The organism is Bacillus sp. LQ16 (assembly GCF_057784645.1).
Genome location: NZ_CM173491.1, coordinates 5022794 through 5080464, shown reverse-complemented (window position 1 = coordinate 5080464; position 57671 = coordinate 5022794). Strand labels below are relative to the sequence as shown.

The 57671-nt window shown below is 35.0% G+C and carries 53 protein-coding genes (2 of these 53 running past the window's edge); 43 read left to right on the top strand and 10 right to left on the bottom strand.

Translation table 11 applies throughout. The annotated features are described in order from the left end of the window. From AC3EMB_RS25825 to chbG, 9 genes are all read left to right on the top strand, one after another. A protein-coding gene (locus AC3EMB_RS25825) for a lantibiotic dehydratase (protein WP_488517355.1) crosses the window boundary here: on the top strand, positions 1 to 2906 show its 3' portion. 226 nt of this gene lie to the left of the window's left edge; 2906 of the gene's 3132 nt are visible here — the last part of the coding sequence; its start codon lies off the left edge, out of view; it ends in the stop codon at positions 2904 to 2906. After that, entirely contained in the window at positions 2890 to 4689 is a 1800-nt protein-coding gene (locus tag AC3EMB_RS25820) for an ABC transporter ATP-binding protein (protein ID WP_488517354.1), read from the top strand. The genes AC3EMB_RS25825 and AC3EMB_RS25820 overlap by 17 nt, the downstream gene beginning before the upstream one ends. A 71-nt stretch (positions 4690 to 4760) precedes the next feature. Continuing rightward, positions 4761 to 6074, top strand: a complete 1314-nt coding sequence (locus AC3EMB_RS25815) for a glycosyltransferase (RefSeq protein WP_488517353.1) — start codon at positions 4761 to 4763, stop codon at positions 6072 to 6074. A 54-nt stretch (positions 6075 to 6128) separates the two neighbouring features. After that, the gene (locus AC3EMB_RS25810; protein WP_488517352.1) at positions 6129 to 7433 is read left to right on the top strand and encodes a lanthionine synthetase C family protein; all 1305 of its coding nucleotides are present in this window, start codon (positions 6129 to 6131) and stop codon (positions 7431 to 7433) included. A gap of 323 nt (positions 7434 to 7756) precedes the next feature. Then, on the top strand, positions 7757 to 8059 hold the full coding sequence (locus tag AC3EMB_RS25805) for a PTS sugar transporter subunit IIB (protein WP_488517351.1): 303 nt from the start codon (positions 7757 to 7759) through the stop codon (positions 8057 to 8059). 16 nt (positions 8060 to 8075) lie between these two features. Further along, positions 8076 to 9380 (top strand): PTS cellobiose transporter subunit IIC, encoded by a 1305-nt coding sequence (gene celB / locus AC3EMB_RS25800; RefSeq protein WP_488517350.1) that lies wholly within the window; start codon positions 8076 to 8078, stop codon positions 9378 to 9380. 183 nt (positions 9381 to 9563) lie between these two features. Next, positions 9564 to 9887 (top strand): PTS lactose/cellobiose transporter subunit IIA, encoded by a 324-nt coding sequence (locus tag AC3EMB_RS25795; RefSeq protein ID WP_000989050.1) that lies wholly within the window; start codon positions 9564 to 9566, stop codon positions 9885 to 9887. A 3-nt stretch (positions 9888 to 9890) separates the two neighbouring features. Beyond that, entirely contained in the window at positions 9891 to 11216 is a 1326-nt protein-coding gene (gene celF, locus AC3EMB_RS25790) for a 6-phospho-beta-glucosidase (RefSeq protein ID WP_000145741.1), read from the top strand. A 49-nt stretch (positions 11217 to 11265) separates the two neighbouring features. Next, on the top strand, positions 11266 to 11970 hold the full coding sequence (chbG, locus tag AC3EMB_RS25785; RefSeq protein ID WP_488517349.1) for a chitin disaccharide deacetylase: 705 nt from the start codon (positions 11266 to 11268) through the stop codon (positions 11968 to 11970). Between the two features lie 41 nt (positions 11971 to 12011). Here chbG and AC3EMB_RS25780 read toward each other — a convergent pair whose 3' ends face one another. Then, the gene (locus AC3EMB_RS25780) at positions 12012 to 13193 is read right to left on the bottom strand and encodes a chromate transporter (protein ID WP_488517348.1); all 1182 of its coding nucleotides are present in this window, start codon (positions 13191 to 13193) and stop codon (positions 12012 to 12014) included. A gap of 188 nt (positions 13194 to 13381) precedes the next feature. On the opposite strand from AC3EMB_RS25780, the gene exsM reads away from it, so the two are divergent. After that, on the top strand, positions 13382 to 13795 hold the full coding sequence (gene exsM, locus AC3EMB_RS25775; protein WP_488517347.1) for an exosporium regulatory protein ExsM: 414 nt from the start codon (positions 13382 to 13384) through the stop codon (positions 13793 to 13795). A 184-nt stretch (positions 13796 to 13979) separates the two neighbouring features. Here the strand turns inward: exsM and AC3EMB_RS25770 are convergent, their stop codons facing one another. The 3 genes from AC3EMB_RS25770 to tagO form a co-directional block, all read right to left on the bottom strand. Next, on the bottom strand, positions 13980 to 16655 hold the full coding sequence (locus AC3EMB_RS25770) for a sigma-54-dependent transcriptional regulator (protein ID WP_000820950.1): 2676 nt from the start codon (positions 16653 to 16655) through the stop codon (positions 13980 to 13982). A gap of 104 nt (positions 16656 to 16759) precedes the next feature. Then, a complete protein-coding gene (locus tag AC3EMB_RS25765) occupies positions 16760 to 17497 on the bottom strand; it encodes a polysaccharide deacetylase family protein (protein ID WP_000597153.1) in 738 nt (245 codons plus the stop codon). Positions 17498 to 17683: 186 nt separating this feature from the next. Continuing rightward, positions 17684 to 18757 (bottom strand): UDP-N-acetylglucosamine--undecaprenyl-phosphate N-acetylglucosaminephosphotransferase TagO, encoded by a 1074-nt coding sequence (tagO, locus tag AC3EMB_RS25760; RefSeq protein WP_000378306.1) that lies wholly within the window; start codon positions 18755 to 18757, stop codon positions 17684 to 17686. Between the two features lie 649 nt (positions 18758 to 19406). Here tagO and AC3EMB_RS25755 point away from each other — a divergent pair. After that, positions 19407 to 20732, top strand: a complete 1326-nt coding sequence (locus AC3EMB_RS25755) for a UDP-glucose dehydrogenase family protein (protein WP_488517346.1) — start codon at positions 19407 to 19409, stop codon at positions 20730 to 20732. A gap of 74 nt (positions 20733 to 20806) precedes the next feature. After that, the gene (gene wecB / locus AC3EMB_RS25750) at positions 20807 to 21922 is read left to right on the top strand and encodes a non-hydrolyzing UDP-N-acetylglucosamine 2-epimerase (protein ID WP_000140121.1); all 1116 of its coding nucleotides are present in this window, start codon (positions 20807 to 20809) and stop codon (positions 21920 to 21922) included. A 37-nt stretch (positions 21923 to 21959) separates the two neighbouring features. On the opposite strand, the gene AC3EMB_RS25745 is transcribed toward wecB, so the two are convergent. After that, on the bottom strand, positions 21960 to 23084 hold the full coding sequence (locus AC3EMB_RS25745; protein WP_069356509.1) for an LCP family protein: 1125 nt from the start codon (positions 23082 to 23084) through the stop codon (positions 21960 to 21962). Positions 23085 to 23166: 82 nt separating this feature from the next. Then, a complete protein-coding gene (locus AC3EMB_RS25740; protein ID WP_000926669.1) occupies positions 23167 to 23802 on the bottom strand; it encodes a YigZ family protein in 636 nt (211 codons plus the stop codon). A 236-nt stretch (positions 23803 to 24038) separates the two neighbouring features. On the opposite strand from AC3EMB_RS25740, the gene AC3EMB_RS25735 reads away from it, so the two are divergent. From AC3EMB_RS25735 to AC3EMB_RS25625, 23 genes are all read left to right on the top strand, one after another. Beyond that, positions 24039 to 24881: a DegV family protein gene (locus tag AC3EMB_RS25735; RefSeq protein ID WP_000684727.1), complete on the top strand. Its 843-nt coding sequence runs from the start codon at positions 24039 to 24041 to the stop codon at positions 24879 to 24881. 172 nt (positions 24882 to 25053) lie between these two features. After that, a complete protein-coding gene (locus AC3EMB_RS25730) occupies positions 25054 to 25368 on the top strand; it encodes a winged helix-turn-helix transcriptional regulator (RefSeq protein WP_000400857.1) in 315 nt (104 codons plus the stop codon). Between the two features lie 148 nt (positions 25369 to 25516). Next, positions 25517 to 26944 carry a C40 family peptidase gene (locus AC3EMB_RS25725; RefSeq protein WP_141493236.1) on the top strand — a complete coding sequence of 476 codons (1428 nt, stop codon included), beginning with the start codon at positions 25517 to 25519 and terminating at the stop codon, positions 26942 to 26944. Between the two features lie 127 nt (positions 26945 to 27071). After that, positions 27072 to 28421, top strand: a complete 1350-nt coding sequence (gene comFA, locus AC3EMB_RS25720; RefSeq protein ID WP_000879410.1) for an ATP-dependent helicase ComFA — start codon at positions 27072 to 27074, stop codon at positions 28419 to 28421. Continuing rightward, entirely contained in the window at positions 28421 to 29125 is a 705-nt protein-coding gene (locus AC3EMB_RS25715) for a ComFC family protein (protein ID WP_090978131.1), read from the top strand. Before comFA ends, AC3EMB_RS25715 begins: the two co-directional genes overlap by 1 nt. A 126-nt stretch (positions 29126 to 29251) precedes the next feature. Continuing rightward, positions 29252 to 29449 (top strand): cold shock protein CspC, encoded by a 198-nt coding sequence (gene cspC, locus AC3EMB_RS25710; protein ID WP_001990088.1) that lies wholly within the window; start codon positions 29252 to 29254, stop codon positions 29447 to 29449. Between the two features lie 323 nt (positions 29450 to 29772). Then, the gene (hpf, locus tag AC3EMB_RS25705) at positions 29773 to 30315 is read left to right on the top strand and encodes a ribosome hibernation-promoting factor, HPF/YfiA family (protein WP_000671193.1); all 543 of its coding nucleotides are present in this window, start codon (positions 29773 to 29775) and stop codon (positions 30313 to 30315) included. Between the two features lie 271 nt (positions 30316 to 30586). Then, on the top strand, positions 30587 to 31069 hold the full coding sequence (locus AC3EMB_RS25700) for a DUF2712 domain-containing protein (RefSeq protein ID WP_000023374.1): 483 nt from the start codon (positions 30587 to 30589) through the stop codon (positions 31067 to 31069). Between the two features lie 117 nt (positions 31070 to 31186). Next, positions 31187 to 31756, top strand: coding sequence for a hypothetical protein (locus tag AC3EMB_RS25695; protein ID WP_001211060.1), 570 nt, complete (start codon positions 31187 to 31189; stop codon positions 31754 to 31756). 31 nt (positions 31757 to 31787) lie between these two features. Next, entirely contained in the window at positions 31788 to 32576 is a 789-nt protein-coding gene (locus AC3EMB_RS25690) for a hypothetical protein (protein ID WP_000120050.1), read from the top strand. Continuing rightward, a complete protein-coding gene (locus AC3EMB_RS25685) occupies positions 32563 to 33258 on the top strand; it encodes a hypothetical protein (protein WP_488517345.1) in 696 nt (231 codons plus the stop codon). The genes AC3EMB_RS25690 and AC3EMB_RS25685 overlap by 14 nt, the downstream gene beginning before the upstream one ends. Positions 33259 to 33329: 71 nt before the next feature. Next, positions 33330 to 34085 carry a hypothetical protein gene (locus AC3EMB_RS25680; protein ID WP_002094202.1) on the top strand — a complete coding sequence of 252 codons (756 nt, stop codon included), beginning with the start codon at positions 33330 to 33332 and terminating at the stop codon, positions 34083 to 34085. Between the two features lie 3 nt (positions 34086 to 34088). Further along, complete coding sequence (locus AC3EMB_RS25675) at positions 34089 to 34727, top strand: ATP-binding cassette domain-containing protein (RefSeq protein ID WP_029443606.1); 639 nt, start codon at positions 34089 to 34091, stop codon at positions 34725 to 34727. 41 nt (positions 34728 to 34768) lie between these two features. Further along, entirely contained in the window at positions 34769 to 35296 is a 528-nt protein-coding gene (locus AC3EMB_RS25670; protein ID WP_029948375.1) for a hypothetical protein, read from the top strand. 491 nt (positions 35297 to 35787) lie between these two features. Next, positions 35788 to 38295, top strand: coding sequence for a preprotein translocase subunit SecA (gene secA, locus AC3EMB_RS25665; RefSeq protein ID WP_078400870.1), 2508 nt, complete (start codon positions 35788 to 35790; stop codon positions 38293 to 38295). Positions 38296 to 38439: 144 nt separating this feature from the next. Next, positions 38440 to 39538, top strand: a protein-coding gene (prfB, locus tag AC3EMB_RS25660) for a peptide chain release factor 2 (protein ID WP_096001455.1) whose coding sequence is annotated in 2 segments (ribosomal slippage) — positions 38440 to 38511 and positions 38513 to 39538 — 1098 coding nt in all. Because the reading frame shifts where the segments join, the coding sequence is not laid out codon by codon here. Positions 39539 to 39977: 439 nt separating this feature from the next. Then, a complete protein-coding gene (gene cccB / locus AC3EMB_RS25655) occupies positions 39978 to 40301 on the top strand; it encodes a cytochrome c551 (protein ID WP_000727975.1) in 324 nt (107 codons plus the stop codon). A 284-nt stretch (positions 40302 to 40585) separates the two neighbouring features. Next, the gene (gene ftsE / locus AC3EMB_RS25650; RefSeq protein ID WP_000594319.1) at positions 40586 to 41272 is read left to right on the top strand and encodes a cell division ATP-binding protein FtsE; all 687 of its coding nucleotides are present in this window, start codon (positions 40586 to 40588) and stop codon (positions 41270 to 41272) included. Next, positions 41262 to 42155 (top strand): permease-like cell division protein FtsX, encoded by an 894-nt coding sequence (gene ftsX / locus AC3EMB_RS25645; RefSeq protein ID WP_000645028.1) that lies wholly within the window; start codon positions 41262 to 41264, stop codon positions 42153 to 42155. The genes ftsE and ftsX overlap by 11 nt, the downstream gene beginning before the upstream one ends. Before the next feature lie 118 nt (positions 42156 to 42273). Further along, positions 42274 to 43710, top strand: coding sequence for a S41 family peptidase (locus AC3EMB_RS25640; protein ID WP_000830313.1), 1437 nt, complete (start codon positions 42274 to 42276; stop codon positions 43708 to 43710). Positions 43711 to 43801: 91 nt separating this feature from the next. Then, positions 43802 to 45004, top strand: a complete 1203-nt coding sequence (locus tag AC3EMB_RS25635) for a PDZ domain-containing protein (RefSeq protein ID WP_053563366.1) — start codon at positions 43802 to 43804, stop codon at positions 45002 to 45004. 211 nt (positions 45005 to 45215) lie between these two features. Continuing rightward, positions 45216 to 46931 carry an ABC transporter ATP-binding protein gene (locus tag AC3EMB_RS25630; protein WP_078400868.1) on the top strand — a complete coding sequence of 572 codons (1716 nt, stop codon included), beginning with the start codon at positions 45216 to 45218 and terminating at the stop codon, positions 46929 to 46931. 65 nt (positions 46932 to 46996) lie between these two features. After that, a complete protein-coding gene (locus tag AC3EMB_RS25625) occupies positions 46997 to 47308 on the top strand; it encodes a heavy metal-binding domain-containing protein (protein ID WP_488517344.1) in 312 nt (103 codons plus the stop codon). Between the two features lie 102 nt (positions 47309 to 47410). On the opposite strand, the gene abc-f is transcribed toward AC3EMB_RS25625, so the two are convergent. The 4 genes from abc-f to AC3EMB_RS25605 all read right to left on the bottom strand — a co-directional run bounded on the left by abc-f (position 47411) and on the right by AC3EMB_RS25605 (position 51173). Further along, positions 47411 to 49045, bottom strand: a complete 1635-nt coding sequence (gene abc-f / locus AC3EMB_RS25620) for a ribosomal protection-like ABC-F family protein (protein ID WP_078400867.1) — start codon at positions 49043 to 49045, stop codon at positions 47411 to 47413. A 270-nt stretch (positions 49046 to 49315) separates the two neighbouring features. Further along, entirely contained in the window at positions 49316 to 49855 is a 540-nt protein-coding gene (locus AC3EMB_RS25615; protein WP_078400866.1) for a flavodoxin family protein, read from the bottom strand. A gap of 4 nt (positions 49856 to 49859) precedes the next feature. After that, a complete protein-coding gene (locus AC3EMB_RS25610) occupies positions 49860 to 50228 on the bottom strand; it encodes a MerR family transcriptional regulator (RefSeq protein ID WP_050844708.1) in 369 nt (122 codons plus the stop codon). Positions 50229 to 50279: 51 nt separating this feature from the next. Continuing rightward, positions 50280 to 51173 carry a LysR family transcriptional regulator gene (locus tag AC3EMB_RS25605; protein WP_050844707.1) on the bottom strand — a complete coding sequence of 298 codons (894 nt, stop codon included), beginning with the start codon at positions 51171 to 51173 and terminating at the stop codon, positions 50280 to 50282. 151 nt (positions 51174 to 51324) lie between these two features. Here AC3EMB_RS25605 and AC3EMB_RS25600 point away from each other — a divergent pair, with 151 nt between their 5' ends. The 8 genes from AC3EMB_RS25600 to uvrA all read left to right on the top strand — a co-directional run. Continuing rightward, entirely contained in the window at positions 51325 to 52347 is a 1023-nt protein-coding gene (locus AC3EMB_RS25600; RefSeq protein WP_000438413.1) for a YeiH family protein, read from the top strand. Between the two features lie 297 nt (positions 52348 to 52644). Then, positions 52645 to 52842, top strand: a complete 198-nt coding sequence (locus AC3EMB_RS25595) for a helix-turn-helix transcriptional regulator (protein WP_000538364.1) — start codon at positions 52645 to 52647, stop codon at positions 52840 to 52842. A 147-nt stretch (positions 52843 to 52989) separates the two neighbouring features. Beyond that, positions 52990 to 53217: a hypothetical protein gene (locus tag AC3EMB_RS25590; protein WP_069356499.1), complete on the top strand. Its 228-nt coding sequence runs from the start codon at positions 52990 to 52992 to the stop codon at positions 53215 to 53217. A 100-nt stretch (positions 53218 to 53317) separates the two neighbouring features. After that, positions 53318 to 54079 (top strand): MerR family transcriptional regulator, encoded by a 762-nt coding sequence (locus tag AC3EMB_RS25585; protein WP_000260342.1) that lies wholly within the window; start codon positions 53318 to 53320, stop codon positions 54077 to 54079. Further along, positions 54076 to 54696: a hypothetical protein gene (locus tag AC3EMB_RS25580; protein ID WP_488517343.1), complete on the top strand. Its 621-nt coding sequence runs from the start codon at positions 54076 to 54078 to the stop codon at positions 54694 to 54696. The genes AC3EMB_RS25585 and AC3EMB_RS25580 overlap by 4 nt, the downstream gene beginning before the upstream one ends. A gap of 45 nt (positions 54697 to 54741) precedes the next feature. After that, positions 54742 to 55173, top strand: a complete 432-nt coding sequence (locus AC3EMB_RS25575; RefSeq protein WP_366986978.1) for a DUF4362 domain-containing protein — start codon at positions 54742 to 54744, stop codon at positions 55171 to 55173. A 151-nt stretch (positions 55174 to 55324) separates the two neighbouring features. Beyond that, the gene (uvrB, locus tag AC3EMB_RS25570) at positions 55325 to 57301 is read left to right on the top strand and encodes an excinuclease ABC subunit B (protein ID WP_000400989.1); all 1977 of its coding nucleotides are present in this window, start codon (positions 55325 to 55327) and stop codon (positions 57299 to 57301) included. A 5-nt stretch (positions 57302 to 57306) separates the two neighbouring features. Then, positions 57307 to 57671 carry the 5' portion of an excinuclease ABC subunit UvrA gene (gene uvrA, locus AC3EMB_RS25565; RefSeq protein ID WP_000045587.1) on the top strand. The gene runs 2512 nt beyond the window's last position, so 365 of the gene's 2877 nt are visible here — the first part of the coding sequence; the start codon lies at positions 57307 to 57309; the stop codon falls past the right edge of the window.

Genomic DNA, 57671 nt, shown 5'->3' with positions numbered 1-57671 from the left:
AGCAGCTTAGCTCATTGCTGAAATATTATATAAGAGACGCAACTCGGACAACACCCTATGGATTATCAGCAGGTATTAGTAAAGGGACATTTTCCAAGAGAGAAATGTTAAATGTTGGAGAAAACTCTAGCGTTAAAAAAATAGCTCGACCGGATATGGAATGGTTATTTAAGGTCATAAAAAAATCTGAAGATGTTATAGGGTTAGACTTAAAAGTAAAGATTAATAATACAATACTAAATCAAGGTTATAAAAAATTAAATACGTGGACTACGTATTTTCAGAAATCCACTGAGGAAACGAAAAAAATAAATAGGGAGGTTAGTATAGATAAGACTAAGGCTGTTCAAATGGTATTTGATAATGCAATGGAATTTATTTCGGTAAGAGAATTAATACAAAAATTAGAAGCATGTTATGAAGATGTTCCTAAGGAAATTTTCACAGGTTTTATAAACAGTTTAATAGATAAAGAATTTCTTATAAGTAATTTAAGGACTAGTTTGGTACATAGTGAACAATTTGATATTTTTGTTAAGAAATTAAATGAATATAAAGTTAGTGAAAATTATTTTACTCAATTAATTGAAGTGAAAAATCAAATAGAAGAATATAATCAATTGGATATTGGGGACGGAATTGATTGTTATCAAAAAATATTAAAAAAGATGGAATGTATGGAGGAATGCAAAAATTATTTACAAGTCGATATGTATAACAATGAGAATCAAATTTCTCTGAATTATAAAATGAAGGACCAGGTTGAAGATTTAGTAGGTTTTTTATCCACGTTTGCTGACTTTAGTTTATATAATTATATAGAAAAATACAAATTGAAATTTTTGGAGAAGTATGGATATAGAGAGGTACGATTACTTGAGGTAATTGATGAAGTATCTGGAATTGGTATGCCAGAAATTGATAATAATTACTATGAACCATATATAGAATTCATGAGTAATGAAAAAGAGCTTAAAGAATATATGCTCAATGAATTTGTTGATTGCATAGAGAATAAAGGAAATGAAATTCGAATTTCGGAAAAATTTATAGAGCGCTATAAAAAAAATAATGATGTAAACGGAAAAAATTTGCCAAGATCTACAGAAATTGCCCTTTTCCCTGTGAAGGATGTGGAAGACAAATATATAGTGAGCCCTCTATTTGGGAGTACGGTAGCTGGAGAATCTCTAGGGAGATTTATAAATTTATTTGCAGATAAAAAAAGTATGCTTAATCAATTAAAAAAAGCCGATGTTCCTGATGGTGAAATAGAAGTAGAAGTAACATATATTCCTCAAAAAGGTCGATTAGGTAATGTTTTAATTTGTGAAACTTTCCGAGATTATATTTTGGAGTTCGGTACTAGTGGTGTACCCTTAGGGAAAGAAACCTTTGATTTAGATGATATATATGTAAGTATTTATGAAGATCAATTCTATTTCAGGTCATTAAAATTAAATAAAAAAGTAACGTTTAATATAAATAATAAGGTTAATAGATATTTAAGCCCACCACTGCTAAGATTTCTTATTGATGTAAGTAAGACAAGAAATAAAAATATGTTTACCTTTTTTAATGCTTTAGACAAAATTTCGAGTCAATATATAAGATTCCCTAGAATCTCATATAAAAATTTTATATTAAGTCCAGCTGAATGGCTTCTTGATTCTGTAGTATTTAAGAAAAATAATAAATTGATTAATAGAAGTGAATTCTATAATAAGTTAAAAGAATATAGGGAGAAACATTCGATACCTTGTATTGTATTTGCACAAGAGGGGGATCAAAGATTATTGCTTAATTTAGAAGATAAAGCCCATTGTGATTTATTGTACTCTTTATATAAAAAAAATGAAAAAATAAGATTAGTTGAGAATAATTTTAAAGCTGAAAATTTATTAATTGAAGATAATAGAGGAAATAGTTATTTAAGTGAATTTGTATTCTTTTTGGAAAGAAACACTTCAATAGATTCAGAGATTATTGAAGAAGCTGTCTGTTTAACAAAGGATCAAGATATTGTGGAAAGAAACTTTTTCCCCTTCTCGAAATGGTTGTATTTAAAACTCTATGTTCATCCCGATTTGGAAGATGAAATTATTTCTAAGTATATTTCTAAGTTTACTAATGACATGCTGGCTTCAAATCTAGCGCAAAAGTTTTTCTTTATTCGATATAAAGATTCTCGAAAACATTTGAGAATACGTTTTGAATTAAATGAAGGCGTTGATATGAATAACCTGCTAAAAAAGGTGTCTTTATTTGCTAAAGAACTTAAAAGTTTAGGCGTAATGGAGAATTTTAGTTTTGATAGTTATGAAAGAGAAATAGAGCGTTATGGTGGAGAGAATTGTATCGAATTAGCTGAAGAGTTTTTCTATTATGACAGTATGGTTGTAATGGATATTCTAAAGAAGATGGAATTAAAAGATATAGCTTTTGATAAGTTTAAAATTATAGTTATATCAATCTGTAAGTTGATGCATGATGCTGGAATTCCACTCGAAAAACAATTCGAGATATTAGATTCAGTAGTGGATAAAAATGCTTATAAGGATGAATTTAGACCTGTAAGAAAAGAGTACATGAATTTACTAAATTCAAGCGAAGAATGGAAAAGTTTAAAGGAAAGCGAAGAAGGTTGCCAATTATTAAATATTCTAGAACAAAGAAGGGCAGCAATAAAAAGATTATGGGATCAAATTGAACGTGATGAAGCAAAAGAACAACTAGCTAATACCAAAAGAAGGATTATGTTAAGTTTAATTCATATGCACTTTAATAGATTCTTCGGAATTAATAGGGAAGAGGAGAATAAAGGGACTGCTCTAGTTAGGCATTCTTTAAGTTCTATTCTAAATTATAGGAAAGCGCAGGGGAAAAATCTTGCGAACAAAATTTAAGGCCAAAGAGATATTTAATTCATTAAAGAATATTATCGATGTTATAAATTTAGTTTTAAAGTTTAAAAAAAAATATTTGATTATTAATATTTTTTTAGTAATTGTAATGGGCTTTTTACCTTTCATTAGTTTGATAAATACACAAACAATAATGAATACTATTCAATCTGGTGGCTCATTTAAAATCATTATTATTAGTATGGCAGTATTCGTATTAGTAGAAGTAATCAGTGAGATTATAACTTCCTTAAACAGTTACTATTCAACTGTGTATAGTGATTATTTAGCTTACGAATTGAATTTAGAGGTCTTAAATAAAACAAAACAACTTAATTTAAAGGAATTCGAAAATCCTAGAATATACGATCTGATGCAAAGAGCAGAACAAGAGGCGGGATTGAGGCCATTTAAGATATTAACCTCCCTTTTATCATTATTTTCAGCTTTTATTAAGTTATTTATGTCAATATCTATTCTTGCAATATGGCATTGGTGGATTTTGTTAATCGTGTTAGTTCTTCCAATTATATCAAGTATATATTTCTTTAAAATTGGTAAGGAAGAATTTTTAGTACATTATAATCGTACAAAATACGAAAGAAAAACATGGTATATAGCGCATTTGTTAACTAAAGATGTATTTATTAAAGAGGTAAAATCTTTAGGGTTATCTAACTTTTTGATATCAAAGTTCAAGGAGATTAGATATAAATTCTTGTTAGAAAATAAATTATTAGCAAAAAGAAGAGGAATATTCACGTTTATTTTCCAAATATTGAATATACTATTCACGAATTTTGTTGTTTTACTTGCCATATTTGAATCTTTTCTCGGGAAGATTTTAATAGGTAATTTAATGACTTACATTAGAACAACATCTATGGTAGAAGAAAATATGAAATTAATTATTAATCAATTTTATTCACTTCATCAAGATAGCTTATATGCATCGCAATTGATAAGCTTTTTGAAATACAAAAATGATGATGAGAAAAAGTGTGAAAATAAAATAATTATAGATGAGATTAAGAAAATTGAGTTAGTAGATGTGTCATACAAATATGCAGGAGCGAATTTTTATGCTTTAAAGGATATAAACTTGATTATTCACAAAGGGGATAAAGTTGCTTTAGTGGGTCAAAATGGTTCGGGTAAAACAACGTTAATCAAAATACTTATGAATTTATATACCGATTACACAGGAAGTATATATATTAATGATATTAATATTAAAGAAATTAATGTAGAAAAATTAAAAGAAAAGATGTCAGTGGTTTTTCAGGACTTTAATGAATACCAGTTCCAAATTAAAGATAATATAGGATTTGGTAATTTGAATCAAATTGGGAACAAAGAGTTGATATTGAAGGCAAGTAAAAACGCTGATGCACATGCTTTTATAGAGAAACTTCCACATAAGTACGAGCAACAAGTGGGACAATGGTTTGAAGATGGCATGCAGTTATCTGGTGGTCAATGGCAAAAATTAGCTATTTCAAGAGCTTTCATGAGAGAAGCAGACTTTTTTATCCTAGATGAACCAACAGCGGCATTAGATCCAATATCAGAATTTAATTTATTCAAAAATTTTTCAGATTTAACAAGAGATAAGATAGGTATATTTATTACACATCGATTTATTAACGCAAAATTTACTAGCAAAATAATTGTTTTAGAAAATGGAGAGGTTATTGAAAATGGTACACATGAATCTTTAATGGAACAGAATGGTCAGTATGCAATGTTATATAATTTACAACTTGGAAAGGTAGTTAATACTTAGATTTTTAGTAAGTATAGGAGAGCTATGAACAATATTATTTGAGTATTTAAATGGGAAAAGAGGGGATTAAATTGAAAAAGATACTTTTTTTTACACATAAGCATGTAAGCCACATAAATCCAATTCTTCCTGTTATAAGGAGATTAAAGCGAGAAGGATATGAATTATACTGTATATCTGTTTTAGAGCATAAGGAGAAAATTGTAAATGCAGGGGCGGAATTTATTGAATATCCAAAGGACTTTTATGAAACTAGATATGAACGAGAAAAAATGATTTTAGATGAGAAGAATGCAGTAGATTTGACTGGAAAAAAGGACTTGACGTTATTTAGATACCTCTTAGTCAAGGATATAATGAGCGTATATAATTATGATATTAATGATAACATGAATATTTTAGATATTTTAAAGGAACTTAAACCAGACGTTATTTTTAGAGATGCAGTTGATATAGTTGGTAAAGAAATAGCTAGATTGTTGAATATTCCGTGCGTTGGTTATATTACAAATAATCTTTATTCAAAAAGGTTATTCGATAAAAATCCTAATTATTATTATTCACACTTTTTAAAAACTATAGAATGGGAAGAAGGAATCCTTGAGAATGAATATAAAAATGTTTATTCTAATGCAACTCAGATATATGCAGATGTAGCAAAAGAATTCAATACATTCCAGATTCCAGCATATAATCAGTTTGATCCAGATGAAAGATATAATGTCATTTTTTCAACAGATTTTCTTCAGCCTAAAGAGTTGAATGTTAATAATAAATATATTATTGTTCCACCTAGTTTAAATAACCTTCGTGAAGAGGTAATAGGTGAAGAAGAAAAAGAATTAATACAATTTTTAAAAGGAGATCAAAAGGTAGTATATGTTGCTACGGGTTCCTTTCTTACGGCACCAGATGAATATTATTTAGGGATTATAGAAGCATTTAAAAATACAGAATATAAACTTTTGATTTCCTGGAATAAAAATGAGGATGAGATTAAGGGGTTTTTAGGAAAAGAATATTTCATGAAAAATTTAATGATTCGGAGATATGTACCACAAAAATATGTGTTAAAACATTCAGATGTATTTATATCTACCGGAGGATTTAATAGTATCTTGGAATCAATATACCATCAGGTTCCTATATTGGTAGTTCCCATTTCAGCTGAACAAACTTTAAATGGATTATTAATAGAAGAATTAGGCCTAGGATGGACCATTTATAAAAGGCGTGAAAACTATATTACTACAGGTGAAATGCTACTAGATTTATTGAATAATGATAAGTATAAAAAAAATATGAATTTATATAAAAATAAATTATGCGAGACAAATTCCGAGCAGATGTTAAACAAAGTTGTTGATATGTTAAGGAATATATGAGTAAGCAGTTTATATGTCCATAATTAAAAGTACTTAACTTGAAAGAGGGTAGTTATGAGGGTTTCTGTTGATATAAAGCAATATATAGATTTTGAAAAGAAATTAAATCACGATTATATAAAGAATAAGCATACGAATATACCAAAAGAAGGGGTATTCAATAAAGTGCAGTTTATATTAGATTATGCATTATTTAGTGGTTATTTAGGCATTACTATGGAAGAAAAATCTTTACAAGAAAAGTATATGACAAGATCGGAAGAGCTTTTAAAAGACATTAATTTATTAATTAAGGACATTAATCTGGGGCCATCGGCATGGTATGGTTTTGCTAGAATTGGTTATTTAGCTAATTTATTATCTAATAAAGGAGAAAATTTCGGTAAATTTATCGGACAAGTTAATGAAGTGGTTTTACAACAAACAACTATAATGTTAGATCATTATGAGAAAGAGAATAGCGTTACAGTTAGGCATTATGATTTATTCCATGGATTGAGTGGTATAGGGAGATATTTAATAAAATATAAAGAAGATAAAGCTGTTCAGTGCGTACTGAGAAGATTAATTAAATATTTAGTCCGACTTTGCCAGGGGTTAGAAATAAAAAATGTAAATTTAAATCATTATTATATTTCAGGAGAAAATATTATAAACCTTGATGATAAGAACGAATTACCACATGGTTATTTAGATCTTGGTTTGGCACACGGAATTGCAGCTCCTTTATGTTTTTTGTCAATTTCTATATTAGAGGAAGTTGTAGTTCAAGGACAAAAAGAAGCCATTAAGAGCCTTATGAGCATATATAAAACTTTTCAAATTGAAGAGGATGGATTGGTGAGATGGCCTAAAATAATCACATTTAATGAAGATGGAGAGTTAATAAAATCTTCCGGTTATAATATAAGACCGAGTTGGTGCTATGGAGAATTAGGGATTGCTCGTTCACTTTATATTGCTTCGAAGGCTATTGAAGATAAAGCAACAGAAGAATTTTCGAAGCGATTGGTATTAGGTTTAACTGAAAAGAAAATAGAAAAATTGGGATTTAATTGCCCGACACTTTGTCATGGTTATGCCGGAGCTTTTCATATTTTAAATTTATTTTATAAAGATACAGGGATTATAATTTTTGATGAGTATTCAAAAAAAATTATGAGCAAGATAGAGTCCTATAGAAATCAAGATAGCATTTATTTATATAAGAAATATGATTTTGTTGAAGAATTAGGAGACGTACAAGAAATAAATTCACTTTCAATATTGGAAGGAACGATGTCTATATTAATGTCGAAACTGTCATATGAAAATGATATAGAAAATGATGTATTTTCGCAAATGCTAATGTTGAAATAAGAATTCTATAAAAAATAATTAATAAATAAAATAAGACATGTTTTCCTAGTAATTTTAATAGGTAAACGTGTTTTATTTTATTTATTAACAACACAGTGTGCTCGAATTTATTGGATTAATAACACACTGGATAGATTACTATAAAACACATACATATAATATGCAACACACATATATAGGATATAAAACACAGTATAAGATATATTATAAAAAGCTTGATTTAAAGCGGAGATTAAAAGTTGGCACGCTACTTGCATTAATAATTAGCGTAAAGAAAAATAAATAAACATAAATTTTTTATACTACACAAGGGGGATTTTCGAATGAATATTTTATTATGTTGTTCAGCAGGGATGTCTACAAGTTTACTAGTTACAAAAATGGAAGCGGCTGCAAAAGCTCGCGGTCTAGAAGGAAAGATTTGGGCTGTATCTGGGGATGCAGTAAAAACGAATATCGATCAAGCAGATGTATTATTACTAGGACCACAAGTTCGTTATATGCTTTCTTCAATGAAAGCGCTTGCTGATGAAAAGAATGTCGGAGTTGATGTTATTAATCCAATGCACTACGGCATGATGAACGGAGAAGCAGTTTTAGATCACGCGTTAACACTTAAAAAATAATTAGGGGGGAAGTAAAATGCAACGTTTTATTGCATTTATGGAGAAGTACATGGTTCCGATTGCTGGTAAAATCGGATCGCAACGTCATTTGGCTGCGATCCGAGATGGATTTATTGCAGTTATGCCACTTATTTTAGTTGGTTCGATGGCAGTATTGGTTAATGGTTTACCAATTCCGGCATTCCAAGATTTTATGAAAGATTTATTCGGTGAAACTTGGAAACAAATTGGTGGTGGCATGTGGACAGGATCTTTCGGGGTATTAGCTCTGATGGTTGCAGTTACTACAAGTTATAACTTAGCAAAATCTTATGGCGTTGATGGATTGTCAGCAGGTATTATTTCGTTTGGTGCATTAATTATTCTTACACCAACAACACCCAAAGAAGCTGGAATAAATATGCTTTGGACAGGCGCACAGGGTTTGTTCGTTTCACTTATTGTTTCCATACTCGTAACGGAGATATTCCGCTTCTTTGTTCAAAGAAACATTACAATTAAAATGCCAGATGGTGTACCACCGGCAGTAATGAAATCTTTCGCTGCATTAGTTCCAGCATTTGTGATTTTAACGGGTATTGCAAGTATTCAATTAGCAGTGAAACTAGCAGGTACAAGTGTTCATGAGTATATCTTTAATACGTTACAAGTCCCATTACAAGGTTTAGCGGGTACGTTACCAAGTGCAATTGTTATTGCATTATTAGTACATGTACTTTGGTTCTTTGGTTTACATGGTCCAAATATTGTTGGGGGTATTATTGAGCCACTTTACTTACCGGCATTAGAGAAAAATATTAAGTTATTCCAAGATGGTACATCTGCATTTGATGTTCCAAATATTATTACAAAACCATTTTTTGATACTTTCGTATATCTTGGTGGTTCTGGTGCAACATTAGCATTCTTAGTTGTTGTATTAATTGTAGCGAAAAGTGCACAATTACGCGGTGTATCTCGTCTATCGATTGGGCCTGGCGCATTCAACATTAATGAACCAGTAATCTTTGGTACACCAATTGTTTTAAATCCAATTTTATTCATCCCATTCGTATTAACACCTGTTGTGTTAGTTATTACATCTTATACAGCAATTTACTTAGGATGGGTACCAAAAACAGTAGCGATGGTTCCATGGAACGTTCCACCAATTATTAGTGGATATCTTGTAACAGGTTTACATCCTTCTGGTGCGATTTTACAATTGTTCAACTTTGTTATTGCAATGGCGATTTACTTCCCATTCGTTGTCGCATGCGATCGCTCAGTTATCCGTACAGAAAAAGCTGCACAAGGAAATAACAACTCTGTACCTATGTAACATAATAATTGTTCTCAGAGACAACATGATCTGTGAGAACAATTACCTTTATATCATGTTCAAAAAGATGAAACACATCTGCAAGAACACCAAACTATCATTAATAAATTAAAACTTTAATAGAGATGTTCAAACTGAAGGGGTATTTAAATCGGTTGAACCATAATAGAGAGGGCGGTAATTATGATGACTACAGCAGAACAAATTCCATTCCAATTGATTTTAAATAGTGGCAATGCACGAAGCTTTGCAATGGAGGCACTTCAATTTGCCAAACAGGGGAAAATGGCAGAAGCAGATGAAGCGATGGTAAAGGCGAAAGAAGCGATTAATGAAGCGCATCATTTCCAAACAGAGCTCATACAATCAGAAGCAAGAGGAGAAAAAACAGAGATTAGTGTTCTTTTAATTCACGCACAAGATCATTTAATGAATGCGATTACAGTGAAAGAATTAGCAGCAGAGTTTATTGATCTTTATAAAAAGCTTGAAGCGAAAGGGGAATAAAGCATGACTGGAATTAAAATTGCTACAATCGGCGGTGGATCTAGTTATACACCAGAGTTAATTGAAGGATTTATTAAACGTTATGATGAGCTTCCTGTTCGTGAAATTTGGTTAGTAGATATTGAGGCAGGAAAAGAAAAGTTAGAAATCGTTGGGAACTTAGCGAAACGTATGGTGAAAAAATCAGGTTTACCAATTGAGATACATTTAACACTTGATCGCCGTGAGGCATTAAAAGATGCTGACTTCGTAACAACACAACTTCGTGTTGGTTTATTAGAAGCACGTGCAAAAGATGAAGCAATCCCGTTAAAATATGATGTAATCGGTCAGGAAACAAATGGTCCTGGTGGTTTATTCAAAGCGTTGAGAACGATTCCTGTTATTCTAGATATTTGTAAAGACATGGAAGAGCTCTGTCCAAATGCATGGTTAATTAACTTTGCAAATCCAGCTGGTATGGTAACAGAAGCTGTCCTTCGTTATACAAATATTCAAAGAGTAGTTGGTCTATGTAACGTTCCAATCGGAATTCGTATGGGTCTTGCAAGATTACTTGAAGTAGATGCGAGTCGTGTTCATGTTGATTTCGCAGGTTTAAATCATATGGTATACGGACTAGATGTATATTTAGATGGCGTAAGTGTAATGGACCGTGTGTTAGAGCTTGTAACAGATCCAGAAAAGCAAATTACGATGGAAAATATCGCAGCGCTTAACTGGGAGCCAGACTTTATTCGAGGACTTCGTGCGATTCCATGTCCATACCATCGTTATTACTACAAAACACGTGAAATGTTAGAAGAAGAAAAAGAAGCTTCTGTTGAAAAAGGTACACGTGCAGAAGTAGTAAAACAATTAGAAAATGATTTATTCGAGTTATATAAAGACCCGAACTTAGATATTAAACCACCACAATTAGAAAAACGTGGCGGCGCTTATTATAGTGACGCAGCATGTAGTTTAATTACGTCTATTTACAATAATAAAGGTGATATCCAGCCTGTTAATACACGAAACAACGGAACAATTGCAAGCTTACCACATGATTCAGCTGTTGAAGTGAACTGTATTATTACGAAAGAAGGTCCAAAACCAATTGCAGTTGGAGATCTTCCAGTACCAGTTCGCGGTTTAGTACAACAAATTAAATCATTCGAGCGCACAACAATTGAAGCTGCTGTTACAGGGGATTATCATAAGGCGCTGCTTGCTATGACAATCAATCCACTTGTACCATCAGATAAAGTTGCAAAACAAATTTTAGATGAAATGTTGGAAGCACATAAAGAATATCTTCCACAGTTCTTTAAAAAGGTAGAGAAGTAAAAGCGGCGCTATTTAGCCCGCTTTTTTTATTCTATTAGGAGGTATTAGGATGATTAAGTTAATTGTAAATGCAGATGATTTCGGTCTTACAGAGGGTACAAATTATGGCATTATTGATGGACATATAAATGGACTTGTAAATTCAACGACAATGATGATGAATATGCCAGGAACAGAGCATGCGGTACGCTTAGCGAAAGAGTACAACCTACTCGGAGTAGGCGTACATCTCGTATTAACAGCAGGGGAACCACTTCTTGGAGACGTACCATCACTTGTAGGTAGCGACGGATCGTTTCATAAACAAAGTGTTGTAAGGGAAGGGAATATAAATCCAGAAGAAGTTGAGAGAGAATGGATTGCTCAAATTGAGAAGTTTTTATCTTACGGATTAACACCAACTCATTTAGATAGTCATCATCATGTGCATGGTTTACCGATTTTACATGATGTTCTAGAGAGATTAGCGGCTAAATATAATGTTCCGATTCGTCGTTGTGAGGAAGATAGAGCGGTGCATCCATTTTCTGATGTGTTTTACAGTGACTTTTATGCGGATGGTGTGACGGAAGATTACTTTGTGAAGTTAAAAGAAAGAGTACAAGGTGAACAAACGGTAGAAATTATGGTTCATCCAGCTTATATTGATCCAGAGCTTGTGAAGCGTTCTTCTTACGTAATGAATCGTGTGAAGGAATTGCGTATTTTAACAGAGAGTGAGTTGCCAGAAGGAATAGAGCTTGTGAGGTTCTAATAGAAAAAACGACGGCTACATCATGCCGTCGTTTTTTCTATTTATAAAATGGACAGAATATATCCGCCAAAGGCCCCGATTATAACGATAACCCAAGGTGGTGTTTTCCAAAAAGCGAGCAAGCAAAATAGAAGAGATGCAAAAACAAAATCTACAGAGTTCATAATTGTGCTTGTCCAAATAGGATCATAAAAAGCTGCTAGTAAAATACCGACAACAGCTGCATTGACTCCAAGTAGTGCGCCTTGTATGAATGATATTTTTCTCACACTGTTCCAAAATGGTAAAACACCAATAACGAGTAAGAAAGCAGGGAGGAAAATCGCAATTGTTGCGAGTATTGCCCCAAGCGTCCCGTTTAACACTGCTCCTATATACGAGGCGAATGTAAATAGTGGTCCTGGTACTGCTTGTGTTAATCCGTATCCAGCTAGGAACTGTTCTTTCGTCATCATGCCGTTTTGTACGAACTCGCCTTCAAGAAGAGGCAGCACGACGTGTCCTCCTCCAAATACAAGTGCGCCAGAGCGATAGAAACTATCAAATAAAGCGATGTAATAAGAGAACGGTCTTAATATCGGTAGCAGTAGTAATAGTCCAAAGAATAAGACGAGACAAGAAACTGCTATCTTTTTTGAAATAGGTACTTTTATATGTTGAGATTGGCTAATTGGTTGGTTGCGATATAAAAACCAGCCGATAAAGCCACATATTATAATGAGGATGACTTGCGTCCAACTATTTGGCCATAATAAGGCGATTGCGGCAGTTACAATCGCAATCGTCGCACGGTTGCGATCTGGAGTTAACTTTTGCGCCATTCCCCATATGGCATGAGCGACAATAGCGACTGCTACAAGTTTTAGTCCATGAATCCAGCCAGCACTCCCAAGATCGAACTGATTAAGGAATGAGGCGAAGAAAACTAAAACAAGGACAGACGGTAAAGTGAATCCAATCCATGAAATAATAGCTCCTAAAAGCCCGCCCCGTAATAATCCAACCCCCATACCGACTTGACTGCTGGCAGGACCAGGAAGGAATTGACATAGCGCTACTAAATCTCCATAGCTTCGTTCATCCATCCATTTTCTTTTTTGCACGTATTCGTGGTGAAAATAGCCGAGATGAGCGACAGGACCGCCGAATGAAGTAAGTCCTAATTTAAATGAGACGAGAAAAATCTCTAATAATGTGTGAAAGGTGTGTTTGTTTTTTTTCAAAATAACCTCCTAGAATGTTTTTGCTATGTGCATTATACAAGAAGTGGTAAAGCAAAAGGAACAAATCTAATGTAAAGATTTTGTGAATCTTTTCTTTGTAATTAAAATTGAAAAAGTCATAAATGATTATGTCTAAACCATAAAGTAGTAGAAGTAGTGCTGGGAAATTTATATAAGGAGAATGCCTTATGACAACACATTTCTTTGCCAGGTTAACAGGTAAGAGGGAAGTGCCTCCTGTAAATACAGAAGCTTTTGGGGTAGCAGAGTTTATTTTTAGTGATGATTTAACGAAATTGCATTACAGAGTAATACTAAAAAATATAGAAAAGGTTACATCGTGTCAAATTCATTTAGGGAAGTCTACTCAAATTGGTCCTGTTGTTTTATATTTGTATGGTCCACTGGAGCAAGGGATTAGCTTGAACGATGGAAGTATTACTGGTGTAGTGAATGTGGAGGATTTTGAGGGACCTTTACAAGGGAAATCATTTGTACATTTACTTCAAGAAATTATTCAAGCAAATGTATATGTTAATGTTCATACGAAATCACAAAAAAGAGGAGAAATAAGAGGGCGAGTTAGAAAAGTAAAGAAGTAGAGGAAAAGGCTGTCCATATGTTGGAACAGCCTTTTCTCATTATATAAGGTGCTAGTTTTAGCGATTATTGTCGGTAAATCGATATATTTTGAAAATCGCTGATATAATCTGAGTTGCGCCGATATATTTCAATAATCGCTGATATAACTCACGTTACGGTCGATATTTTTAAAAACTGCCTCGATTAATTTTTCACAGGTTGATTTTTAATAAAGAAGTCCATAACGTAAAATACTTCGTCATCTGGTATTTGTATTTCAAATGTATTTTCAATTGGTTGCAATGCTTTTTTTACTTTCATATACATCCAGTATTCATCTTGTCTCCTTTTCTCCTTATCAGGATGAGGGAGAAGGCTTTCTCCTTTTTGGAGACGGTCAACCATACAGCTCATATGCAGAATAACACCCATTAAGCTATCAGGAGTTAGCTGTAAGGAAATTAATTCTTGGATTGTATTTAATGCGTAACGAATTGTTTTGATCAGTAATGCCCCATCGTTACGTTGCATTTGTTGTTCAAGAATATCCGCCATTTTTGCATATGTTTCTTCATACGTAATTAATTCTTGAATGGGCTGAATCGCTGTGTAGTTTACGATGTCTTGGAAATGATATGTTAAGCACGGCACTTGCACATCGAAATTCGTGACGATACAAATGATGTTACGCTCTTTTTTTATGTTCTCGATCATTTTCGTTAAATCTTTTTCATGGACGATACTAATCGGAATAATTTCAATTAAGTCTTTATCAAATCGTAAATAGTTCTCTAACATTTTTTGAATAGCTAAAGCACTTCCTTCACCAGTTAAACAAGCTGTTAAAATAACAGATTTCATTGGAGAGAGAGGTTTTTTCTTTTCTTCTTGTACGTTTAAGTAAAATGGTGTTAAATTTTTTACTGTTTCATACAGCGCATCTAATGAATAACCGAGCTGAGCTTTTCGAGCTGCTTCTAGTGCATGTGGTGTGCTCGTCATCGAGAGAACACGTACAGGGATTTTGAACTCCGTTTCTAATATGTCACCGATATAAGCAAGTGACCCCATATCGACAAGTAAGAGAAGCCCATTTACATTTTGTAGTGTTTTCATATACACTTTCACACGTTCCAAGAAATCTTTCGGTGATTCGTGTAACGGCATATCAATACCGGTTACTTCCTCAATGCCGAGAAGTTCGTTTGCAACGTTTGCCATTTCAGTTGCGATGCCATTACCGTGTGCTAATATTAATACTTTTACTTCTGTTTGTGAGGCAGGAATTGGATCAACAACGAAGAACATTGTTAAAAAGCCAGCTTCATCAATAGGCATTGTTATTTGTAATTCTTCCTCCAGTAGTTGAATGCATTGCATAGCTACGGAAAAAGCTTCTTTATATTTCGTACGAATTTGATTTAATTGTGGGTGATGTATTTGTTTTCCGCTTTGTAAACGTTGTAGAGTTGTCTGTACATGTAAACTTAAAGCGAGAAATACTTTTTCATCAAACGTCTTAGATAAATGCTTTTCAGCAAGTTCCGCTATTTTTTCACATACGGAAACGATATTACGATCCACAATTTTAAAAACATTTTCATGGCTTGTTTTTTTTGATATTTGGTTAAAATATTGTACGAAAAAGCTTTGAACATCATTTTCTATTAGTAATTCTAATTCTTCCTCTTCAATACCACGTGCTTGAAGTTCTTCGTATTTATAGTCAATATAATCGTAAATAGAAGAGCGTTTTTCATCTTCTGTTTTATGATTACTCCAACCTTCCTCACCTGTAAATACAAATGTTTCATTTGGTATTTGGTATAAGTGACGGCTCTTCCTTTCAATGAACAACCCTTCTTTCATATACCAAGGTAAATCTGTACTTGAAACATAGACAGAATCACGTTTCTTTGTGACCAAATCAGAATAGGCTTTCGCACAGGCAATTTGAACATCTGTTTTTAATTGACCAATGTTATTGGGACAATTGTAAAAGACGAAAGCACGCATTGCATTTGGGCTAACGTGAATGTCTTTTCGCAGACGAATTGCTTCATTTGTGAAAAATAGCTGTAGTAAAGCAAAGCGCTCTTTATGTGTACGCTCACGAAGTGGTGGCAGCGTAACAGTCATCGGTATACGTCTTGTAAATGTTTTTAATAAAAAGGAATTTGGTTCTTCTGTTGTTGCAGTAATGATTAATACTTGTGCTTTACGTTCGTTCTCTGTTTCTCCAAGGCGGCGGTACACTCCGCGGTCAATAAAGGTGAAAAGCATTTCTTGTCCCTCTGGAGGTAGGCGATGTACTTCATCTAAGAAAAGAATTCCTTCATGTGCTTTTTCAATTAACCCTTTTTGATCACTTGCTCCTGTGTAAGCTCCTTTTTTAATCCCAAATAACTGTCCAAGTAGTAGTTGTGGATTGTTTGCGTAATCAGCACAGTTAAAGACGATAAATGGTGCATTTTTGGGAAGCTGTTCAACTTCAATTGCATATTCGTGCATTAAAGAAGCAAACATAGACTTTCCGACCCCTGTTTCTCCCAGTAGTAAAGTATGCATACCGTTTGGAGGGTAGAGAATAGAAGCTTTCGCTTTTTCAATTGCGATTTTAAGGCTCGTATTTTCAATTGCAAATGTATCTAATGAAGTTATGTCTTTTGAATGCGTTTCCAACGAAGTGTTCGTTTCTATGTAAAAACGAACAGGTCGCGTATTTGTTTTTAATAACCGTTTATCTTTTACAAGTTTGTTTAAGTCGCTACTTACATTGGCGCGATCTAGTTGTAGAAATGTAGCGAGTTCTGATGCGGTTACACCTTCTGTATAATTTCCTTCTTGTATTGCATTAAAAATGAGATCTATTCGTTTCATTTCCATTCACCTCGAAACTTCATCACTATTTAAAATTTTACACAAAAATGGGAAGGGTGGGAAGAGAAAAATAAAACAGCTTTAGTCTAGAAGTACTAAAGCTGTTACAATCTTGTGTCTTTCCAAAAATTTACCTCGAGATGAGAAGATGGATTATAGGGAAGAAGTTTGTATCCTTGTGACTGTAAATAATCAATTACTTTTGGCAGTATTTGTACGGTCACACTCGAATCATGCATTAAAATAACTTCGACTTGTTCATCACTTTGATTACGCACTCTTTCGAGTATGGCAGAAGGATTATCATAGCTTTTCCAGTCATAAGTATCAATCGTCCAATCCCACATTTTATACTGGGCTGATACAAGTGCGTCACGGTAATTCTTTTTTAAGTAAGGCATACTACCATATGGAACGCGAACGAGATGTGTATTTAATTTCGTAACTTGCTGGACAATACTTTGTGTTTGTTCCATTTCTGCAATTAAAGTGGAAGGGTCACCAGTGTAAAGGCGTTTTACATCATGTGACATGCTATGGAGCCCGATATAATGTCCTTCTTTAATTAATCGTTGCATCGTTTTTCTGTAATGCGGCACTTTTCCGCCAATAACAAAGAAAGTTGCTTTTCCATTCTTTTCTTTTAAGATGTTTAAAATTTGCGTCGTATATTTGTTTGGTCCGTCATCAAATGTTAAGTACGCAATTTTTTGTGTAGGAGAAGTTGTTTCAGTATTTGGATGATGTTCAGCAGGAATAACGGTTGTTGCTTCAGTATTAGATGATGCGTACGTAGTAATTGTTAAGAATAAAATAATACATTGAAATACTCGCTTAATCATAACATTCACCCTCAGTTTGACAATCAAGATGTAAAAAAACTTGATACTTTTCTTATTATGTATATCTTTCTCCAATAGAGGAACTCTCAAACAATCTATATTTTGGAAATATAAAATAAGGAATAAAAAATAGCATCCTAAAGGATGCTATTTGAATATTTCATAATGGTAAAGGCTATACTACAATTAGTCTTCGCGTTTTTTCACTTTTTTATAAAAGGAAATAAGTGGTTTGTAACGTTCATGTACAAGCCCGATTATTTCAGCAATGATTTCTGTGAAGAAAATCAAAGCGAAAAGAAGAATAATGGATAACCATAACGTTGCACTAGTGAAAATAATGGCATTTACACTAAAGAAAATACCGAATGCGTATATAATTAGTACCGTTTTACGATGAGAGAATCCCATTGCAAGTAAGCGGTGATGTAAATGCGATTTATCTGGTGCTGAAATAGGTTTTTTATTTACGATACGACGGATGATTGCAAATATCGTATCAAATATAGGTACACCTAAAATGATAATTGGAACGATAAAACTGAATAACGTTACACTTTTGTATAATCCAAGTAACGATATAACAGAAATACAGTATCCTAAAAATAGTGCTCCTGTATCTCCCATGAAAATTTTTGCTGGATGGAAGTTGAAGAATAAAAATCCAATTGTACTTGCTAATATAATTAATGCGAGTGGCAAGATAATAGCTGTTCCAGTACCCCATGGGCTAGTGAAGGCCATATATGCTAGCGTTGCAAGTACGATAGATGAAATACCAGCAGATAATCCATCTAAGCCGTCAATTAAGTTGATTGCATTCGTAATACCTACAAGCCAAAATACTGTAATTGGATAAGCAAGCCATCCAAGTTCAGTATCCCCAAGGAATGGGATATATAATACTTGCACTAATAATCCACTTTTTACAATCATAATGGCAACTAACAGTTGTCCACCGAATTTTACTTTCGCAGATAACTCGTACATATCATCTAAAATTCCGATGATTACAATGATAATCGCACCTAGTGTTATCGATAACATTCTTTGCTCATATAAGCCGCCGACAACAAATCCTACAGCTACACCAATAAATATTGCTAACCCGCCAAGACGTGGCATAATCTTTTGGTGCACTTTACGTGCGTTTGGCTTATCTGTCGCTCCTATTTTAAAAGCTAATTTAATAACTAAAGGAGTAACGACGAGTACAGTGATGAAAGATGCCAAAATGGCATAAATCACTTGTGAGTCCATTAATACCCCACCCTTTATATTCTAACGTAATTTTTTTTTTTTGAAAATATATTTATCTGAAAATTATGATGTTTATTTACAGGCTCATAACATATGGTATCACAAAAAGATTAGAATTCAATCTTTTTTTCTCTTTACGGTTAATGGAAGCGGATAGAATATATGACAATTGTATATAGAATGTTGCATCATATGAGAAGGTTAATCGTACTGGACTTTGGAATATGACATTTCCTTTTTTTCTTCGATAGTGAATACTTTTAGTTCAGTATTATAAGTGTTACACGTAGAAATGAGTAAGTTTCATGTTAAAATGTGGGAATTTATCTCGCGTCAACTAGTAGCCCCATTCCTACTAATTAAAGTTTCACTTTATCCCGCATTAACGGGCAGTAAGACCCCCATCTCAAAATTCAGCGAAGCAAAGAAGTTAGGTGGGGATCAACTGCCCGTAAAAGCCCCACTGATTAAAGTTTCACTTTATATTATAGTGCATTTAATTTTACAAAAACTTTAAAAAAAATAAGGGGAGTAATTCATATAATGAAGAAGGAAAAGGGTTTTCTCATTTTTAATGTGAGAGGGGGGAGCACAGGGAGAATTCTGTATTTCATATCTTTTCTATTGTAAATTCCTGTGCGAAAAGGAAATGAAAATTACGATAATAGGTACTGGATATGTTGGATTGATTACAGGAGTAGGATTGGCAAAGTTGGGGCATTCAGTTACATGTTTTGATATAGATGATGAAAAAATTAAACGAATAAAACAAGGGGATTTACCTATTTATGAGGTTAGATTACATGAATTAATAAATCATGCATATAAGAATAATGCTTTAATTTTTACATCAAATAAAGAAGAGGCATTTGATGATGTAGAGTTTATATTTATTGCAGTTGGAACACCATCTTTATTAGATGGGACGGCGGATTTAACGTATATTCAGAGTGCTTGTAAAGATATTGGATTATATGCGAAGAACGATATTATTGTTGTTACGAAAAGTACAGTTCCAGTAGGTACAAATGATGTAATGAAGGGATGGATTGAGGGGAATTTAAAAGGGAGGCATACAGTACATATCGTATCGAATCCAGAGTTTTTGCGTGAAGGTTCAGGTATTTATGATTTCTTTCATGGAGATCGTATTGTAATTGGAGCGGATAGTGAGGAAGTAGCAAGAAGAGTAGAGAGTTTGTATAGCCAATTATGCTTAGAAACGTATGTTACAGATATTAAAAGTGCAGAGATGATTAAATACGCATCGAATGCCTTTTTAGCTACAAAGATTAGTTTCATTAATGAAATTTCAAATATATGTGAGAAGGTAGGCGCAAATGTATTGGATGTTGCCAAAGGGATGGGAATGGATAAGAGAATTGGTGCATCTTTTTTAAATGCGGGCATTGGATACGGGGGATCGTGTTTCCCGAAAGATACGAAAGCACTGGTGCAAATTGCGGGAAATGTTGCTCATGATTTTCGTTTGTTAAAAGCGGTCATTGAAGTAAATAATAAGCAACAGCTGCTATTGATTGAAAAAGCGAAAAAAGTTATGAACATGAATAAAAAGCGGATTGCAGTTCTTGGCGCGTCATTTAAACCGAATACGGATGATATTAGAGAGGCATCATCTCTTATTATAATAGAAGCATTACTTAATATAGGTGCAGAAATTGTTCTGTACGACCCAAAAGCAATTCAATATGTGAAAAATATATTTGGAGATGCTATACAATATAGTAGATGTATAGATGAATCGATTAGAGATGCGAGTGCGGTTTTTATCGTAACAGAATGGGAAGCTATTCGAGTGTACCCATTAGAAAAGTACGTACAACTTATGAGAGAGCCTATTTTATTCGATGGGAGAAATTGTTATACTGATGAAGATGTTAAGAAACAAAAGATAGATTATTACTCGGTGGGCAGAAAAAGTATTTGTAATAGAAAAGTTTCTGTTATGCGTTAAAAAGGGATGTACTCATGCATATTTTTATATGTCATAATAGAAGCTGTAATTAGTGAAAGAAAAGAGGCAATCACATGACTGAACGTTTAAAAGTAATGACAATTTTCGGGACACGTCCAGAAGCAATTAAAATGGCACCTCTTGTATTAGAGTTGCAAAAACACCCAGAAAAAATTGAATCGATTGTGACTGTAACAGCACAGCATCGCCAAATGTTAGATCAAGTATTAAATATCTTTGGAATTACGCCAGATTTCGATTTAAATATCATGAAAGACCGCCAAACTTTAATTGATGTTACAACACGCGGTTTAGAAGGTTTGGATAAAGTAATGAAAGAAGCGAAGCCGGATATTGTACTTGTACATGGTGATACAACAACAACATTTATTGCAAGCTTAGCTGCTTTTTATAATCAAATTCCAGTAGGTCATGTTGAGGCGGGCCTTCGTACGTGGGATAAGTATTCTCCATACCCAGAAGAGATGAATCGTCAATTAACAGGTGTAATGGCGGATCTTCATTTCTCACCAACAGCAAAATCAGCAACGAACTTACAGAAGGAAAATAAAGATGAGTCACGTATTTTCATCACAGGAAATACAGCGATTGACGCGCTGCAAACGACTGTAAAAGAAACATATAGTCATCCTGTACTAGAGAAACTTGGAAATGATCGTCTTGTACTTATGACAGCTCACCGTCGTGAAAACTTAGGTGAACCTATGCGTAATATGTTCCGTGCAATTAAGCGTCTTGTTGATAAGCATGAAGATGTACAAGTTGTGTACCCTGTTCATATGAACCCTGTTGTTCGTGAAATAGCAAATGAAATTTTAGGTGAACATAATCGTATTCATTTAATTGAGCCGCTAGATGTAATTGATTTCCACAATGTTGCAGCTCGTTCATACTTAATGTTAACGGATTCTGGTGGTGTACAAGAAGAAGCTCCATCACTTGGGGTACCAGTTCTTGTTCTTCGTGATACAACAGAGCGCCCTGAAGGTATTGAAGCAGGTACGCTGAAATTAGCAGGAACAGACGAAGAGACAATCTTTGGTCTTGCAGATGAGTTGTTATCAGATAAAGAAGCTCATGATAAGATGGCGAAAGCATCTAACCCTTACGGTGATGGTCGTGCATCAGAGCGCATTGTAGAAGCGATTTTACAACACTTTAATAAGTAAATAAAAAAGGCCCAATCGGATAGATTGGGCCTTTTTGTTACGGCTGATTGCGCATAATCCACTCTGCATGAGCATTTGTAGAAGGTGGCGGATCAGTTGGTGTTTTATTTTGGTTTGTTTCTTTTTTTGCTTGTTCGTTAGAATTAGAACTTGAATTTGAATCAGGATTTGAGTTGTTTTTTGTAGTTGGATTTTTTGCTTTTTCCCCTAATTCTTTTTCAATTTCGTTACGCACCGTTTCTACACTGATTGGATCTGGAAGGAAGTAATAAATACCGCCTATCTTTTTGTCTTCGCCTTCAAGCTTTAACGTTTGCATTGTAGAAGGATCAAATCCAGAAAGTTTATTGTAAAGAGCAAGTCCGTCTGAAATAGGAATGTCGGTTTTTATATATTTTCCAACGACAGCTGTTAAATCTTTAATTTTAAATACAGTAGAGGTGGAGTTTAGTTTATGAGCAACAGCGGCTAGTAATTGTCTTTGTCTAGCAGCTCGACCATAATCGCCATTTGGATCTTGCTTTCGCATACGGACGTAAGCAAGTGCTTCTTCACCGTTTAAGTTTTGCTGTCCTTGCTTAAATTGAATTTTTTTGTAGTAATCTACGTCAGAGCGTTCCCAGAAATCGAAGGGTACGTCAACCGTAACGCCGCCGACAGCATCAACGATACCTTTAAAGCCTTGGAAATCAATTTTAAGATAATGGTCTACAGGAACTTTTAGAAAGCCTTCGACAGTTTTGATTGCCATTTCTTCTCCGCCGTAAGCATGGGCAGCGTTAATTTTGTCTTCCTTATTTTTACCAACAATTTTAACTCGAGAATCACGAGGAATACTCATAAGTGAAATCTTTTGAGTTTTCGGATTGACTGTTGCAAACATTAATGAGTCTGTACGACCATTTTGACCGTCTGTCGCATAATCTTCTATACCCATAATGAGAATTGTAAAAGGTTCCTTTGTAATTTCTACATCTTTGTTTCTTAAATCCGATTTTTCACGAGTAAAACCACTATACATCCCCATAAGAGAAGAGTAAGAATTTAACACATAAACTCCTATACTGCCAAATAAAAATGCGAAAATAAGGAAGAAGAAAAGTTTCCTTCTTCGCTTCTTTTTTATTCTGCTATTTTGGAGATGATAATAACGTTCTTCCATATATAATCTCCTTAGTTCGTTAGTTCATTTGTAGGGAAGTAATTCACTACATTAATCTTTGAAGGTGATAAAAGAGTTATGCTTAGATAACATCTTGTTCTAAGTACAACATATCTCCTTCTGTAATTGTACATTTCCCGTTTGTTAATTCAATCATCCAATCTGTAAATGCTTGTTTGCCGTCTTCTTCTACATACGTATCAAATGTGACATTTTCTAGATAATGTATATCTTTAATGGCATATTTTGAATTGCGTAATTCATTTTCCACTTTGCCAAGTAATGTGTAATCAATCTCGGTTTGCATCACACGCATTAGTTTTCGCTGGACAACACCGACATGATTAATGCCTTCGCTTGTACACTTTCCATATGCACGAATTAATCCACCTGCGCCAAGTTTAATGCCACCAAAATAGCGTGTTACGACAACGACGGTATCTTTTAGCCCACGTTTTTTTAGTACTTCTAGCATTGGTACGCCAGCTGTACCGCTAGGCTCGCCGTCATCATTTGCTTTTTGAATATGATCTTGTTCGCCAATTAAATAAGCGGAACAATTATGTGTTGCATTCCAATGCTGTTTTTTTATTTTTTGTATAAATTCTTGAGCCTCTTCCTCAGTCGTTGCTCGGCTAATATAACAAATAAATCTTGATTTTTGAATGACGATTTCGTGTTCGCCGTAGTCTTTGATTGTTAAATATTGTAATAGCACTTGTATACGCCCCTATCTATCAAAATGACTAGTACTTTCCATTTTAAAAGCGAGCCTTTTTATATTCAAACATTTTTTCTAAATAGGCTGAAGTTTTTGGTGAGTATTTTATCTTTTTGTTGTAATTTGTCGAGATGGTGAGTATAATTTCAACCGGCATTTCCCTGTATGGATGCACCATTTGTAGTTTTCGTGTAAAATTAGGAAATAAAACTTTTTATAAGGTAGGTACGAAAATGAAAATAGCTATTGTTACTGATAGTACAGCATATATACCGAAGCAAATCCGTGATGAACTCAATATATATATGATTCCATTAAACGTTGTGTTTGGAACAGAATCTTATCAAGAAGAAGCTGAAATTTCAGCAGATGATTTTTATGTGAAAGTACGTGAACAAGAGGAACTTCCAAAAACTTCTCAACCAGCAATCGGAAAGTTTGTTGAGCTATATGAAGAACTAGCTAAAGATTATGATGCAGTTATTAGTATTCACCTATCAAGTGGAATTAGTGGTACATATCAAACATCAACGACAGCTGGACAGATGGTAGAGGGTATTGATGTATACACGTATGACTCTGAAATTAGTTGTGAAGTACAAGGATTTTATGTGCGTGAAGGTGCAAGGTTAGCAAGTGAAGGAAAGAGTCCAAAAGAGATTATTGCTCGTTTTGATGAAATGAAGAAAACGATGGACGCCTATTTTGTAGTTGATGATTTACATCATTTACAACGTGGTGGTCGATTAAATAGCGCGCAAGCTTTCATCGGCAGTCTGTTACAAGTGAAACCAGTTTTATATTTTAGAGATAAAATCATTATTCCGTTTGAAAAGATTCGTACACGTAAAAAAGCATTAAAACGTATCATTGAAATTTTTGATGAGCAAGCAAGTAAAGGTGTACCTATGGAAGCAGTTATCATTCATGCGCAACGTGAAGAGGAAGCGAATGAATGGAAGAAAGAATTAGAAGCAAAATATCCTCACGTCACAATTCGTACAGGTTATTTTGGAGCTGTAATTGGTACGCACTTAGGTGAAGGTGCATTAGGTCTTGGATGGTATACGAAGTAATAAAGATATAAAAAGCTCTCTTTTTAAGAGGGTTTTTTTACGGGTATGTTACGTTTAGTTGACAAGTTAATATTTGGAAATGGTAAAATGTACGTAAAATAAAATAATGAGGAAAGTTTTATAACTTACTTTTTACAAGAAACTATATTATAATAGAAGAGAGGTGAAACATATGGAGCATAATTCTTGTTTATGTCCAAAGTTTGAGTCAGCTTTTACTCTGCTTAGTAAGAAGTGGACTGGCTTAATTATTAAATCTTTGCTTGAAGAGTCGAAACGTTTTAGAGAAATCGCAGATATTATCCCAAATATGAGCGATCGTATGTTGTCAGAGCGTTTGAAGGAATTGGAAAGCGAGGGCATTGTAGTTCGTAATGTCTATCCAGAAGTACCAGTTCGAATCGAGTATGGCTTAACTGACAAGGGAAAAGCGTTAGAAAGTGTTATGGATGAGGTCCAAAATTGGGCTGAGAAATGGATGAAGTAGCATTTCATTTGTATTCGTATATTTAATAAAACGTAAGGGATTCCTTACGTTTTTTCTTTGTTTATAGAAGTAAGAAAAGTATGCAAATTTCTACACACACATACAAAAATATACGAATTTTGCGCTAGAGCTACATATAATATTACATTTGTTTTACAAAAACGTAACATTAGCAAAAAAAATCCCGAATTATGGTATAAATTTTATAGGTTATATACGGAAAAAGAAAAAAGAAAGCGGTGTAAAAAATAAAATGAAAAAGCTAAAAATGGCATCTTGCGCATTAGTTGCAGGGTTAATGTTTTCAGGGCTAACACCAAATGTATTTGCAGAAGATAAAATTTCTGACGTGAAATCACAAATTAATACACAAAATGACACTTTACATAAACAACAACAAGAACGTGATGAATTACAAAAACAAATGAATGACTTAAACAAAACAATTCAAGGTTTAGATAAGTCTGTTCAAGAGAATGCTGCAAAGCTTGATGAAACAACGAAAAAAGTTTCTGATACTGAGCAATTAATTGAAAAGAAAAATAAAGATATTGCAGAATTACAAACGAAGATTGCAAAACGTGAAGAGTTATTAAGAAAGCGTTTAGTTGCACTTCAAGAACAGCCAAATACGAACGTTGTAACAGAAGTTCTTGTAAACTCTAAAAACGTTGCAGATTTAGTTGATCGTTTAACTTCTGTTTCTAAAATTCTTGAGTCTGATGAAGATATCATGAAAACACAACAAGAAGACCAAGCTAGTGTGAAAAAAGATGTTGCAACGGTAAAAGAGAAACAAAAAGAATTAAAAGAAGCACAAGCTCAAATTGAAACTGCTAAGAAAGAACTTGACGCTGAAAAAGAGAAAAAAGCAACAGCGGTAAACGATTTAAGCGGTAAAATGGATACAGTTGTAACTTCAATGACAAGTACGGAAGGTCAATTGAAAGAGCTTGAGAAACAAGCGTTACAATTACAACGCATTGCAGAAGAAGAAGCACAAGCAAAAGCTGCACAAGAAGCTGCTGCTCAAAAACAAGCAGAGCAAGCTGCTAAAGCTGCGCAAGCTCAGTCAGCACAAGCACCTGCAGAGCAAGCTGCACCAGCAAACAATGGTGGACAAGCTCAAAAAGAAGAGCCTAAAAAAGAAGAACCTAAAAAAGAGGAACCAAAAAAAGAAGAGCCTAAGAAAGAAGCACCTAAACAAGAAGAGAAAAAGCCAGCTCCAAATGTGGGTGGCGTAATTGGTAAAGCGCAAAGCTACTTAGGTTTACCATATGTTTGGGGAAGTGCATCTCCATCAAACGGTGGTTTTGATTGTAGTGGATTCATTTCTTACATTTTTGGTGTAGGTCGTCAAGACGTTGCAGGTTACTGGAACTCAGTTTCTAAAGTAGGTAGCCCACAACCAGGAGACTTAGTATTCTTCCAAGGTACTTATAAAGCAGGTCCATCTCACATCGGTATTTACGTTGGTAATGGCCAAATGATTCATGCTAGTGATAAAGGAATTGCGTACGGTGATATTAACAGCTCATATAACCAAAAACATTTCTTAGGTTACGGTCGATTCTAGGATTTATAAAAGAATAAAAAACGTGTATAAAGTCGATAGCTTACTATTTTATAAGTAGGTTATCGACTTTTTTGAGTTTTTACGGGATTTGAAGAAGGGTTTATAGTAGTGCTGGAGGTGATTGTCGATGCTAGCGGGGAAACAGTTGCTATTAGACGAACTTTCTTCAGATTTACAGAGGGAATTAAATGATTTGAAAAAGAAGGGAGAGGTCGTCTGTGTACAGGGTGTAAAAAAGAAGGCTTCTAAATATGTATGTCAGCGCTGTGGAAATATAGAACAGCGGCTATTTGCGTCGTTTTTATGTAAAAGATGCAGTAAAGTGTGCACATATTGCCGGAAGTGTATAACGATGGGGAGGGTAAGTGAATGTGCTTTACTTGTTCGCGGGATTGCTGAAAGAAAGAGAGAAAAGAATTTAAACTTGCTACGGTGGAGCGGAACGTTGTCTACTGGTCAGAATTTGGCGGCGCAAGGAGTTATAGAGGCTATTAAGCGAAAAGAATCATTTTTTATTTGGGCTGTATGCGGGGCTGGGAAAACAGAGATGTTGTTTTACGGTATTAACGAAGCGCTTCAAAAAGGAGAAAGAGTTTGTATCGCAACGCCGAGAACGGATGTTGTTCTGGAATTAGCACCGAGATTACAGGAAGTATTTCCATATATAAAGGTAGCGGCTTTATATGGAGGGAGTGTGGATAAAGAAAAAGATGCAGTACTAGTCGTTGCAACTACGCATCAATTATTGCGTTATTATAGGGCGTTTCATGTCATGGTTGTAGATGAGATAGATGCTTTTCCATATTGTGCAGATCAAATGTTACAGTACGCGGTAAAACAAGCGATGAAAGAAAGAGCGGCGCGTATTTATTTAACTGCGACTCCAGATGAAACGTGGAAGCGAAAATTTAGAAGAGGTGAACAAAAAGGTGTTATTGTTTCTGGACGATATCACCGTCATCCTTTGCCAGTTCCTTTATTTTGTTGGTGCGGGAATTGGAAAAAAAGCCTCATTCATAAAAGAATTCCTCGAGTTTTACTACAGTGGTTACAAACGTACTTAAATAAAAAATATCCTATTTTTTTATTTGTTCCCCATGTGCGATATATAGAAGAGATAAGCCTGTTGTTAAAGTCATTAAACAAGCGAATTGAAGGTGTACATGCAGAAGATCCGGGTAGAAAAGAAAAAGTAGCGGCTTTCAGAAAAGGAGAAATCCCATTATTAGTTACAACGACAATTTTAGAGCGAGGCGTAACAGTAAAAAATTTGCAAGTAGCGGTTTTAGGGGCGGAAGAAGAAATATTCTCAGAAAGTGCACTCGTACAAATTGCGGGCCGAGCAGGGCGGAGCTTTGAAGCACCGTATGGAGAGGTCGTTTATTTTCACTATGGTAAGACAGAGGCGATGGTGCGCGCGAAAAAACATATTCAAGGTATGAATAAAAATGCGAAAGAACAAGGATTGATCGATTAATGCATTGTTTACTTTGTGATGAGTGTTTTGTAGAAACGGTTAGTTGGTACAATTTTTTTGTAAAGTGTCATAGAAAATATATATGTGATAGATGTGAGCAGAAACTTTCCTATATTATAGGAGAAATTTGCATGGAGTGTGGGCGGCCTTTAGAATATGTTCCTGCCTCATTTCAAGAAGACGGTATTTGTATAGATTGTCTAAGGTGGATGAAAGAGGCGAAGTATCGTTCTTTTAAAAACCGTTCGTTATATATGTATGATGATGAGATGAAAGAAATAGTAGCGCAGTTTAAGTTTCGGGGGGATGCAGAGTTAGTGCGCATTTTTTATCGTCCTTTTCGAAGTTTATTTCAAAAGTATTTTGCTAATGTTTCAACCGTTATCGCTGTTCCGCTTAGTAAGGAAAGGGCAGTTGAACGTGGTTTTAATCAAGCTGAGTTATTAGCAACTTGTTTACCTGTCAAAATTTCTTATCCATCATTAAGAAGAAGGGAAACAGAAAAGCAAAGTAAGAAGACACGTAAAGAAAGGGTGTCAGGAAGCAATCCTTTTTATTTTCAGGGAGAAGAGATGTTTTCTGGGCAACATATTTTACTCGTTGATGATGTGTATACGACTGGAATTACAGTTAGGCAAATCGGAAGTTTGTTATATGAAAGAGGGGCAAGGGAAGTATCTAGTTTGACACTTTGTAGAAGTTAATATGGCAGTGTCGAAAGGGATAATAAAAAGGCGATAAGTCTTCTTTGACTTCATATGTTGTCATTCGTTATAGTCAAAATATGGGGCGAATGCCCTGATTTTTAGAGTGAAGGGAATGGAATGAACATGCAAGGAAGAGTGAAATGGTTCAATGCAGAAAAGGGATTTGGGTTTATTGAGCGTGAAGATGGTGACGATGTATTTGTCCATTTTTCTGCTATTCAACAAGATGGGTATAAGTCATTAGAAGAAGGGCAACAAGTAGAGTTTGACATTGTAGATGGAGCACGTGGACCACAAGCAGCTAATGTTGTGAAACTGTAGGGGATATTGTTTTGGGAAGAGAAAGCTGCGTTTGTGGCAACGTTATATATATGTAGTAGAACCTCTTGTTTTTCGCAAGGGGTTTTTTGTTATAGGGTAAGTTGTCAAAAAGTTGTTTCTTTTCTGTAACGAATTGTCCACAGTTACATTCGTTATTCACGATGTTAATAGGATAAAATAAAGATAGAAACGATGCATCTTTTCATTTCAACAAAAAACGATAAAAAAATCGCAATTCCACTAATTTTTTAAAAAAAGTTAGAAGGAGTTTTTAAGCCAGTGTCGAAATTATAGTACATAGGCTTGAAAGGAGGAATTCATCTATGAAATTCAACATTCGTGGTGAAAATATTGAAGTAACTCCAGCATTAAAGGAATATGTAGAGAAAAAACTAAGTAAGTTAGAGCGTTATTTTGATACATTCCCAGAGATTAAAGTTAATTTAAAAGTATACTCTGACAAGCAACGTGTCGAGGTAACAATACCATTTACTGATTTATTACTTCGTGCAGAAGAAACTAATAGCGATATGTACGCTGCTATCGATTTAGTAGTTGATAAACTTGAGCGACAAATTCGTAAACATAAAACAAAGGTAAATCGTAAGTTACGTGAGAAAGGTTCTGTGAAAACGAACTTTATCCTTCCAGAAGCAGTAGCTGTTCTGGATGCGGTAGAAGAGGATGAATTAGAACTTGTACGTACAAAACGATTCGATTTAAAACCGATGGACGTTGAAGAAGCGATCCTACAAATGGATATGCTAGGACATAATTTCTTCGTCTTCACAAATGCTGATACAAATGAAACTAATGTTGTATATGGCCGTAAAGATGGGAAATACGGTTTAATCGAAACTAAATAATAATTCAAAAGCGCAGCCGAAATGGCTGCGCTTTTTTGTACTGAGATTTTGAATGTGATTATCTCCATAAGTATGTACTTGTTAGGAGTATACTAATTTTGTTTAATTTAACAATATTTTATAATTGTAAATAAAATATTAAGTTTTCTGGAATCAATTGATAGTGTATTTTGCTTTTGTTATCTTTAAATCGCATTATATAGATTTAATTTGTTTCTTTAGTAAAAAAATAAAATCGATATAATGCTACAAATTATCGGAGGTGCTTTTAGTGAGCATTAAGAAAAAAAGTCGTTTTATGTTTGGATCTGTTTTATCGTTAGGTATTTTAGCTAGTACTTTTGCTTTAACCGAACCTGCTAAGGCTGATACAAAGGATGATCATGTAGAATTTACCTTTAGACTTTGGAATGCATATGATTTTACTAATGCACGTCCTAAAGAGACACCTACTTCTATGTATATGCGTGTAAAGAGTAGTGAGAAGGGCGGTGGTTCTTTTAACGTTTGGACAGAAGCTGATAAAAATAAAGGTAAAGGTAATAGAGATTGGGTAAATGTTTCAGGTGAGTCGGGTAAGCATGAAGGAACGGTGAAACCAGGTAAAACGTATCTTTTCCAAAATTACGCATATGAAAACTATGGAAAAAATGTACCTGTGAGATTTGGTGGTTATTCTAGAGAAAATAATGCTTATCCTACTGCTTGGAGTCCTGATAGTGTAAGACCGAGTGGACCTTACACTGAATATTGATTTAGAAATTATAAATTGAAATTATTTATTGTGTAGTACTAGAAAAAGTCGTATAGTTCCGAGTCTTGATTATACGGCTTTTCCTGCTATTTCATTTTTAAAATAGGAGGAGTTGTAATGAGGTTTATCTCAAGATATATTTTAGTTTGTTTTTTTATATTGAGTATTAGTTTCTTAGTTTCTTGTCAAAAGAAAGTAGATGAACCGATTGTAAATATTGAAGATACTTTAACGGAAAAAGATAATTTGAAAAGTATTCAGTTACAAGAAATTAAGAAAAATACTATTGTTGAACAAGTGTTTTTAAAAAGTGAAAATGGTCATGATTTCTTTCAAGGTCAAATAGAAAGAAATGATAGCTTAATAGAGGATAAGCTTTCAAATAAAAAATTAAAGTCAGGAGTTATACCAGAAAATTATTATGTTTTTTTAACGGGTGTGACGAATAAGAAAAAACCAACGTATCTTTTGGGACGGATTGAACAAATTGATGGAAAAATAATTCAGTGGAAACAAGAAGTTAAGAGTGTAAAAAGAAAAGGTACAAATGATGTTTATCAGTATGAAGTTGAGTTTCCTAAATTTGAAGGAGAGAGAGCAAATGTTTCTTTTCGTTACATTTGGTTAAATAAAGAAAATAAATGTTATGGTGTTGCGGATCAACTGTTCATATTAAAAAAGATTTAAATTTCATTAATGCTTTATGGAGGAGTTGTAGATGAGTTACTTTTTAGGAAGGATTTTAAAAGGTAGGATGTTTTGGTTGTCTGTATTTATTATGTTAGTAATTGTCATTGCTCAATATATTGCTATGTGTGTAACAACGAAAGGATTTAATGATGCTGGGATTATAAAGGTATCTCCATATTTATCTAACATTTTACATTTTAATAGATTACCATTTTATAGTGAATTTTATCTACTTATATTTCCTATGATTTCTGCAATGGCTGTAGCTGGGATTTATAGAATTGATAAAAATTATGGATTTATTTATCCTGTCATTTCTAAGATGGGAACGCGTCATTATTTTAGATTACTTTATTGTATTAATTTTATAGTATCTTTTTTTATTATAAGTGTCCCTTTACTATTTCATTTTTATTTATATGCGATGACTTATCCGACAGTTGCTCCGCATCCGATATTAAATTATATGGCGGCTACTGTTTCACCAACAGCTCAATTTAATACGGTTTATTATGAGTATCCTACTTTATATTTTCTAATGTATGTATTTTTAAATAGTTTATACGGTGCGGTTTTTTCGAGTTTGGCTTTATCAATTTCGTTTTTTATAAAACGAGTTTATTTTATTTATTTAGTTCCATTTGTTTTACATATTTTTTGGCTTGGTATTGGAAAAGGGATTCTCAATCCTAAAGATTATTTAATTAAAGATTTCGGCTTTTTTGAATTGCAAATTTTTCTTAGTGTCCTGTTATGTATTTGGTTTTGTTCTGTAGTTCTTTATTTACGGGGGAGTAGGAAGCATGTTCTTTTATAATGTAATGAAAGAAACTATAAGGATGAAATATGTTGGGGTAAGTATTCTCTTTTTACTTAATCTTAGTATCATTGGTTGCTTGTTCAATTATTTTGAACAGGGCATTGTAAAAGAGAAAATGAACGAATTGGAAACTTTGTATAAGGTTATGTCGTTTTATAATTTGTCGACTATATTTATTCCTTTAATAATTGTTTTTTCTGTATATTCTATGTCGAATTTTTTTAGTATTTATGTTGTTTACAGAGTGAATAATGTATTGAAATTAGTTTCCATATATTATATAAAGTTATTCGTTTTTGTTTCCTTTTTTGCTGGGAGTATGATTTTACAGTTGTTTTTGATGTCAAATAGGATGGCTGTAACTAGTGTTGATGTAAATTATCCATTATTATTTTGCATCCAATTATTTGCGAGTGTTTTTATATGTATGATAAGTGCTTTATTGCAATTATTTTTACCTAGTTTACTTGTAATAATATGTATGATTACTGCTGTTTTATTAGATAGATTTATATTACATGGATTTTTATTTACAAATGCTTTTTATATAAATGTGTTTGAAGATGCTACTGGTTTATTTATACGCTTATTTGGCTGTTTTTTTATCTTTTTTATAAGTGTATGGATTTTATCTAAAAAAAGTTATATTTCTATGAATGATGAGACAGAGGTGATCTAGTTTACATTATGATCTTATATAATTTGTTAAAAAGAGATTTACATGTAAGGTTTCGAGATTCCAGCAAGATAATGGCTTTTTTATTCTTAATTTACGCTATTATTGCAATTGCTTTTTTATACAATCAGCCTCTTAGTAATGGTAAAGAATCTGTATTAGTAGATGTTACCTTTTATCGATTTTTTCATGGAGTAGACTTTGTGGATTTATCTTATTTTTATAAGGAGGGGCGATTTTCTATTCCTTTTTATTGGATATTCTTTCAAATCACTCCTTTGTTGCTTGTAGGGAATTTTGCTTTTTCAGATATTCAACAGAATGGTGTTTATTTATTTCCTCGTGTTAAGAAGAAGCATTTTCTGTGGTTAACGAAAATGCTATCTTTGTTTTTTTACATAGTTTGTATTTGGGTTGTTATGTATTTTATTTGGTTTACGGTGTACTATTTGCTTACTTTTGGCGAGAGTTCTTTATATAGTCAATTTTCTTATAAAATATTAGGTACTATGCTAATTCAAATAATTATAAGCTTTTTATTAGCTTTGATTTTTGAGTTTTTAACGTTTTATATACCAATAACTATTGTTTTTGTACTAATGTTGTTGTACCTGTTTTTGTCTATTTTCTTTCATAGTATTTATTTTTTAGGCTCTTTTGTTATGCCAAATCGTTGGTATTTTGTTGATCACAGTTCAATTCAATTGACTTTAGGTAATAATCAATCTATTCAATGGAATGATTTACTCCTAATAGGGGTAGTAATTGTTGTTGTAATGATTTTATTAGGTAGTTTTTGTTTTAAAAAACTAGATGTGATAGGTGAATAATTTATGGACAATTATATTAAATGTGAATGTATGACGAAAAGATTAAAAGGAAATATTGTGTTAGATAATATTAATTTGTCAGTAAAAAAAGGCGAATTTTTAGTTTTGAAGGGGCATAATGGCTCTGGTAAAACGATGATTTTACGCGCTATATCAGGGTTAATGCGTTTGAATTCTGGAGTTGTTTATGTAGACAATGAAATAATTGGAAAACAAAGGCAATTCCCTGATTCTATGGGGATATTGATTGAATATCCAAGTTTTATTCCAGCGTATACTGGTTTTCAGAACTTGAAATTTTTATCATCGATTAATAATAAAATTTCTGATGAGGAAATTTATAATATTATTCAGAGGGTTGGACTTGATAAAACAGATAAGAGAAAGTATAAAAGATACTCTTTAGGTATGAAACAACGTTTAGGGATAGCGCAAGCTTTAATGGAACAACCAAAATTATTGTTATTAGACGAGCCAACTAATGCTTTAGATAGTGATGGGATAAAAGATGTTTTAGATATTTTGGAAGTAGAAAAATCTAAAGGAACGACTATTATAGTAGCTAGTCATGATGTGCATGTCCTGGATAATGGTATAGTAGATCGCATTGTACATGTTAATAATGGAAAGTTGGTAGATTAAGAGTGACAAGAAATCATGTCTTAATAATCATTGGATTGTGTCTGTTGCTATGTATATTTGCTAGTTTATTTAGATTTAAAACATTAAATCTAAATAATGAATCTTATAAAGTGGTAAAAGATGAATTTTTATCTAATAGAACTTTTGAAGATGGACAAGGAGTTACGTTTCATGCTCTTGATCCTCTTGATCCTACAAAAGTTTATGATCCTTATGAAGACCGTGAAGTAGTGACGTATGTTTTACCTTTAAATATTACAAATACAACAAATCGGGATATTAACTTGCTTAGTAATGAGTCTATTTCCGATACATTGTTTTATTCTAAAATAGGCGAGTTTTATAATGTAATTCCGTATGCAATGGAGTTACCTAAACAATATCAGTTTGATCCTGTAATACCTGCTGGTAAAACAGTACGAGGATATATAGGGACAAATTATTTTATAGGAGATGACCCTTATAAAAATTATAAAAACTTTTCAAATGAATCAACTAAGGTGAAATTTATTTCTTTTATGAAGGATAAGAAAGGGAAATATCATGAATTAGAAATACCAATAAATTAATAAAATTCGTGATTGATCCAGATATATTTTAAGGGTGTTTTTTGCTGTGGTTGAGTAGATCTTGCAACATAACAGTATCGTTTAAAGTCGGAGTTGTTTCGCAGGTGTAAGTATCTATGGATGCTGCACCTGCGGAATTTCCGACTTTTTGTAATTGTTCATTTAAAACTAATAGATTTCCTTCGATTATCCTCTTTTAAAGTGGGATATTTAATACGGAATTTGCAATAGAGGGATAGAGAAAAGACATATTAGTTTGTTGGAACAAATGAAATGAAAACTTTTTTGAATATAAGGCCTGACATTCGGCCGATTGTTGTCATAGTTATAAGACAAGTGTTACAATTATCATTAGGTATATACATTTTAGTTTTTTTAATTAGGAGAAAAATTGGCATAACATACATTTGATTTTTACAACGACTGATTGTAATAGAGAAAAAGAAAAACAATCGGAAGTTTTATTTTAATAAAAGAGGAGCGTATTTCCTATGATCGGTATTTTAAAAAAGGTGTTTGATGTAAACCAACGCCAAATTAAACGTATGCAAAAGACAGTTGAGCAAATTGATGCATTAGAGTCATCTATTAAGCCACTAACTGATGAACAATTAAAAGGAAAGACGCTTGAATTTAAAGAACGTCTAACAAAAGGTGAAACAGTAGATGATCTACTACCTGAAGCTTTTGCAGTTGTTCGCGAAGCGGCAACTCGTGTTCTTGGAATGCGTCCATATGGCGTACAGTTAATGGGTGGTATTGCCTTACATGAAGGGAATATTTCTGAGATGAAAACGGGTGAAGGTAAAACGTTAACATCTACATTACCTGTATATTTAAATGCTTTAACAGGAAAAGGTGTTCACGTTGTTACAGTCAATGAATACTTAGCACAACGTGATGCGAACGAAATGGGACAACTTCATGAGTTCCTTGGCTTAACGGTAGGAATTAACTTAAACCATATGTCACGCGAAGAGAAACAAGAGGCTTATGCTGCTGATATTACGTATAGCACAAATAATGAGCTTGGATTCGATTACTTACGTGACAACATGGTTTTATATAAAGAGCAGTGCGTTCAACGTCCACTTCACTTTGCTATTATCGATGAAGTCGATTCTATTTTAGTCGATGAAGCGCGTACGCCGCTTATTATTTCGGGACAAGCTCAAAAATCAACAGAGCTATACATGTTTGCAAATGCATTCGTTCGTACGTTAGAAAATGAAAAAGAGTATTCATTTGATGTGAAAACGAAAAATGTAATGTTAACAGAAGATGGTATTACGAAAGCAGAGAAAGCTTTCCATATTGAAAACTTATTCGATTTAAAACATGTAGCACTTCTTCACCATATTAATCAGGCGCTTCGTGCACACGTTGTTATGCACCGTGATACAGATTATGTTGTACAAGAAGGCGAAATCGTAATTGTAGACCAATTTACTGGTCGTCTTATGAAAGGTCGTCGTTATAGCGAAGGATTACACCAAGCGATTGAAGCAAAAGAAGGTGTAGAAATTCAAAATGAGAGTATGACGCTTGCGACAATTACATTCCAGAACTACTTCCGTATGTATGAAAAATTATCTGGTATGACTGGTACAGCGAAAACAGAGGAAGAGGAATTCCGTAACATTTACAATATGAACGTTATTGTAATTCCAACAAACAAACCGATTATTCGTGATGATCGTGCTGATTTAATCTTTAAATCAATGGAAGGTAAGTTCAATGCTGTTGTTGAGGATATTGTAAATCGTCATAAACAAGGGCAACCTGTTCTTGTAGGTACAGTTGCAATTGAAACTTCAGAGCTTATTTCAAAAATGTTAACACGTAAAGGTGTACGTCATAACATTTTAAATGCGAAAAACCATGCGCGTGAAGCAGATATCATTGCAGAAGCCGGTATGAAAGGTGCTGTAACGATTGCAACGAATATGGCTGGTCGTGGTACAGATATTAAGCTTGGAGATGATGTGAAAATCTTCGGTCTAGCAGTTATCGGTACAGAACGTCATGAAAGCCGTCGTATTGATAATCAGTTACGTGGTCGTGCTGGTCGTCAAGGGGACCCTGGTGTGACGCAGTTCTACTTATCAATGGAAGATGAATTAATGCGCCGATTTGGTTCAGATAATATGAAAGCAATGATGGATCGTCTTGGTATGGATGATTCTCAGCCAATTGAAAGTAAAATGGTTTCTCGTGCGGTAGAGTCTGCACAAAAACGTGTTGAAGGAAATAACTATGATGCACGTAAGCAGTTATTACAATACGATGATGTACTTCGTCAGCAACGTGAAGTTATTTATAAGCAACGTCAAGAAGTAATGGAATCGGAAAACTTACGTGGCATTATTGAAGGTATGATGAAATCTACAGTAGAACGTGCTGTTGCGCTTCATACACAAGAGGAAATTGAAGAGGATTGGAACATTAAAGGTCTTGTTGACTACTTAAATACAAACCTTCTTCAAGAAGGAGACATAAAAGAAGAAGAATTACGTCGCCTTGCTCCTGAGGAAATGAGCGAACCGATCATCGCGAAATTAATAGAGCGTTATAATGACAAAGAAAAGCTTATGCCAGAAGAGCAAATGCGTGAGTTTGAGAAGGTTGTTGTATTCCGCGTTGTAGATACGAAATGGACAGAGCATATTGATGCGATGGATCACCTTCGTGAAGGTATTCATTTACGTGCTTACGGTCAAATTGATCCACTTCGTGAGTACCAAATGGAAGGATTCGCGATGTTCGAGTCAATGGTTGCTTCTATTGAAGAGGAAATTTCTCGTTACATTATGAAAGCTGAAATTGAACAAAACTTAGAACGTCAAGAAGTTGTTCAAGGTGAAGCTGTTCATCCATCTAGCGATGGCGAAGAAGCGAAGAAAAAGCCAGTTGTAAAAGGTGACCAAGTGGGCCGCAACGATTTATGTAAATGTGGTAGCGGTAAAAAATATAAAAACTGCTGTGGTATTGTTCAGTAATATAGGGCGGTAGCTTTGGCTGCTTTGCAAACTTTTATATCAAAAATGTATAATTAAGAAGAATTAAACTCTCTCCGTAATAAGTGGAGAGAGTTTCCCTTGTTTTCATACGAAAGTAACAGCAATTACATAGAGGTGAAGGAAATGGAATTAGTAGAAATTAGACAGGAATTAGAGAAAATGGCTAAGCGATTAGCGGCTTTTAGGGGGTCTCTTTGACCTCCCTACTAAGGAGAACCAAATTGCAGAATTAGAAGAAAAAATGATGGGCGCAGGATTTTGGGATGACCAACAAGGCGCACAAGTTGTAATTAATGAAGCGAATGCGTTAAAAGACATGGTTGGAAGTTTCCGTCAGTTAGATGAGACGTTCGAAAATTTAGAAGTAACGCATGAGCTTTTAAAAGAAGAATATGATGAAGATTTACATGAGGAATTAGAATCAGAAGTAAAAGGCTTAATTCAAGAAATGAATGAGTATGAGCTTCAGTTACTATTAAGTGATCCTTATGATAAAAATAATGCGATTTTAGAATTACATCCAGGTGCAGGTGGGACTGAGTCACAAGACTGGGGTTCTATGTTGTTACGTATGTATACACGTTGGGCTGAAAAACGTGGTTTTAAAGTAGAAACGGTTGACTATTTACCAGGTGATGAAGCTGGTATTAAGAGTGTAACTTTATTAATTAAAGGTCATAACGCTTACGGTTACTTAAAAGCAGAGAAAGGTGTACATCGTCTTGTACGTATTTCACCATTCGATTCTTCAGGTCGTCGTCATACATCGTTTGTATCTTGTGAAGTTGTACCAGAGTTCAATGATGAAGTTGAAATCGAAGTACGTACAGAAGATTTAAAAATTGATACGTACCGCGCAAGTGGAGCGGGTGGGCAGCACGTAAATACGACAGATTCAGCAGTTCGTATTACACATACACCGACAAATACAGTTGTAACGTGTCAGTCAGAGCGTTCACAAATTAAAAACCGTGAGCATGCGATGAAGATGTTAAAAGCGAAATTATATCAAAAGAAACTAGAAGAGCAACAGGCACAATTAGATGAAATCCGTGGGGAACAAAAAGAAATCGGATGGGGTAGCCAAATCCGTTCTTACGTATTCCACCCGTATTCTCTTGTAAAAGACCACCGTACAAATACGGAGGTTGGTAACGTACAAGCAGTTATGGATGGAGAGATTGATCCATTTATTGATGCTTACTTACGTTCTCGCATCTAATAAGCGAAAAAAAGCCAACAAAATTGTTGGCGCATGCTGAGGATATAGAGGATATAAGGCATTTGATTTTATTTTTATAGATGAAGTAAAGAGGAAGAGAAGTTGGAAACGACAACTTCTCTTTTTGATGGGATTATATGTAGATTACAATGCTGTATATTGTTTTGTAAAAAGTAGAGAATAGTAAAATAGAGCGGTAATAGGGTGAAGATTTATATAGAACTTTTCTAATTTTCCTTTTAAAAAGGATTCTTTATAGAAGTTTTTTAAGTTGTTCACAGAATTGAAACAACTTATGAAAGCTTTATTTTATCAAGGTTCTCACTGTATTTTTGAGGAATATGAAATACACCTTAGTTTTTCTATATAAAGATAATGCTTATAATGAAAATGAGTGTGTTAGGAATAAAAAGAATATCAACAATGGGGAGCGATAGAAGTGAAAAAGAAATTGTTGGCTATTGCGCTAGGGACATCGGTTGTTTTTACTTTAGGAGCATGCGGAAATAAAGAAGAGAGTAAGTCTTCGAAACAGTCTGCAAGCACAGACAGCGCAGAACAAATTTTCCAAAGAAGTTGTGCTGGATGTCACGCAACAGATTTATCAGGGGCAACTGGACCTGATTTAAGAAAAGTGGGCGGTAAGTACGACGCCGCAGATATCGAAGAGATTATTAAAAAAGGCCGCGGTTCAATGTCACCAGGACTTATTCAAGGTGAAGATGCGAAAAAAGTATCTGAATGGTTAGCAGAACATAAATAAAAAAGGTGAAATGGGCGAGTTGATAATATATTCAACTCGTTTTCCTTTTTCTGGAATGTAACATAACTGTAACAAAAATGTATCCAAATTGGAAACCGTTTGATGTTACAATGGGGTTTGTAGAATTTTGCTGAAATATATTACATAGAGTGGTATTGCTTATGAGAAAGCATAAGTAAACTACCTTCAACAAGGATGAATAAGTGAAAATGAAGGATGTCTTTTATTTTCAGATGTACAGAAAAGTATTTCGAAAAAAATCATTAAGTATTGGGTGATAAATAATGATAAAAATGACGAATGTTTATAAGGAGTACCCGAATGGTATGAAAGCCATTGCTGGTCTTACAGTTAACATTAAACAAGGTGAATTCGTATACGTAGTTGGACCGAGTGGAGCCGGAAAATCTACATTTATTAAAATGATGTATCGTGAAGAGAAACCATCTACAGGATCTATTAATGTAAATGGACTTACTATCGAAACATTGGCAGAAAGAGACGTTCCGTATTTTCGTCGTCAATTAGGCGTAATTTTCCAAGATTTTAAATTGCTACCTAAATTAACGGTATATGAGAATGTTGCGTTTGCTTTAGAAGTAATTGAAGAAGAACCGGATGCAATTCGTGAGCGTGTAACAGAAGTTCTAGGTCTTGTAGGCCTTGAAGATCGTGCAGACGCGCTTCCAAGTGAGCTTTCGGGCGGGGAGCAACAACGTGTGGCTATTGCAAGAGCAATTGTAAATAGACCAAAGGTTGTAATTGCCGATGAGCCAACAGGTAACTTAGATATTGAAACAGCTCTTGATATTATGAATATTTTTACTCGCATTAATGAGCGCGGCACAACGATCGTTATGGCGACGCATAATGCAGATATCGTAAATACAATCCGTCATCGTGTAATCGCGATTGAAGGCGGAAAAATTGTTCGAGATGAGATTGAGGGAGGATACGGATATGAAGGCTAAGACCCTTAGTCGACATTTGCGAGAAGGTGTAAAGAATCTATCACGTAACGGATGGATGACATTTGCTTCTGTTAGTGCAGTAACAGTTACATTATTACTTGTAGGTGTCTTTTTAACAGCGATTATGAATATGAACCATTTTGCGACGAAAGTAGAGCAAGATGTAGAGATTCGTGTACACATTGATCCAGCTGCAAAAGAAGCGGATCAAAAGAAATTAGAAGAAGATATGAGTAAGATTGCAAAAGTAGATTCTATTAAATATTCTTCTAAAGAAGAAGAGTTAAAACGTTTAATTAAAAGCTTAGGTGATAGTGGAAAAACGTTTGAGTTATTTGAACAAGATAACCCACTTAAAAACGTATTCGTTGTAAAAGCAAAAGAACCAACAGATACAGCGACAATCGCGAAGAAAGTTGAAAAAATGCAGTTTGTCAGTAATGTTCAGTACGGAAAAGGGCAAGTTGAACGATTATTTGATACTGTAAAAACTGGTCGTAACATTGGGATTGCGTTAATTGCTGGTCTTTTATTCACAGCGATGTTCTTAATCTCTAATACAATTAAAATTACAATTTATGCTCGTAGTACAGAAATTGAAATTATGAAACTTGTTGGTGCAACAAACTGGTTTATTCGTTGGCCATTCTTGCTAGAGGGATTATTCTTAGGAGTATTAGGATCAATTATTCCAATTGGCCTAATTCTAGTTACGTATAATTCGTTGCAAGGTGTGTTTAACGAAAAACTTGGCGGAACAATTTTCGAGCTTCTACCATACAGTCCTTTCGTATTCCAATTAGCTGGTTTACTAGTGTTAATCGGTGCTTTAATCGGTATGTGGGGAAGTGTAATGTCAATTCGTCGCTTCTTAAAAGTATAAAAAGTTGCAAACATAATTCGTACAAGCTTATCATATAGTAGAAATAGGTAAAGGCATCACACACTGTGTGATGCCTTTTGCTACACCACCTGTGTGTTTTGGAAAGGGGAATTCCGCATTGAAACGTAGAGTTGCAATTATTGGAATGGTTGTTGCATTTTTAATTGGTGCTGGCGGAATGTTTGCAGGCATGTCTGTATTTGGGGTTAACCCATCAGAAGTAACGCAAACAATTTCGAGTGGGAATGCTAGCACTGCGCAAGGGAATTTGGCAAAAATTAATGAGGCGTATGCACTAATTGATTCACGTTATGTGGAAGACGTGAAAGATGAAAAGTTAGTTGAAGGTGCAATACAAGGTATGTTGTCTACGCTGAAGGACCCTTATTCCACGTATATGGATAAAGAAACAGCCAAACAGTTTAGTGAATCGCTTGATCCCGAATTAGAGGGGATTGGGGCTGAGGTGAACAAGACGGACGGTAAGCTTATTATCGTATCGCCAATTAAAGGTTCACCAGCAGAAAAGATAGGAATTAAACCGAATGACCAAATTTTATCTGTAGATGGAAACAGTGTGAAAGACTTATCACGTGAAGAAGCAGTATTAAAAATTCGTGGTAAAAAGGGAACGACTGTCGCAATTGAAATTAAACGTGCGGGAGTAACTGATCCGATCGTATTTAAAATTAAGCGTGAAAAGATTCCAATCTTTACAGTATTTAGTTCTGTGAAGCAAGAGAGTGGAAAAGATATCGGTTATATGCAAATCACTTCTTTTGCTGAAAATACAGCGAAAGAATTTAAGGATCAGTTAAAAGAGTTAGAGAAGAAAAATATAAAAGGCTTAGTTATTGACGTACGTGGTAATCCTGGTGGCTATTTAAATAGTGTAGAAGATATACTAGGGGAAATTATGACGAATAAAAAGCCGATGCTACAAGTAGAGCAGCGAAATGGTGAGAAGAAGAAATTCTCTACGGAACTGAAAGAGAGAAAACCATATCCAATTTCAGTATTAATTGATAATGGAAGTGCTTCTGCTTCAGAGATTTTAGCGGGTGCGCTAAAAGAAGGAGAAGGATACGATTTAATTGGTGAAAAGACATTTGGTAAAGGTACTGTCCAGCAAGCTGTTCCATTTAAAGACGGCAGCAACATTAAATTAACAATGTTTAAATGGTTAACACCGGATGGGAACTGGATTCATAAAAAAGGAATCGCACCAACAGTAGAAGTGAAGCAACCAAATTATTATCATGCGACACCAATTCAAATTGAAAAAACACTTTCATACAATTCAAATGATGTACAAGTAAAACATGCTCAAGAAATGCTTAAGAGCTTAGGGTATGTACCAGGTCGTGAAGATGGATACTTTAGTAAAGAGACAGAATCGGCGCTGAAAGCATTCCAAAATGCGAATGAGATGGAAGCGACAGGACAGCTTGATAAAAAGACAGCTGAAGCGATTCAAACTAAAATTATCGAAAAAATCCGTTCTGGAGAAAATGATTTACAATTACAGTCAGCATTAAAGTTAATGGCAAAATAAGAAGAAATACAGGCAGTTTGCTGCCTGTATTTTTTTGTGTTAAACAAACGTTTGTTTAGTTGTGATAATATAAAAAGAAAGAATGATATAAATGGTGGTGAATGAGTTCGTGGAGGCGTGGATTTTTGAAATAATGCGGGCAGTTGGACGTTTTTTCTTACACCCTGCTGTCTATATATTTGTAATAAGTAGTATCTTCGTTGGATACTTACGTATGTTAAGAGAACGAAAAGATTTTTCTTTTAAAGTTTATGATATTTGGTTTGAACTGCGAACCTCTCTATTTGCAGGGATTGGATACGGATTAGTAGTATCTATTATTACGATTGGGCTTGGACTTGTTGTTTCTAAAGCAAGCTTATGGGCCATTTTAATTTGGACATTACTATTTGGATTAACGGCTATGTATCGATATTTATCGGCAGCTTATACATTTAGCATTGCGATTGTATGTGTTCTATTATCTTCTAAGCTACCAGTTTCCTTCTTACAGCTTCGAGAAGGTGAAGAGAGTACCATTGTATCCCTTGCTATTTTACTAGGCGTTATGCTTATTGTAGAAGGCTTATTGATTTCTAAAAACGCGGTAGGATACTCTACACCGAAGATTAGGAAGGGGAAGCGTGGATTAAAGATTGGTTTACACGAATCAAAGCGTTTATGGATCGTTCCTATTTTTATTCTTGTACCGGGTGATGCGGTAACGCAGTTTATTTCATGGTGGCCTGTCGTTTCAATAGGTTCAAATACATATTCTCTATTCCTCGTTCCATTTTTAATTGGGTTTATGAGAAAGATTAAAAGTTATGAGCCGACGGAAGCTTTATTATTTACAGGAAGACGTGTTTATGGATTAGCAGGACTTGTGCTCGTTTTAGGAATCGCAAGTTACTGGTGGCACGTACTTGCAATTATCGCGATGGGAGTCGCGATGCTTGGGCGTTTCACAATTTCGATGCAAGAGAAAATTGCCGATGAAACAAGACCAGCGTATTTTGCTGCACGCAATGATGGGCTCATTGTACTAGATACAATTCCAAATACAATTGGAGCAGAGCTGAAATTACTGCCTGGAGAAATTATTACGAAAGTAAATGGAGTCATTCCAAAAAGCGCCGAGGAATTTTATGATGCGCTTCAAACGAAGACGACAGGAGCATTTTGTAAATTAGAAGTATTAGATACAAATGGTGAGCTTCGTCTTGCACAAACAGCATTATATGCTGGTGGACATCACGAATTAGGTATTGTATTCGTTGAACAGGAGCATGAGTGGGATTCAGAAGCGATGTAATAGAAGTGAGGGTGTCACCTATAGGTGACACCCCTTTTTTGTGTGTGAGTGGTGATGGCAGTAGCAAATGAAATTTATATCGACTTTTCGGCAAAAAACAACAACTAGCGTAAAGCTTATTTTCAGTTTCATAGACGGATAACTTGAATAATTATTTGATAATGGTTATCATTTAGGGAGTCTTTTTAATTTTGGAAAATGGAGGTAAGATATGCTACGTAAATTTTTTTCTTACTATAAACCGTATAAAGGTTTATTTATACTCGACTTTTCTTGCGCAGTTGTCGCAGGGTTACTAGAACTTGGCTTCCCGCTTATCGTAAATCAATTTATTGATAAGTTATTGCCAGGACAAAACTGGACGCTTATTTTATGGGCTTGTTTCGGTTTACTTGCAGTGTATATATTAAATGCAGGCTTACAATATGTCGTTACATATTGGGGACATATGCTTGGTGTTAACATTGAAACGGATATGAGGCAGAAATTATTTGATCACATTCAAAAGCTATCATTCAGATTTTTTGACAATAATAAAACAGGTCATCTAATTTCACGCCTTACAAACGATTTAATGGAAATTGGGGAAATTGCTCATCATGGACCAGAAGATTTGTTTATCGCTATTATGACTTTAGTTGGGGCATTCTCATTTATGATGATGATTAACTGGAAGTTAGCGCTATTAACGTTCTTCGTCATTCCATTCTTATTATGGTTGGCGCTTTACTTCAATAAAAAAATGACAGGTACGTTTAGACGTTTATTCTCAGATGTTGCTGATTTTAATGCATGCATTGAGAACAATGTAGGGGGCATTCGCGTTGTACAAGCATTCGGAAATGAAAAGTTTGAGAAAGAGCAATTTGCTGTTAACAACGCTCGTTTCCGTACAACGAAATTAATGGCGTATAAAATTATGGCTTTAAATTCATCGATTAGTTATATGCTCATGCGTCTTGTAACGCTCTTCGTATTAATATGCGGTACATGGTTTGTTCTGCAAGGAGAATTAACATACGGTGGATTTATCGGATTCGTTCTATTAACGAATATTTTCTTCCGTCCAATTGAAAAAATTAACGCGGTAATCGAAAGCTATCCGAAAGGAATCGCTGGTTTTAAAAGGTATGTAGAGCTTCTTGAAACAGAGCCTGACATTGTAGACTCTAAAGATGCAATGGAAGTTAAACAGGTACATGGTGATATTCAATATAACAACATTACGTTCGGATATGAAAATAAAGAACCGATTTTAAATGACATTAGTTTGAACATACATGCAGGTGAAACTGTTGCGTTCGTTGGACCATCAGGAGCAGGGAAAACGACGTTATGTAGCCTATTACCACGTTTTTATGAGCAATCATCTGGATCAATTCAAATTGATGGTATTGATACGAAAGATATGACATTATCTTCACTTCGTAAGCAAATTGGAATTGTGCAGCAAGATGTGTTCTTATTCTCAGGAACAATTCGTGAAAATATTGCTTACGGAAATTTAAAGGCGTCAGAAGCTGAAATTTGGCAGGCAGTAAAACGTGCGCAGTTAGAAGACTTAATTTACTCACAACCAGACGGTTTAGATACCGTTATCGGTGAGCGTGGTGTGAAACTTTCTGGTGGACAGAAGCAGCGTCTAGCGATTGCTCGTATGTTCTTGAAAAACCCGCCAATTTTAATATTAGATGAAGCGACTTCCGCATTAGATACAGAGACGGAACTAGCGATTCAAAAATCACTGGCTGAACTATCTGTCGGTCGTACAACATTAGTTATTGCTCATAGACTTGCAACGATTAAAAATGCAGATCGTATCGTCGTTGTAAATAAAGATGGTATTGCAGAACAAGGTTCGCATGAGGAACTAATTGAGCAAGGTGGAGGATACAGCCGTTTATACGAAGCTCAGTTCAGTTTGTAAATATAATTTCTGCTGAATTAGTGCACCATAAGTAAGTGAGAATCTTATATGGGAGGCTATGAAGCATGATTGTAACAACAACTTCTACAATTCAAGGAAAAGAAATTATTGAGTATATTGATATCGTGAATGGAGAGGCGATTATGGGTGCGAACATCGTTCGTGACCTTTTCGCTTCTGTCCGTGACGTTGTCGGCGGTCGTGCAGGTGCTTATGAAAGTAAATTAAAAGAAGCGTGCGACATCGCAATGGAAGAAATGAAAACTTTCGCAAGACAAAAAAATGCAAATGCAATTGTTGGTATCGACGTGGATTACGAAGTAGTTCGTGAAGGAATGCTAATGGTTGCAGTGAGCGGGACTGCTGTCCGTATCTAAAATGAAAAGCCGTGCTGATGCACGGCTTTTTGTATTCTATGTCGAAGATTCAATATTTCTTGGGAAATGTGGAATGCCCCGTCGATATATATAGGGAAGACATTAGAGTGCTTCTTTACATTTTTGAATTTGAGTTAATAATTTTGCGTATTCTTGTTCGAGAGATGTGATGTCATCGTGATGATTTGGAATGGAAATCCGGCCGATGACTTCTGTTAATTTTGTTTGTAATCGTAACAATTCTTGCTCAGTAACGTTTACAGAATCTCCGGTGGTTCTTTTTGTGTATTGCTCGTAATTACCGTGGAATACTCTTGGTTCACTCTCATCTACTTGTAGAATATGGTCTGCAACAGAGCGAATAAAGGCACGATCATGGCTAATGAAAAGTATTGTGCCAGGATATTCTTGTAACATGGTTTCTAATTCTTCTTGCGTCGCTAAGTCTAAATAGTTTGTCGGTTCATCGAGCAGAAGCATATTATAGTTTCCTAAAAATACTTTTGCGAGTGCAACCTTCATTCGCTCACCCCCGCTTAGAACGTGCACAGGTTTATGAACATCTTCACGGCGGAATAGAAGCCGTGCAAGTATTGTGCGAACGAACGATTCTGTATAGTTTGTTTCTTCTAGAACATTTTCTAAAATGGTTTTATCTGTTTTTAAAATGGATAGTGTTTGTTCGAAGTATCCAATTTTACAACTTTTGGAAAGCTGAATGCCACGCTCGTTTGTGAGAAGCATGTTGAACAGAGTCGTTTTTCCACTTCCGTTTGCCCCTAAAATAGCAAGTTTTGCACCAGGAGCAATAGTTCCATTCATATTTTTAAATAGTGTGCGGTCACCTATTTTCTTTGTTGCTTTATTGAACTGTACTACTAATTTACTATGAATGGGTGCATGGTATTGTACGTCAAACTGAGCTTGAGAAAGATCCTTTGGCTTCTCCTTCTTTTCTAGTTTTTCGAGACGTGTCTCTAATGCTTTCGCTGCTTTACTAACCTGTTCTTGGCCATGAGCCCCACTTAATTTATAAAGTTTAGATTCAGATGAACTGAACCGTGTTGGGATTTTTGTCATGCTAGAAGCACGTTGTTTTTTTTGTAAAATGGACTGCTCTAAACGATTTTTTTCTTGTACATATTGCTCATATTCTGCTTGTTTTTGTATTCGCTCACGTTCTTTTTGCTTGCGATAGTTTGAATAATTACCTTTATACTCTTGAATAGTACCGTCTTCGATTTCGATGATTTTTGTACATATCGCATCTAAAAAGTCACGATCATGTGATATTAAAACAAGTGCCCCTTTATAAGATAAAAGGGCCTTTTCTAATTGCTCTGTACCGACCATATCTAAGTGGCTTGTTGGTTCATCAGCGAATAAAATGCCTGCATTCTGTTCAAGAGCGTGGGCAATTTTTAGGCGCATTCGTTCACCGCCGCTCATTGAATCTGTAACGTTTGAAATGCTCCATTTTCCTTTTGCGAGAGAAGAAGCGGTTTCTGGTAGTTCTTCGCTAAGCTGAGGAATGATGCTGATAGAACTATGATGAGTTACTGTGCCTTCGTCAGCTTCTATTTCCTTACTTAATATTTGTAGTAACGTAGATTTTCCAGCTCCGTTGACTCCGACAATTCCTATACGATCCTGCACTTGAATTTCCAGTGATGACAACGTAAATAGGGTACGATCACCAAAGCTCTTTTCAATATTACGTGCGAATAAAATAGTCATAAAAAAACCTCCCTAGTTTCACTAGAGAGGATAAATGTCGCCCTTGTATGTAAAAATCGTACATAAATAAACGATTTTTTACATAATCGCTTCGAAAGAAAGTATCGACAAATGGACAGACTAATCCTCTGCTAGTTTTCATCATTTTTGTTCACTATTTGTGATGGATGAAATAAATAAGAGAATTAGAACTTCATTGGTCAAAGTACCTTCCTTTCATAATATTACTTTTATTGTATGCGCATACAAAACGGTTTGTCAAACTAATTTCTATTTATTATTTTTGAGTTTATTATTATACAATTGTGCTTTTGTCAGTGCCTCAGCATCATTTTGGATTTCATCTAGTCCATTCGCATCTCCAACAATATACCCTTCAAATGATGAACCAACAAAATCAAAGATGTATTGGAACTGGGAGATAAGCGGTAATGCTTTTAGTTTCGGATTATCTCCACCAGCGATGACAACGTACATTTTTTTGCCTTTCATTTTTTCTTTGAAATGAAGGGATGTATCACGCAAGCTTTGTGACCAGCGATCGATGAAGTTTTTCATATGACCGCTCATTCCATACCAGTATAGCGGTGTAGCAAAGATAATTGTGTCGTGCTCTAACATACGCTCGATTAACTGCTCATAGTCATCATTTACAGGTTGGAATCCTTCTGCATCATGACGCTGATCTATGATTGGGTGGACGATATGATCACGCAAGTAAATTTGTTCTGTTTCAATTCCATCAATCACCATATGTGTTAAAGCTTCTGTATTTCCGTTTTGTCTTGAACTGCCTTGTATAACAAACATGTAATCATCCCTTTTCTTTTGTTTGCTTTAGGAGTGAAACGTGTTTTTGCAAATTCGTTTGAATGCTGGAAAGTAATGAGATTTGCTTTGTTACTTCATTGAGTTTATCTTCGTAAAGCGTAAGGATGCTGCTGCACGGATTGTCGTACAGGTGCGGCTCGATTTCGAGGCAGCGTAGCATCCTTGCTGTCTCGTCTAAATTTAGGCCGAGCTGTAAGTACATTTGGATAAGCTCTACTTTTTCAACGGCACTTTCGTCGAAATCACGATAGCCATTTGCAAGGCGCTTAGAAGGGAGTAATCCTTTTTCTTCATAATGTCTTAGTGATCTTTCGCTAACCCCGGTTTCTTTTGATAATTCTCCAATTCGCAATGCGTTTCACTCCCTTTAAATGTATTGTAAACCTTCACACTAATGTGAAGGTCAATGCTGTTTTTTCGCAAAAGAGTCTACATGATTTAAAAACACCTGAATAGCTTTAGACGGGATGAAATATTTGCCGCGCACGATGGAGAACGGGCGGATGAGTTGTTCATTTGGAACTTCGACGTGGAATAGCTCTTTTGCCAGTAGCTCTTTTCGTACAGTCCAATCAGAAAGGATAGCGATGCCAAGCCCGGCACTAACTGCTTCCTTTACGCTTTGGATACTACTAAATGTAAAGAATCGTTTCATTTTCAAATGGTGTTGATGAATAAAACGATCGCTATAAGCGCGTGTACCAGAACCACTTTCCCTTAATACCCATACTTGATCTTGGAGTGTGCTTTCATTTATTTCATTTGTGCGGAGCAATGGATGATTTGGCGGAACGACAAGCTTCATTTCATCTTGCATAAACGTTTCAACGTCAACATCAGCGTATATGACTTGCCCTTCTACTAGGCCGATATCAATTTGATTAGAGCGAAGGCTTTGCAAAACGTCTTCTGTATTTGAGATGAAAGTATGAACTTCGACGTGTGGATTTTCATTCGCATAGTTAGCCAGTATTTTTGGAAGTAAGTATTCGCCAATTGTGAAACTAGCACCGATGCGAAGAGTTCCTGTTACAACGTTATGTAGTTCGTTAATTTCTTGTTTGGCTTCTTCGTAAAGAGAGAGCATTTGCTTTGCATGTATATATAATATGTTTCCAGCCTCTGTCACTTGGACGTGTTTTGGGGAGCGCTGAATAAGAGTAGTGCCAAATTCGTTTTCTAAGTTGCGTATATGCATACTTACGCCAGGCTGTGAAAGGTTTAATAATTCTGCTGCACGGGAGAAGTGTTTCTGTTCAACGACAGTAACAAAAATTTTTAAAATATCTACGTTCATATAATGGGCTCCTTTCTTTTTCTATCATCTTATCATAAGTATTTCTGATGATAGAGATTTGGTATTGGTATTAAACTTATTATAGAAACTCTCTTATAATGTAAGTAGAAAGAACATGCATGTTCCAATACGATTATTGGGGTGGTACAAGGTGGAACAAACACTTGTTATACAAAAGAAGAAGGGCTTTGGATTTTCGCAAGGAATTGGGATTACATTATTAATCGCAATTGCCGCGAAATATTTAGCAGAGCTTCCATTTTTAAATATTATGGGACAATTAGTAATTGCTATTCTAATTGGGATGGTTTGGCGCGCTGCAATTGGAGTTCCTCATGATGCGATTGCAGGAACGAACTTTGCGAGTAAGAAGTTACTGCGCTTTGGGATCATCTTACTTGGAATGCGATTAAATCTTGTTGATATTGCGAAGGCGGGGCCGAAAGTATTGGTCATCGCGGCGGTTGTTATTACATTTACTATTTTTGTTGTATACGGACTAACGAAAGTATTTAAAGTAGAAAAGAAACTTGGGATTTTAACAGCATGCGGTACGGCAATTTGCGGCGCGGCCGCGGTCGTGGCAATTGCACCGCAAGTGAAAGCAAAAGATGACGAAACAGCAGTTGGAGCGGCGATCATTGCAATTTTAGGTACAATATTTACGCTTATTTATACGTTATTATATCCAGTGCTTGGCCTATCTCCATACGGATATGGAGTGTTCTCAGGGGCGACACTGCATGAAATTGCTCACGTAATTGCGGCTGCGGCGCCAGGAGGAAGCACGGCTGTAGATATCGCAGTTATCGTGAAACTAACGCGCGTTGCAATGCTTGTACCAGTAGCGATTTTAATCGGATTATGGTTTGGTAAGAGTGAAGGTAGCGAGGAAAAAAGATCATGGCGCGACCTTCCAATTCCATGGTTCATCTTCGGGTTTTTAGCAATGAGTGCAGTGCATTCGCTTGGGATTATTCCAGAAGTTGTTGCGGGATACATTGTTGTCATTGCTTATATGCTAATCGCAATGGCGATGGCAGGGCTCGGTTTAAATGTAGAGTTTAAAACTTTCCGTAAATTAGGAAGTAAAGCATTCGTGGCAGGGCTGATTGGCTCGGTTTGCTTATCGGTTCTTGGATACGTTCTTGTATGGGGATTAGGATTTATATAAGTAGGACGAAGAAGCTGTTCCAAAAGATATTTTGGGGCAGCTTCTTTCTTATGCTTATGGTGCTACTGATGTCGATATATTTGGGAAATCGCCGATATAAATGGAGTTGCGCTGATATATTTGCAAAATCGCCGATATATTTTAAGTTGCGCTGATATAAATTGAATTACTCTTGTACTTTGTTAGAGTAGATGTTCAATGAAACATTTTTCTAAAATTTGTAAAGATATCTTTACTTATAACTGGAAAATATTTATAATTTAAGTAAAGATATCTTTACTTTTGAAGGTGGATCCTATGGGTGTGAAAAATAAAATAAAAGAGTTAAGAAAGCAAAATCATATAACACAAGTTGAAATGGCAAAGGCGATGCAGGTGACGCGGCAGACGATAGTGGCGATTGAAAATCATCATTACAATCCGAGTCTAGAGTTATCCTTAAAAATCGCCAAGTATTTTGGAGTGAAGGTGGAGGAAATCTTTACGCTGGAGTAAGGGGAGAGAAAAAAAAGGATAAGCTTGAGAGATTTCAATTAGATTAAACGTTTAAATATATAAGGATTGGTTTTGGTTTATTAATTAGTACGGCATCAACGAGCGTGTTAGCAACAAAGAATAATAGATAGAAAAAGGGGAACTGGGATGGAATTACCGGTGTTATGTGTCGCTACAGCTATATTTGCGCTTCTTTGGGGAATGCAAAACTTTTCTCGTAATCCAGTGCCAAGTATTTGTATTATGATTGGTACTGTAGGTTTATCGTATTATTTATTAGTATTAGCCCATTATCATAAAACGGCAACGAGTGTTGTTGTTGGAGCACTTATTTTATTTTGTGGGCGCGCCATACAAAAGGGGTTATTTCCATAAAAGCTGTTTATACACTTTGTATAAACAGCTTTTTGTATTTTTTTTACAAAACACTTGAAAGTTACGTAACGTCATCTTCTATAATGAGGGGGAAGAGGTGATGGTAGTGATTTCAATACAAGAACTGACGAGAGAAACAGGGGTTACAGTACGTACACTACGTTATTATGATCAAATAGATTTATTAAAGCCGAGCGGAAAAACAGAGGGTGGGCATCGGTTATATAGTGAAGCTGACGTTATTCGTTTGCAACAAATTTTATTTTTAAAAGAAATGGGATTTTCATTAAAAGAAGTTGCGAATATGTTAGTAAAAGGTGAGCTGGATTTGAAAAAATCACTTGAAAACCAACTTCGATTTGTACAAGAAGAACAAAAGAAGTTCAATCGAATGGAGCGTGTTTTACAAGCAGTTGTTTATTCGGTAGATGTAGAGGGAGAACTTGATTGGAAAGTTATGTTTGAACTTATTCAGCTTTCAAAACAGTCTCCTCGTATACGTGAAATATTTCAAAATGAAGTATTTTCAAAGGAAGAACAAAAGTTGCTTCATAATTTGCCGAATATGAGTGAGGAAGATCCGAATGTTTTAGAATGGGTAGATTTATTAAAGCAATTACGTATTTTTATGAAAGAGGGTAAAGAAGCCACTAGTGATGAAGTACAAAGGGCAATGAAGAGATTAATGCAGAAGTGTTTAGAAATGGCTAATGGTGACGAAGCGTTTTTAGATAAGTTATGGGAAGTTAGAAAATCAAAGGAAGATTCACAGAAAATGAGCATGTATCCAATTGAAGAAGAGTTTTTATTATATATGGATGAAGCTTTTCGTATTTATGATGAAAGGGAGAAGGATAAATGAGCATACTCGCAGAATATCGTTGGTATTTTTTAATTGGAGCAGAGATTGTATTTTGGTTATCGGCTATCGGTTTCTTTTTACTCCGTTACGGATTCCGTTTGAAGAAGGCGAGCTTTATTATGGGGATTGTACTCCTCGTAAATGAAGTGTTTATTTTAACATTAGGGGCAGTGGACTATTATCAAACAGGAAAGTTCTCTAATTTTCAAATCATTACTGTAATTATTTTACTGTATGCAGTTTTCTACGGGAAAAAGGATTTGAAGAAGCTTGATATATTTGCGCAAAAGCTAGTTGCGAAATGGCGTAATGAACCGGCGCCTATTATTGAAGAACAGGTAGAATTAACAGGTATGGCCTATGCAAAGCAGGAAATAAAAAATTGGGTATTACATCTTGTTTTATTCGTTGGTGTGCACATATTCTTTTTCTTCGCGTATGGATTTATTCCATTTGAACAATGGGGTAATTGGTTAGAATCGGGAATCGTTTTAAATAAAGCTGCAAGTCGCGTGAGCCAAGTTTGGGTGATTATACTTTTAGTGGATGCAGCTATTTCATTTTCATATGTTCTTTTTCCGAAGAAGGAGAAAGGGAACAAGAAGCTACTTTCTTAGGGGAAAGTAGCTTTTGCGGTATACAAATAATTTTTATAGGAGAGGATGACAATAGGAAAAAGAACCAGTTTTATATGGATATTTCTCTTTAGCTTAGTAGCATGCTCACCATCTAACACTACAATTGATAAGAAGAACGATGTCATTGTAAAGGGAACCAGGATTTCCAATCTAGATAAATTTGAAAATTTCGTTTTGAATGTCGAACAAAGGGAAGTTGATAAAATAAGAATTGTACAGTATACCCTTGAAGGGGACCCGATTTTTCAAACGTTAGAGTATAGTGGGAACGATATATTTTATGTGTCAGATAATAGAAAAGACAAATTTGCTGGGAAGGATAAAGGGTTACATAAAGATAGTTGTAAAAGTATTGTTAAAGAGCAGCGCGAATCAGAAAGTACTTATCGGTTAATAGATTGTATGAATGAAGCTGGGCGCAATGGATATGACTTAGTATATGTACCTAAAAAATAGAATTAGTAGAGGAAGGAAGTATTTACTCCTTCCTTTTTCTATGTGTATATTGTCGAAAACTTTACCGAATATCTGTTCGTTTTTTTAGGTTTTTTATAGGCATTCGTGGTAAAATAATAATACAGATTTTTATGAGGAGGTCGGATTTTACTTGGAACATCAATTTGAAATTATATCAGCGTATTCCCCGCAAGGTGATCAGCCGGTAGCTATAGAGAAGCTTGTAGAGGGAATTAATAGTGGAAAGAAAAAGCAAGTGTTGCTTGGAGCGACAGGAACGGGTAAGACATTTACGATTTCAAATGTCATTAAAGAAGTGCAAAAGCCAACACTTGTTATGGCTCACAATAAAACGTTAGCAGGGCAGTTATATAGTGAGTTGAAAGACTTTTTTCCGAATAATGCAGTTGAGTATTTTGTTAGTTATTACGATTATTATCAGCCGGAAGCGTATGTACCACAAACAGATACGTTTATTGAAAAGGACGCGCAGATTAATGATGAAATTGATAAATTGCGTCACTCGGCAACGTCTGCATTATTTGAACGGGACGATGTAATTATCGTTGCGAGTGTATCGTGTATATATGGTTTAGGTTCTCCTGAAGAATATCGCGAGTTAGTTGTGTCACTTCGAGTTGGTATGGAGAAGGACCGCAATCAATTGCTTCGTGAACTTGTTGATGTACAGTATGGACGTAATGATATTGATTTCAAGCGTGGTACATTCCGTGTGCGCGGAGATGTAGTTGAAATCTTCCCAGCATCACTTGATGAGCATTGTATTCGGATTGAATTTTTCGGCGATGAAATTGATCGTATTCGTGAAGTAAATGCGTTAACAGGTGAAGTATTAGCAGAACGTGATCATGTAGCAATCTTCCCAGCATCTCACTTCGTTACACGTGAAGAGAAAATGAAGGTCGCTATTGAAAATATCGAAAAAGAATTAGAAGAGCGTTTAAAGGAATTAAATGATAACGGTAAGTTGCTAGAAGCACAGCGTATAGAGCAACGTACACGTTATGATTTAGAAATGATGCGCGAGATGGGCTTTTGTTCAGGTATTGAAAACTATTCCCGTCATTTAACACTTCGTCCAGCGGGTGCAACACCGTATACGTTATTGGACTATTTCCCGGAAGATTTCTTAATTGTTATGGATGAGTCGCACGTATCAGTGCCACAAGTAAGAGCGATGTATAACGGGGACCAAGCACGTAAGCAAGTGCTTGTGGATCATGGATTCCGTCTGCCATCAGCTTTAGATAATAGACCGCTCATGTTTGATGAGTTTGAGGAGAAAACGAATCAAGTTATTTACGTTTCGGCGACGCCAGGACCGTACGAGTTAGAGCAGTCACCAGAAGTAATAGAACAAATTATTCGTCCAACAGGGCTTTTAGATCCACCAATCGATATACGACCTATTGAAGGGCAAATTGACGATTTATTAGGAGAGATTCAAGATCGTATTGCAAAAAATGAACGTGTATTAATTACGACTTTAACGAAGAAAATGTCAGAGGATTTAACGGACTACTTAAAAGATGTAGGAATTAAAGTGAACTATCTTCACTCTGAAATTAAAACGTTAGAACGTATTGAAATTATTCGTGACCTTCGCCTCGGTAAGTTTGATGTACTGGTCGGTATTAACTTATTACGAGAAGGATTAGATATTCCAGAAGTATCACTTGTAGCGATTTTAGATGCTGATAAGGAAGGGTTCTTACGTTCAGAGCGCTCATTAATTCAAACAATTGGTCGTGCCGCGCGTAATGAAAACGGCCGCGTTATTATGTACGCAGATCGTATAACAAGATCAATGGGAATTGCAATTGAAGAAACGCAGCGTCGTCGTACTATACAAGAAGCCTACAATAAAGAGCATGGTATTACGCCGAAAACGATTCAAAAAGGCGTACGTGATGTAATCCGTGCAACGACAACTGCTGAAGAGACAGAAACATACGAAGCAACTCCTGCTAAGAAAATGACGAAAAAAGAGCGTGAAAAGACAATTGCGAAGATGGAAGCAGAGATGAAAGAAGCAGCAAAAGCATTAGACTTCGAGCGTGCAGCTGAACTAAGAGATTTACTATTAGAATTAAAAGCGGAAGGGTGAAAAGAGTGAGTAAGAGCAAGGATTTTATCGTTGTAAAAGGTGCTAGAGCACATAACTTAAAAAATATTGATGTAACCATTCCGAGAAATCAGCTTGTCGTTGTAACGGGATTGTCTGGTTCGGGGAAATCATCATTAGCATTTGATACGATTTATGCAGAAGGGCAGCGCAGATACGTAGAATCGTTATCTGCGTATGCGCGCCAGTTTTTAGGACAAATGGATAAGCCGGATGTAGATACGATTGAAGGATTGTCACCAGCGATTTCAATTGATCAAAAAACGACGAGTCGTAATCCACGTTCAACTGTCGGAACGGTAACGGAGATTTATGATTATTTACGTTTATTATTTGCGCGAATTGGTACGCC

What these genes read in the sequence shown, in the direction of transcription:
- AC3EMB_RS25615 (WP_078400866.1), bottom strand. Translation starts at nt 49,855, where the DNA reads ATGTTTGTTATACAAGGCAGTTCAAGACAAAACGGAAATACAGAAGCT.
- AC3EMB_RS25805 (WP_488517351.1), top strand. Translation starts at nt 7,757, where the DNA reads ATGAATATTTTATTATGTTGTTCAGCAGGGATGTCTACAAGTTTACTA.
- AC3EMB_RS25685 (WP_488517345.1), top strand. Translation starts at nt 32,563, where the DNA reads ATGTTCTTTTATAATGTAATGAAAGAAACTATAAGGATGAAATATGTT.
- AC3EMB_RS25675 (WP_029443606.1), top strand. Translation starts at nt 34,089, where the DNA reads ATGGACAATTATATTAAATGTGAATGTATGACGAAAAGATTAAAAGGA.
- AC3EMB_RS25635 (WP_053563366.1), top strand. Translation starts at nt 43,802, where the DNA reads ATGGTGGTGAATGAGTTCGTGGAGGCGTGGATTTTTGAAATAATGCGG.
- AC3EMB_RS25695 (WP_001211060.1), top strand. Translation starts at nt 31,187, where the DNA reads ATGAGGTTTATCTCAAGATATATTTTAGTTTGTTTTTTTATATTGAGT.
- AC3EMB_RS25595 (WP_000538364.1), top strand. Translation starts at nt 52,645, where the DNA reads ATGGGTGTGAAAAATAAAATAAAAGAGTTAAGAAAGCAAAATCATATA.
- chbG (WP_488517349.1), top strand. Translation starts at nt 11,266, where the DNA reads ATGATTAAGTTAATTGTAAATGCAGATGATTTCGGTCTTACAGAGGGT.
- cspC (WP_001990088.1), top strand. Translation starts at nt 29,252, where the DNA reads ATGCAAGGAAGAGTGAAATGGTTCAATGCAGAAAAGGGATTTGGGTTT.
- AC3EMB_RS25755 (WP_488517346.1), top strand. Translation starts at nt 19,407, where the DNA reads ATGAAAATTACGATAATAGGTACTGGATATGTTGGATTGATTACAGGA.
- wecB (WP_000140121.1), top strand. Translation starts at nt 20,807, where the DNA reads ATGACTGAACGTTTAAAAGTAATGACAATTTTCGGGACACGTCCAGAA.
- AC3EMB_RS25605 (WP_050844707.1), bottom strand. Translation starts at nt 51,173, where the DNA reads ATGAACGTAGATATTTTAAAAATTTTTGTTACTGTCGTTGAACAGAAA.
- celB (WP_488517350.1), top strand. Translation starts at nt 8,076, where the DNA reads ATGCAACGTTTTATTGCATTTATGGAGAAGTACATGGTTCCGATTGCT.
- AC3EMB_RS25690 (WP_000120050.1), top strand. Translation starts at nt 31,788, where the DNA reads ATGAGTTACTTTTTAGGAAGGATTTTAAAAGGTAGGATGTTTTGGTTG.
- AC3EMB_RS25630 (WP_078400868.1), top strand. Translation starts at nt 45,216, where the DNA reads ATGCTACGTAAATTTTTTTCTTACTATAAACCGTATAAAGGTTTATTT.
- AC3EMB_RS25745 (WP_069356509.1), bottom strand. Translation starts at nt 23,084, where the DNA reads ATGGAAGAACGTTATTATCATCTCCAAAATAGCAGAATAAAAAAGAAG.
- abc-f (WP_078400867.1), bottom strand. Translation starts at nt 49,045, where the DNA reads ATGACTATTTTATTCGCACGTAATATTGAAAAGAGCTTTGGTGATCGT.
- exsM (WP_488517347.1), top strand. Translation starts at nt 13,382, where the DNA reads ATGACAACACATTTCTTTGCCAGGTTAACAGGTAAGAGGGAAGTGCCT.
- AC3EMB_RS25625 (WP_488517344.1), top strand. Translation starts at nt 46,997, where the DNA reads ATGATTGTAACAACAACTTCTACAATTCAAGGAAAAGAAATTATTGAG.
- hpf (WP_000671193.1), top strand. Translation starts at nt 29,773, where the DNA reads ATGAAATTCAACATTCGTGGTGAAAATATTGAAGTAACTCCAGCATTA.
- tagO (WP_000378306.1), bottom strand. Translation starts at nt 18,757, where the DNA reads ATGGACTCACAAGTGATTTATGCCATTTTGGCATCTTTCATCACTGTA.
- AC3EMB_RS25575 (WP_366986978.1), top strand. Translation starts at nt 54,742, where the DNA reads ATGACAATAGGAAAAAGAACCAGTTTTATATGGATATTTCTCTTTAGC.
- AC3EMB_RS25730 (WP_000400857.1), top strand. Translation starts at nt 25,054, where the DNA reads ATGGAGCATAATTCTTGTTTATGTCCAAAGTTTGAGTCAGCTTTTACT.
- AC3EMB_RS25680 (WP_002094202.1), top strand. Translation starts at nt 33,330, where the DNA reads ATGGCTTTTTTATTCTTAATTTACGCTATTATTGCAATTGCTTTTTTA.
- AC3EMB_RS25715 (WP_090978131.1), top strand. Translation starts at nt 28,421, where the DNA reads ATGCATTGTTTACTTTGTGATGAGTGTTTTGTAGAAACGGTTAGTTGG.
- AC3EMB_RS25585 (WP_000260342.1), top strand. Translation starts at nt 53,318, where the DNA reads ATGGTAGTGATTTCAATACAAGAACTGACGAGAGAAACAGGGGTTACA.
- AC3EMB_RS25810 (WP_488517352.1), top strand. Translation starts at nt 6,129, where the DNA reads ATGAGGGTTTCTGTTGATATAAAGCAATATATAGATTTTGAAAAGAAA.
- comFA (WP_000879410.1), top strand. Translation starts at nt 27,072, where the DNA reads ATGCTAGCGGGGAAACAGTTGCTATTAGACGAACTTTCTTCAGATTTA.
- AC3EMB_RS25580 (WP_488517343.1), top strand. Translation starts at nt 54,076, where the DNA reads ATGAGCATACTCGCAGAATATCGTTGGTATTTTTTAATTGGAGCAGAG.
- AC3EMB_RS25590 (WP_069356499.1), top strand. Translation starts at nt 52,990, where the DNA reads ATGGAATTACCGGTGTTATGTGTCGCTACAGCTATATTTGCGCTTCTT.
- AC3EMB_RS25765 (WP_000597153.1), bottom strand. Translation starts at nt 17,497, where the DNA reads ATGATTAAGCGAGTATTTCAATGTATTATTTTATTCTTAACAATTACT.
- celF (WP_000145741.1), top strand. Translation starts at nt 9,891, where the DNA reads ATGACTGGAATTAAAATTGCTACAATCGGCGGTGGATCTAGTTATACA.
- ftsE (WP_000594319.1), top strand. Translation starts at nt 40,586, where the DNA reads ATGATAAAAATGACGAATGTTTATAAGGAGTACCCGAATGGTATGAAA.
- ftsX (WP_000645028.1), top strand. Translation starts at nt 41,262, where the DNA reads ATGAAGGCTAAGACCCTTAGTCGACATTTGCGAGAAGGTGTAAAGAAT.
- AC3EMB_RS25770 (WP_000820950.1), bottom strand. Translation starts at nt 16,655, where the DNA reads ATGAAACGAATAGATCTCATTTTTAATGCAATACAAGAAGGAAATTAT.
- AC3EMB_RS25735 (WP_000684727.1), top strand. Translation starts at nt 24,039, where the DNA reads ATGAAAATAGCTATTGTTACTGATAGTACAGCATATATACCGAAGCAA.
- secA (WP_078400870.1), top strand. Translation starts at nt 35,788, where the DNA reads ATGATCGGTATTTTAAAAAAGGTGTTTGATGTAAACCAACGCCAAATT.
- AC3EMB_RS25795 (WP_000989050.1), top strand. Translation starts at nt 9,564, where the DNA reads ATGATGACTACAGCAGAACAAATTCCATTCCAATTGATTTTAAATAGT.